Raw genomic sequence first — 55,723 nt, 5'->3', positions numbered from 1 at the left:
GCAGCCTCACCTGCAGCGTCGCCTCTGCCTGCGCAAGCTGGGTGCGGTCGTTGATGCCCTGGACTTCCGCTTCATCGGCAACGACGACATGGGCCTTGAGGCCACGCGCCCGCGCCACCGCCACCGCGTCGGTCAGGTAGAACTCCCGCTGGGCATTGTCCTGGCCGATCGCGTCGAGCAGCGCGAGCGCCTCGCCGCCGTCAAGGGCCATCAGGCCCGCGTTGCACAGGCCGACGCGCCGCTCCTCGTCGTTCGCGTCCTTGTGTTCGCGGATGGCGAGGAGGTCTTCGCCTTCGATGATAAGACGCCCGTAGCCGTTGGGATCGGCGGCCTCGAAGCCGAGCACGGCGACGGCGGCGCCGCGGGCAAGCTCCGCCCGCAGGCGGCCGAAGGTCTCTGCGGTCACGAGGGGCGTGTCGGCGAAGGCCACGAGGACGTCGTCATAGCCCTGCGCGATCTCGTCGCGCGCTGCGAGCACGGCATGGGCCGTGCCCAGGCGCTGTGCCTGGACATGGATCGTCGCATCGGCCCGCACGCGGCGCGCCTCGGCGGCGACGTCGTCGCGGTCCGGGCCAACGACCACGGACACCGCGTCCGCCCCGGCCGCCGAGACGGCGTGGAGCACGTGGGCAAGGAGGCTGCGCCCGGCGAGCGCATGGAGAACCTTGGGCGTGCGCGATTTCATGCGCGTACCCTCTCCTGCGGCCAGTACGATGACGAGGCAGCGACGTGCCGCCGCCGGATCCGATGCCTTCACCATGCCATCTCCCGGATCTCATCCGCTGCGTGGAAGCGGACAGCTTCCCAATTTCGGCCTCTTTACGACCGCAAATCGTTGCCAGTGTCAAAGGTGTCTGCGCTCGGCGTGGAAGCTGTTCGCGATTCAACGAAATTTCGCCGCTGCCGTCGAAAGCATGATAGAAGCCGCCGGTGCTCACACCAGTATCCCGAACGCACCAATAGGTCGAGTTGTCTGCCAAAGTGCCGAACGAATCGTCTATGTCCTCCGGCTCCATCGCGTCCTCCCGCCATCCTGATCGCCGGGAGGCATTGCGCCTCGGCCTTGGTCTCGCCGGCGGGGCCGCGCTCGGCCTGCCGGCGAAGCCTGTTCTCGCGCAGGAAAAGCCCTTTCCGCAGGTGGCCATAGAGGCGGTCCTGGCGGAGGGGCAGCCGTTCAATCCCGCCCGCGTGGCGGAGGTGGCAAGCGCCATTGCGCGCAAGGCCTACGTCGCCCCACCGACGACCCTTCCTGACACCCTGGCCAACCTGTCCTTCGAGGACTATTCGGCCATCCGCCTGCGGGAGACGGCGCGCGTGTGGGCCGGCGAAGGGCGCAGCTTCTCGATCGAGCCGCTGCATCGCGGCTTCATCTACACGAATGCGGTGACCATCTATGTCGTCGAGGACGGCACCATCCGCCGCGTGGCCTATGATCCGAGCCGCTTCGTGTTCGGCGCCGCCCAGCAGCTGCCGGCCGATGTCGGCAGTCTCGATTTTTCTGGCTTCAAGGTGTTCTTCGGCTCCGGGCGCGAGCCCAAGCGCGAGGTCGCCGTCTTCCAGGGCGCGACCTTCTTCCGCGCCATCGCCTCCGGCCAGAACTACGGCATTACCGCGCGCACACTCGCATTGCAGCCGGCGGACTCGCGCGGCGAGGAATTTCCGCTGTTTCGCGCCTTCTGGATCGAGCGACCCGCGCCCGGGTCCGACAGCCTCGCGGTGCATGCGCTCCTCGATGCGCCGAGTGCGGCCGGCGCAGTGCGCTTCACGCTGCGCCCCGGCGACATGACGATCACCGACGTCGAAGTGGCGCTCTTCCCCCGCACGAACCTCGACCACGTCGGCATCGGCGCCATGAACGCGACCTATGTCTTCGGGCCGAACGACGGCGCGGCTGACGACGTGCGCGTGGCCGCCTACGAGGTCAAGGGCCTGCAGATCCTGAACGGCCAAGGCGAATGGATATGGCGCCCGCTGTCCAACCCCGAGACGCTGCAGATCTCCGCCTTCATTGACGAGAACCCGCGCGGCTTCGGCCTGTTGCAGCGCGATCGCGACTTCTCGGCCTTCCAGGACGACCTGCGTCGCTTCGAGCTGAGGCCGAGCCTGTGGCTCGAACCCTTCGGGGAATGGGGCAAGGGGAGCGTGCAGCTCATCGAGGTGCCGACGGATTCGGACCGCAACGACAACGTCATCGCCTACTGGCGCCCGGCCGAGCCCTACAAGGCCGGCGAGGAAGCGAGCATCTCCTATCGGCTCTTCTGGTGCTGGACGCCGCCGGAGCGCCCGCCGCTCGCCACCGTCGCCAATACCCGCGCAGGCCGTGGCGGTTCCGGCAACAGGCGGCGCTTCGCCATCGACTTCGTCGGCGAGCGCCTCGCCGACCCTGCCGCCATTGTCGAGATCAAGCCGTCTCTTTCGGCTACGCCCGGCCAGATTCTCGATCTCAGATTGTGGTCTTATCCGGAAAGGCGCACACTGCGCGTGACTTTCGAGCTTGATCCAGGAAACGAGACGGCTTCCGAGCTGCGCCTGCTGCTGGAAGCGGCTGGCAAAGCCGCGAGCGAGACGTGGCTATATCGTTGGACGCCATGACGGACCACGCTGATCCGCGCCCGATGACGACGATCCTTCCCGATGCGATGCCGCCCGAGGCGCCGCTCGCCATGCCGACCCAATCGCTGCGGCGCTTCGAGCCGAGCAAGGAGCGGCGCCGGCCAATCCGGCGCTTTGCCGTTCCCTGGCTCGCCCGGCTCGCCGTCTTCGGCGGCGGTGCCGCCCTCACCGCCTATGGCGTGTGGGAGATGGTTCAGGTCGTGTCTGTCAGCCGCACCACTGTGCTGCAGTGGGTGCTGGTCGCACTCTTCTCCGTCAATTTCTCGTGGATCGCGCTGGCCTTCAGTTCCGCCGTCGTCGGTTTCATCGCCCTGCTGTGGAGCCGGCGTCCCTCGCAGGCACCGACGACGCTCACGCGGCGCACCGCCGTCGTGATGCCGATCTACAACGAATCGACCGCTCGGGTCTTCGCCGCTGTCGCGGCCATCCGCGAGTCGATCGAGGAAACCGGGCTTGGTTCCCATTTCGACTATTTTCTGCTCTCCGACACCACCGATCCCGATGTCTGGATCGCGGAGGAACGGGCCTTCCTCGCCCTGCGCCAGCGTCTCGGGCCCGATGCACGCCTCTATTATCGCCACCGGCCGAAGAATACGCACCGCAAGGCGGGCAATATCGCCGATTTCGTGACGCGCTGGGGTGGCAGCTACGATCACATGCTGGTGCTCGACGCCGACAGCCTGATGACCGGCGACTGCATCGTGCGCCTTGCCGCGGCGATGGAAGCCGATCCGGATGCCGGCATCATCCAGAGCCTGCCACTTGTCATCAACCGCAATACGCTGTTTGCGCGCCTGCAGCAGTTCGCGGCGCGCATCTACGGTCCGGTCATCGCCAAGGGCCTCGCGGTCTGGATGGGGCGCGACGGCAACTACTGGGGCCACAACGCAATCATCCGCACCGCCGCCTTCGCGGCCCATTGCGGCTTGCCGGACCTGCCGGGCAAGCCGCCGTTCGGTGGCCACATTCTCAGCCATGACTTCGTCGAAGCGGCGCTCATCCGCCGCGCCGGCTGGTCCGTCTACATGCTGCCGGAGCTGGAGGGCAGCTACGAGGAGAGCCCACCCTCGCTCATCGATGTGGCCGCGCGCGACCGCCGCTGGTGCCAGGGCAATCTTCAGCACATGCGCGTCATCGGCGCGCGGGGACTGAAGCTCGCCAGCCGGCAGCATTTCGCGACCGGCATCATGTCCTATCTCGCCTCGCCCTTCTGGCTCATGCAACTCGTGGTCGGCCTCGTCCTCGTGCTGCAGACCCGCTACGTGAAGCCCGAATATTTCACCAGCGAGTTTGCCCTGTCGCCGATCTGGCCACGTTTCGACGCGGAGCGGGCGCTCGCGCTCTTCGCGCTGACCATGGGCGTGCTGCTGGCACCGAAGGTTTTCGGCCTCACCCTCGCCCTGCTCAGGGGCTCCATCCGGCGCCCGAGTGGTGGTGGCCTGCGGCTCGTTCTTTCCGCCCTGATCGAGATCTTGCTGTCGGCCATGCTGGCGCCGATGATGATGCTTATCCAGTCCGGGGCGGTGTTCCAGATCCTCGCGGGGCGCGACACCGGCTGGCAGCCGCAGCGGCGGGACGACGGGTCGGTCCCCTTCCGCGACATCGTGCGCCGCCATCGCATGCATGTGCTCCTCGGCATCGTCACGGGCGTCTCGGCCTTCCTCATCTCGACCTCGCTGTTCGCCTGGATGTCGCCGACCATCCTCGGTCTCGTGCTCGCCATCCTTCTTTCCTGGCTCAGCGGCACGCTGGCGGCGGGGCTCGCCCTCAAACGCTGGGGCCTCCTGCTGACACCGGAGGAAGCGGTGCCGCCGCCGATCGCGCTGCGCGCCGCCGAAGTCACCAGGGAACTCGCCGCGAACGGTTTCGACGAGGCCGATGGTCTGCGCGCCATTCATGCCGACCCGGCCTTGCGGGCGGCGCACGAGGCGATGCTGCCGCCCGCGGAACCACGCCGGCGCGGTGCGATCGATGCGGAGCGCGCTCTGGCACAGGCCAAGCTTGTCGACGCCCGGTCCATCGACGATGCTGTAGCCTGGCTGCGGCCGAAGGAACGTATGGTGCTGTTGCACGACCGCGCGTTGGTGGCTCTGCTCGCCGGATTGCCGGGCGAGGCGCCGGCCGATCGTCAGGCCTACGACGAGGCGGCGGAATAACGGACACCCAACCGATGAGCGAAGGTGGGCGCAGTGGCGAGATCACGGCGGGGCTTCTGCTCAAGGCCTACGCCTGCGGCCTATTCCCGATGGCCGAGAGCGCCGACGAGCCGGGCCTGTTCTGGGTCGAGCCGCGCGAGCGCGGCATCCTGCCGCTCGACGATTTCCATCTGCCGCGCCGCCTTGCCCGAAGCGTCGCTGCGGACCGGTACGAGATCCGCATCGACGGAGATTTCGAAGCCGTCATCGCGGGCTGCGCCTCGGCGGCGCCGGGCCGCGAGCGCACCTGGATCAACCGCCGCATCAGGTCGCTCTACGGCGAGCTCTTCGATCTCGGCCATTGTCACACCGTGGAGGTGTGGGACGACGGGAATCTGGTTGGCGGACTCTACGGCGTGGCGCTTGGCGGCGCGTTCTTCGGCGAGAGCATGTTCCACCGCACGCGCGACGCCTCGAAGATCGCCCTCGTCCATCTGGTCGCGCGCCTGCGCAGCGGCGGCTTCACGCTGCTCGACACACAATTCGTCACCGAACATCTGCGCCAGTTCGGCGCGACCGAGGTGCCGAAGAAGAAGTACTTGCAGATGTTGCAGAAGAGCATAACCACGGCAGCCGACTGGGACAGGCTTCCGCTCAACGCCCATCAGTTCGGCCGCTGCATCGTCTCAGCAATCCGATAGCCGCTTTTCAGCGGCGGCCGCGTCCACGGGGGGCGGCAGTCGCAGCCCCGGTATGGGGTCGAGCGGCAGGACCACATGCGCGGTTCAGCCGCCGCGCGCCGGCGCCGGGGCATCGGCCGCGGGCTGGGCGGGCGGATCGGGAATGATCTCGGTGCCGCCGGTGCAGCCCGTCAGCCAGACATCGTAGACCGGATGCTCGATGCCGTGCAGGCCGGGCGAGGCCGCGAACACCCAGCCGGTGAAAATGCGACGGTATTCGTTGTTTACCGTCACCTCGTCCACCTCAATGAAAGCGGTCGTGTTGGGTGTCTCGGTGTCGGGGCGCGTGTAGCAGACGCGCGGTGTCAGCTGCAGGGCGCCGAACTGCACCGTTTCCTCGACGGCGACCTCGAACGAGACGATGCGCCCCGTGATCTTGTCGAGGCCGGAGAAGACAGCCGTCGGGTTGCTGATCTTGTCTGCGCTGGCGTGCGGGACGGCCAGCGTACTCAGCACCAGGGCGGACAGGAGGGGCACAGCCAAGCGCATCAACCAAGCCTCGTTCGCGGAAGACCGGCGTGCCCGCCGGCGCCACTGCCTCTCGGCACCGTGTCCCGGTTAACATGGCGGAGATGGTGGAAAAAGGGCGTGCGCACAGAAAATGACGGCAGCCGCGATGTTTGGTCCGAAGCATGGCCGCGACCTGGCAGACGGTTTCGCGCTCCTGATCGCTGACGGCGCCCCGCTGCGCCGCCCCGTGCTCTGGCGTCGCCAGAAAAGCTTCCGGAAAAACGAAACAGGGCCGCGATGGCGGCCCTGGATGAGAGAATCGAGCTTGTGGATGCGCCGCCGCTTCAGCTGCCCGGCGACCACGCCTGATAGTCGCCCGTGGCCGGCGGCCGGCGGCCGCTCGCGAGTGTCGAGCCGGCGGGACGGTAAGCCTTCGGGGTGCCGGTGAAGTTCGGCTTGTGCGGTTTCTGCCAGTCGCGCGGCTTGTAGTCTTCCTGCGTCGGCGGCACGTCCACCGTATGGTGCAACCACCCATTCCAGCCGGGCGGGGTCATTGAGGCTTCTGCTTCGCCGTTGTAGATGACCCAGCGCCGCTCGATGCCGAGCGCCGGATCCTTCCTGCCGCCGCGGGTCCGGTAATACTTGTTCCCGAACTCGTCCTCGCCGACGAATTCGCCATTGCGCCAGGTATGGAACCGCGTGCCAAGCGTCTGGCCGCTCCACCAGGTGAAGAACTGAAGCAGGAAGGTCTTCAAGGCTGACCCCGGTCTCGTTGCATGGGCTGCGATCGCGGGCTGCGCCGCCGCGAAATCGCGCGGAATATGACCGTCTCGCCGCGCAATGTCCAGCTACGCCTTGCCGCAGGAGACGGCGGAGAATCGCCGCCGTTGGTGCCGGCCGTCCGTCAAGAGGGCATTGCTCCGGCCAGCTTCGCAGTCATTCACACCGGCCGGCGCGAGGCGGCGCCATTCCCCCTCACCCCACAACCGCGATTCGTTCGTTGGCCGGCATTGTTTTCAGCACCACTGAGGCTCCCGCCATGCCGCAACTTCCGGTCGGGAAGCTGCGTCGATAAACGCCCTTGAGATGCATGTCGCCCGCCCCCGCCATGCGCTGATCGCCGCCCGGCGCGTGGCTGCGGCACCCGCGCCTCGTTCAAGCATCACTTCAACGCGGGGTAAATCCTGCCACAGTTTTCGATACTTACGCAGAACGCACCACATCGTCCCCGTTGTTCACATCCTCGTCACAAGATATAGGGGGCGCGATGGCCTGTTCGCACTAATTCTTGACGAATAAGGCTTTCTGGCACTAGCTTAGGCGTTACGTCGCGGCGGCGTCGCACCGGCCGAAACCCGGCCGGAACAAATACCGCTCATGGGGTGGTGAAGGCAGCCGGGCGGCGCGCACGGGTCGTCCCTGGAGCGGTCTTTTCCCTCGCGGGACATGCGGTCGCCGGCGGCGGTTCACGATCGAGGCGGGTCGAACCTGCCCGAGGTTTAGAGGCAACAACAGAGCTGCGGGTGGGAGCCGTCGGTTGGCGGCTTCGAGGGCGGATTTCGCCCGGCTCATGGGGATGACGACAATGCGGATCGAGCGGCGATACACGAAGGCGGGCCATTCTCCTTATTCCACCATCGAGTTCCGGCTCGCGACCAGTGAGATCCGCAATCCCGACGGCTCGGTCGTCTTTCGCCTCGAGGGCATCAGCGTGCCCGCGTCCTGGAGTCAGGTGGCGACGGACGTGCTGGCGCAGAAATATTTCCGCAAGGCCGGCGTGCCCGCGCGCCTGAAGAAGCTCGAGGAGAACGACGTTCCCTCCTTCCTCTGGCGGTCCGTGCCAGACGATGAGGCCCTCGCCGCCCTGCCCGAGAACGAGCGCTACGGCTCGGAGACCTCGTCCACTCAGGTGTTCGACCGGCTTGCCGGCTGCTGGACCTACTGGGGCTGGAAGGGCGGCTATTTCTCGAGCGAAGAGGACGCCTCCGCCTTCCTCGACGAGTTGCGCTACATGCTCGCCAACCAGATGGTCGCGCCCAACTCGCCGCAGTGGTTCAACACCGGCCTGCACTGGGCCTATGGCATCGACGGCCCGGGCCAGGGCCACTACTATGTCGACCACACCACGGGCCGCCTGGTGAAGTCGAAGTCGGCCTACGAGCACCCGCAGCCGCACGCCTGCTTCATCCAGTCCGTCGCCGACGACCTCGTCAACGAGGGCGGCATAATGGACCTGTGGGTTCGCGAGGCGCGCCTGTTCAAATACGGCTCCGGCACCGGCTCCAACTTCTCGGCCCTGCGCGGCGAGGGCGAGAAGCTCTCGGGTGGCGGCAAGTCCTCCGGCCTCATGTCCTTCCTCAAGATCGGCGACCGGGCGGCCGGCGCCATCAAGTCGGGCGGCACCACGCGCCGCGCCGCCAAGATGGTGGTGGTCGACGTCGACCATCCCGACATCGAGGCCTATATCGACTGGAAGGTGAAGGAGGAGCAGAAGGTCGCGAGCCTCGTCACCGGCTCCAAGATCGTCAAGAAGCATATGAAAGCCGTGATGAAGGCCTGCGTGAACTGCGAGGCCGAGGGTGACGCATGCTTCGATCCGGAGAAGAACCCGGCGCTCAAGCGCGAGATCAAGCTCGCCCGCCGCGCCATGGTGCCCGACAACTACATCAAGCGCGTCATCCAGTTCGCCCGCCAGGGCTATTCGGACATCGCCTTCGACACCTACGATACCGACTGGGATTCGGAGGCCTATGCGACTGTCGCCGGCCAGAACTCCAACAATTCTGTCCGCGTCGACGACGCATTTCTCACTGCCGTCGAGGCCGACGGCGACTGGCAGCTTAAAGCGCGCCTCACCGGACGCGTCACGAAGACGCTGAAGGCCCGGGATCTCTGGGAGAAGATCGGCTATGCCGCCTGGGCCTCGGCCGATCCGGGCATCCAGTTCCACACCACCATCAACGACTGGCACACATGTCCGGCTTCGGGACCGATCCGCGCCTCGAACCCCTGCTCGGAATACATGTTCCTCGACGACACGGCCTGCAACCTCGCCTCGGCGAACCTCTTGCAGTTCTACGACCGTGCCTCGCGCCGCTTCGACATCGGCTCCTACGAGCACGCCTGCCGGCTGTGGACCGTCGTGCTCGAGATCTCGGTACTGATGGCGCAGTTCCCGTCGAAGGAGATCGCGGAGCTGTCCTACGAGTTCCGCACGCTCGGCCTCGGCTATGCCAATATCGGCGGGCTCCTGATGACCATGGGCCTGTCCTATGACTCCGACGAGGGCCGCGCCCTCGGCGGCGCCCTGACAGCCATCATGACGGGCGTCTCCTACGCCACCTCGGCCGAGATGGCGGGCGAGCTCGGGCCCTTTCCGGGCTACAAGAAGAACGCCCAGCACATGCTGCGCGTCATCCGCAACCATCGCCGCGCGGCGTACGGCAAGAGCGAGGGCTACGAGAAGCTGGCGACGCCGCCGGTGCCGCTCGACCACGCCTCATGTGGGAGGCTCGCCCAGGGCGAGGAATTCGTGACCCGCGCCAAGCACGCCTGGGACAAGGCGCTCGAGCTTGGCGAGCAGCACGGCTACCGCAACGCGCAGGCGACCGTGATCGCTCCGACCGGCACCATCGGCCTCGTCATGGATTGCGACACCACCGGCATCGAGCCCGACTTCGCTCTCGTGAAGTTCAAAAAGCTCGCAGGCGGCGGCTATTTCAAGATCATCAACCGCGCCGTTCCCGACGCGCTGCGCGTTCTCGGCTATTCCGAGGCCGAGATCGCCGAGATCGAGGCCTATGCGGTCGGCCACGGCTCCATTGCCCAGGCGCCCGCCATAAATCACGGCTCCCTGCGTGCCAAGGGCTTCACGGAAGAGAAGATCGCTGCCGTCGAGGCGGGCATGAAGTCGGCCTTCGACATCAAGTTCGTCTTCAACAAGTGGACGCTCGGCGAGGACTTCCTGCGCGACACACTCAAGGTGCCGGCCGAGAAGCTGAGCGATCCGGCTTTCGAGCTTCTGCCGTTCCTCGGCTTCTCCAGGGCCGAGATCGAGGCCGCCAACATCCACGTCTGCGGGGCGATGACGCTCGAAGGCGCGCCGCACCTGAAGGCGGAGCACTATCCGGTCTTCGACTGCGCCAATCCGTGCGGGCGCATCGGCAAGCGCTACCTCTCGGTAGAGAGCCACATCCGCATGATGGCGGCGGCGCAGCCGTTCATCTCGGGCGCCATCTCCAAGACCATCAACATGCCCAACGATGCCACGGTCGAGGACTGCAAGAGCGCCTATCTCCTCTCCTGGCGCCTGGCGCTGAAGGCCAACGCCCTCTACCGCGACGGCTCCAAGCTGTCACAGCCCCTCAATGCTGCCCTCATCGCCGACGAGGACGAGGACGAGGACGATGCGGTCGAGACGCTCGTCGCCCAGGCTCCGGTGGCGCGAGCGGCTCAGGTGGCCGAAAGGATCGTCGAGAAGGTGATCGAGCGCGTCGAGCGCGTGCGCGAGCGCGAGAAGATGCCCGACCGGCGCACCGGCTATACCCAGAAGGCCATCGTCGGCGGCCACAAGGTCTATCTGCACACCGGCGAATATGCCGACGGTCGCCTCGGAGAGATCTTCATCGACATGCACAAGGAGGGCGCCGCCTTCCGGGCGATGATGAACAACTTCGCCATCGCCGTGTCGCTCGGCCTGCAGTACGGCGTGCCGCTCGAGGAATATGTCGAGGCGTTCACCTTCACGCGCTTCGAGCCGGCCGGCTTCGTGCAGGGCAACCAGTCGATCAAGAATGCGACGTCGATCCTCGACTATGTCTTCCGCGAGCTCGCCATTTCCTATCTCGGCCGCCACGACCTCGCCCACATCGATCCGGGCGAGATCGGCCACGACGTGCTCGGCGGCGGCGTCGCCCAGGGCAAGGCCCCTGCCCCGCAGGCAACGGCGCCGCAGGTGGTCTCGCGCGGCTTCGTGCGCGGCCGGGCGACGAACTTCCTGTCGATCGCCGGTGGCGGCGACAGTCGCCCCGCTCCCACTGCCGGCCGTGGCTCCACGGTTGTCGCTCTCGCCTCCGGCGCGACAGCCCTGAAGGGCGAACCCGCCTTCGAGGAGGACGAGGAAACCGTGGGCGAGGCGCAGATGGCCGAGCTCGGCTTCGCCGCCCCCTCCCAGCCTGCGACGGGCACCGGGCGCTCCCTCGCTGACCGTCGCGCCGAAGCTCGCATGAAGGGCTACGAGGGCGAAGCCTGCCCCGAATGCGGTAACTTCACGCTCGTCCGCAACGGCACTTGCATGAAATGCGACACGTGCGGCGGCACGACGGGTTGCTCGTGAGCGGTGGGTGGTTGGTGGAACCCTCGGGGTTCCGTTTTCGGACCCAAAGTTCCGGATCTGTCGGGGGGCGCGATGAGCGCCCCCCACGCTGTAAATTTGTCATTCAGATTGCCGCATTGACGCAACAGTCCGCCGCGGTCACATGCGTCGGGGCTGCAACTGTCGGCAGTGGAACCGACCTGAGACCCTATTTTCCTCCGGCTTGAGAGAGCGTTCTGGTTTTCATTCATCCATAGTGGAGAAACGGCCGTCGCCGCATGGCCCATATGACGATGGGCGGCTGGTTGGGCGGCAGCGACGCGGGCGACGGCGACGAGGATGACCGTTAACCCAGAATTGCGGCCGGGCCGGTAAAGGCGCTCTTGACCTTCCCATGGTGGGAAGGCGCAGAGATGGCGCATGGTCCCTGAAACGGAGAGCGAGTCCATGTGCGGGTGCAATGCCCATCAGTCGCAGACAAACGTCGTTCCGCAGCCCGGCCGTGAGGTCCTGAGCCTGCGGGTGGAGGATATGACGTGCGGCCACTGTGCCGCTGCCATCAGCAAGGCGATCGAGACGGGCCTGCCGGGGACGCAGGTTGCGGTAGATCCGGCCTCCAAGCTCGTTTCCGTGCGAGGCGGAACAGACATCGCGGCGATCAAGGCGCTCGTGATCAAGGCGGGCTACACCCCGTCCACGGTCTGAGGCAGTCCTTGCCCGGTCGCGAGCCTCGCACGTCTCCGCCGCCTCAATCCTGATATGCTGTGGCGACCGCGTCACCGCCGCCAGAATTCCGGTCGGACGAAGTGTCCAGCCTTGCCATGACCAAAGATCGCACTTATCGTTCATCCGATGCTGCAAGCATTTCGCAGATTGGTGATCCTCATCGCCGCCCTCGCCTTCTCGGCGACGAGCGTCGGCTGGGGCTATGCCAATACGCCCGGACAAATGCCTGCAGCAGGAGGCGCTGTGGCGGAGACGCCGCGGCATGCGCACGTTCATCACGGCCATGGCCAGGATGCCGACAGCGATCACGGCCCGGCCGCCGGCCAGGCCTGCCCCGCCACGAACGATGGCTCGTGCAAACCCGAGAGGCACCAGGGCGCTGGCATGAACTGCTGCGCCCTCGCCTGCCATGTCGCCATACCGCCGGCCGTTTGCACGCCGTCTCCGCACAGGATTGTCGGCGCCATCGAGCCGGCCTTCTTTCGCGTCGGCATCAAGGAAGCCCTCGCGGCACGCCTCGAGCGGCCGCCGCGATCGGGCAGCGCGCAAGCGTCGGCCTGATTCCGGCACCGGACCACAAGCGGTCCACCACATTCCCCGGATCCTGGCCGACCTCTTTCGCCGGTAGCCGTGTCACGTGCTGTCGTTGAGCGAGTGGTTCGTGGCGCGCCCGCGCCACCCGCGCCCTCGTCGGCCTGTCCGAGGTCCAATCATGAAAGCCTTTTTTGCGACGGCTTGCGCCGTCCTCCTGTCCGCATGTTCCGGCCCCCCTCCCATCACGGCGGGTGCCGATCCGGCCGATCCCGGCGCGCGGGTGCCGCCCCTGCGCTACGTGCCGGTGACGGCCGGCACGGCCGATTACCAGCCCGTCGCACCCCGGGCGTGGTCCAGGAGCAACGAGAGCGTCGCTCCCCGCGGGAGGAGCGAATGACGTCAGTAGCCCAACCCGATCCTGCCGTGCCGATGAAGCGCCTCGCCGCGGCCGGCGCGCTCGCCTTCGCCCTCGGCGGCTGCGCCGCCTTCACGCCAGACGGCGGCATGGGGCCTGTCGCGGCGCGGGTCTCCGCCGACCTCGGCAAGGACACGATCAAGATTGCCTCCGCAGCCGATGCCGCAGCGGCGCAGCAACGCGTCAAGGCACTGCTCGCCCGGCCGCTGACGGCAGATGGCGCCGTGCAGGTCGCGCTTCTCAACAACCGTGGCCTGCAGGCGGCGTACAATACTCTCGGCATCTCGGAAGCGGCCTTCGTTCAGGCGAGCCTGCCGCCGAACCCCGTCATCGGCATCGAGCGCCTGTCGACGGGCGGCGAACTCGAGATCGAACGGCGCCTCGTCGCCAATATCCTCGCGCTTCTCACGCTGCCGGCGCGCAGCGACATCGCGAAGACCCAGTTCGAGGCAGCCCGGCAGCGGGCCATCGAGGCGACCTTCCGCATGGCGGCAGAGACGCGGCGGGCCTATTATCGCACTGTCGCGGCGCGGCAGACGGTCGCTTTCCTCGACGAGGCCCGCACCTCGGCCGACGCCGCCGCCGACCTCACCCGCAAGCTCGGCGAGACGGGCGCCGCCAACAAGCTCGACCAGGCCCGGGCCGGCGCCTTCTACGCGGAGATATCAAACCAGCTGGCCGAGGCGCGCCTCGCGGCGGCGACCCAGCGCGAAGCTCTGACGCGCCAACTCGGCCTCTGGGGCGCGGACATCAACTACAGGCTGCCGGGGCAACTGCCGCCCCTGCCGCGGCTGAGGACGGCGAGACAGGTCGAGGAGGAGGCGGTGCGCCGGCGCGTCGACCTCATCGCGGCCCGCCTCGAGCTCGAGGCCATGGCGAAGGGCCTCGGGCTGAGCGAGGCGACGCGCTTCGTTTCCATGCTCGATGGCAGCCTGCGGCGGAACTACGAGCGCGTCACCGAGGACGGGCACAAGGAGAAGGCCTACCCGAAGGGCTTCGAGCTCGAGATCGAGATCCCCATCTTCGACCTCGGCGAGGTGAAGGTGCGGCAGGCGCGCGAGACCTACATGCAGGCGGTCAACCGCCTGCTGGAGAAGGCCGTCAACGTGCGGTCCGAGGCGCGCGAGGCCTATCTCGCCTATCGCGGCCGCCACGACATCGCCCGCCAGTATCAGAGCCGCATCCTGCCCCTGCGCAAGACGGTCAGCGAGGAGGCGCTGCTGCAATACAACGGCATGCTCATCGACGTCTTCGAGCTCTTGACGACCGTGCGCGAGAGCATCGCCAGCAACGTCGCGGCGATCGGCGCCAGGCGCGACTTCTTCCTCGCATCGGTCGATTTCGACACCGCCATCATTGGCGGCGGCGCCTCCGGCGGAGCCGGAGAAGGCCCCGTCGCGCTTGCGGCCGCCGAGGCCGGCGAACACTGAGAAAGGCAAAGCTCATGACGGTTTCCCGTCGATCGTTCCTCGGTGCCTCGGCCGCGCTCGTCAGCGCCGGTGCCGTCTCCGGCCGCGCCGCGGCCGCCTCCATCCCCGAGGCTCCCACCATGAAGGAGGCGGTGACGCAGCCGCCGCTCGTGCCGACGACCGGCCCGGACTACCAGCCGGTCGTCACGCTCAACGGCTGGACGCTGCCCTGGCGCATGAACGGCGAGTGGAAGGAGTTCCATCTCGTCGCCGAGCCCGTCGTGCGCGAGCTCGCGCCGGGCATGGTGGCGCATCTGTGGGGGTACAACGGCCAGTCGCCCGGGCCGACTATCGAGGCGGTGGAAGGCGACAAGGTGCGCATCTTCGTCACCAACAGGCTGCCCGAGCACACCACGATCCACTGGCACGGACAGATCCTGCCCAACGGCATGGACGGCGTCGGCGGGCTGACGCAGCCGCACATCAAGCCGGGCAAGACCTTCGTTTACGAGTTCGTGCTGACGAAGAGCGGCACCTTCATGTACCACCCGCATGCCGACGAGATGGTGCAGATGGCCATGGGCATGATGGGCTTCTTCGTCGTCCACCCGCGGGATCCCGCCTTCCGCCGCGTTGACCGCGACTTCGTCTTCCTCATGTCCGCCTACGACATCGAGCCGGGCGCCTATGTGCCGAAGGTGGCGGAGATGACCGACTTCAATCTCTGGACCTGGAACAGCCGCGTCTTCCCCGGCATCGACCACATCGTGGCGGCCAAGGGCGACAAGGTGCGCATCCGCTTCGGCAATCTCACCATGACCAACCACCCGATCCACATGCACGGCTACGACTTCAAGGTCTCGTGCACGGACGGCGGCTGGGTGCCGGAGGAAGCCGCCTGGCCGGAGGTGACCATCGACTGCGCGGTGGGCCAGATGCGCGCCTTCGATTTCGTCGCCGACAAGGAGGGCGACTGGGCCATCCACTGCCACAAGTCGCACCACACCATGAATGCCATGGGCCACGACCTCAGGACCTTCATCGGCGTCGACAAGAGGGAGGTGGCGAAGAAGATCAGGAAGCTCGTGCCCGACTACATGCCCATGGGCACGGCCGGCATGGCGGACATGGGCGAGATGGAGATGCCGCTGCCCGACAACACGCTGCCGATGATGACGGGCTTCGCCCAGTTCGGCGCCGTCGAGATGGGCGGCATGTTCTCGGTGGTGAAGGTGCGCGAGGGGCTGGCGCGCGATGACTACAAGGACCCGGGCTGGTTCGAGCACCCGCCCGGCACCGTCGCCTACGAATGGACGGGCGCGCCGCCCGGTGCCGAGCGCGCCACACCCGCACCGACAGAAGGCGCTGCCGAATTCCGGGCCGTGAAGCCCGGCGGCGCATCCTCCCACGGCAACCACTGACCCCGATCATCGACCCCGGAGCAGACATGAAGATCCAGACGATCCTTGCCGCCCTTGCGGCCCTTTGCATACCGGCCGCGGCGCTCGCCGACGCCGGCCATTCCCATGGCGACGAGCGCGCCTACGGCCAGCCGGGCGATCCGAAGAAGCCCGCCCGTATCGTGCAGGTGACAATGCGCGAAGCTGACGGCCGCATGGAGTTCGTGCCCCGCACCATCGAGGTGCGCAAGGGCGAGCAGGTGAAGTTCGTGCTGCGCAACAACGGCGCGATCGACCACGAGATCGTCGTCGCGACGCTCGCGGAAAACCTCAAGCATGCCGAGGAGATGCGCAAGAACCCTGACATGGAGCACGAGGATCCCAATGCCCGGCGTCTCGCCCCCAGGAAGACCGGCGAGATGGTGTGGAAGTTCACCAAGGCGGGCGAATTCGACTTCTCCTGCCTCATTCCCGGCCACCGCGAAGCCGGCATGACCGGCAAGATCATCGTCAAGTGACGAGAACCGAAGGAAGGATGACAAGGATGCGCAAATTCGCGATCGCCATAATCCCGTTTCTGTCCCTGTCCCTCGCCCCTGTCCTCGCGCTGGCGCAGGCCGCCCCTGTCGACGGTCAGGTGACGAAGATCGACCCGGCGCAGAACAAGGTCACCCTCAAGCACGGCCCGATCAAGAACCTCGACATGGATGCCATGACCATGGTCTTCGTGGTGGCCGACCCCGCCATGCTCAAGACCGTCAAGGTCGGCGACAAGGTCCGGTTCGAGGCCGACCGCATCAATGGCCGCATCACCGTCACGAAGATCGAACAGGCGAAGTGACCGCGCCATCAGGGGCGCTACCGGCGCGCCCCTTTCCGCGGCGAAGACGTCGTCGAGCGGATGCCGGGCGAGTGGTGTCTTTCGAGTGATCCCGAGTCGCGGGCGGCGCGACGCCTTGCGCAGTTTCAATCCGGCCGGCGAACGCTGATGGTCGCGCGTTCCCGACCGAGGCGGGGCTGGCATGGCCGCAATCGAATCCGGAGCCCCTCGTTAGTGCTCAGGCCATAGGCCATGGGTGCATCTTAAGGAGCAAACGGCACACAGATGCGCAGGAAATGTTTGAATTGGTCATACCAATCATTACGTTGTAAAGTAGAGTTATTTTCGAACGAAAGCGACAGCATATATTTGTATTGCCTTCCATGTAACCTTCGGAAATCCTGCGCTGCCACACCGCACAGGAGGCTGCCATGCCCGTGGGAACCGATGATGATGACAGGCTTTACGGAACCAGGTTTGCCGATGTTCTTGAAGGTCTTGGAGGCAATGACGATCTCGTCGGCTATGCCGGCGACGACAGCCTTTTCGGCGGGGATGGCAACGACCGCCTGTGGGGCGGTCCCGGCGTCGACCTGCTTGACGGCGGCGCCGGCCGCGACACGGCGGTCTATCTCTCTTCGCTCGCCGGCGTCACGGTCGACCTGCGCCTCTCCGGACCGCAGGAGAGCGCCGGCGACGCCGCAGGCGACGTTCTCGTCGGCATCGAGAACGTCGCCGGCTCGCGCTTCGACGACGTCCTGATCGGCGATTCCGGGAACAACACGCTGCGCGGCGGCGCGGGAGCGGACATCATCGATGGCGGCGATGGCATGCGCGACAGGGCGAGCTACGCCTTCTCGCCCGAGGCCGTCGACGTCAACCTCGACCGCCCGGGACCGCAGATCGGCGGCGATGCCCAAGGCGACATGCTTTACAATATCGAGGACCTGACGGGCTCCAGCCATGACGACCGGCTGACCGGCGACAACCGGGACAACGTCATCAATGGCGGCGCCGGAGCCGACATGATCGACGGGCGCGGCGGTTCCGACACGGTGGAATACACCGGCTCGCCCAAGGGCGTGAACGTCGACCTGACGCGCAGCGGCCCGCAGATCGGCGGCTATGCCCAGGGCGACGTGCTGATCTCCATCGAGAACGTCTACGGCACCGAGCACGACGACTACATTGCCGGCAATTCCGGCGCCAACCGCCTGTCCGGTGGAGCCGGAAACGACGTCATCATCGGCGGGACCGGCTGGGGCTACGATCACATCAATGCCGGCACCGGCGACGACCTCGTGGTGCTGAACGGTGTAGGCCGCGCCGACGGCGGCGAGGGCATCGACCACCTCGTCCTCGACTTCCGCGCCGCGCAGACCCAACTCGCGCCGGGCCCAGGTGGCAATTGGGAGTTCGTCGGCTTCAGCGCCACCCATAATGCCGATACGGGCGAGATCTACCTGTCGAGTCTCGGCGTCGGCAAGTCGGGAGCTGCGGTCGGTTTCGAGCAGCTGACCATCGAAGGCTCGACCGGCCGCGATTCCTTCATCGGCACCCCGGGCGCCGACGTGATCCGCGGCCATGAGGGCAACGACTTCATCAGCGGCGGCGGCGGCGCCGACTTCCTCGATGGCGGCACGGGCTTCGACCGGCTCATGATCGACGAACGCGATGCGACCGACGACCTCCTCGTCGACGTTGCCTCCGGCATCATCCCCGGCGGAGCGACGGCGATCGGTTTCGAGCACCTCGTCGTCATGACCGGATCCGGCAACGATACCGTCTACGGGCTCGACGGCGACAGCGGCCTCGGCAACCTGGCCGGCGTCACGCTGACGGGCGACTATTTCCTCCTCGGCGACGGCGATGACGTCGCCTATGGCGGCGCCGGGGGCGATCGCCTCGACGGCGAAGCGGGCAATGACCGGCTGTATGGTGAAGCCGGCAACGACCATTTTTACGGCGGCGACGGCGACGACCAGCTGTGGGGCGGCACCGGGGCGGACGTGTTCAACTACGTCGGCAACGAGACCGGCTACGACCGCATCGAGGATTTCGAGGACGGCAGCGACCAGATCCGCTTTCTCGGCGGCCCTCTCACGAATGTCGACGAGGTCCTCGCCGCCTCGCGCGAGGTCGACGGCGGCGTGGCGATCGAATTCGGCGATGGCGGCATCTTCATCGCCGGCATCGAGCTGTCCGACCTCGATGCCGGAGATTTCCTGTTCGGCTATTGATTCTGGGCAGGTCCGCCGGCCGGGGCACCGCGTCCTCGCGCCGGCGGAACCGGCACCTTCGTCGGCAGGGGCCGGCTGACGAGGTTCATCAGGATCTGCTCGGCCCGCCGGCCGATGGTGACCTCGCCGATCTCCGGCGTCTCGAACACCCGCTCCTCCGCCACGAGCGCGACCAGCTGGCGTGCGTTGTCGACCGTCACTTCGATGCGCCTGTAGGCCGCCACGCTCAGCGCCTGGGCCGCAATCACCTGGGCTATGAGGTCCTTGATGACGATCTTCTGTCGCATGTCGCCCTTGAAGGCCCCGTCCAGCATATTGATCGTCAGCAGCATTGCCACGCCTCCCGCTTGCCCGCTGGCCCTAGGAGGCCGTTTTGCCGGCGGCAGAACAAGTCAAATGCGCGCCATTTTCTTCACCGAGCGGAACCGGAGCGCCGCCGCCTGAAGGAGCCGACATGGTCGGCGCATGCCGGCCCCTGTCACGCTAGGAGGCCAAAACGTCCTCGATGCGGAACGGCAGGTTGCGCACGGATGCCGTCGCGTGGAAGATGGCATTGGCGATGGCCGGGGCCATGCCGACGAGGGCGATCTCCGCGAGCCCCTTGACCCCGGGCGGATTGACGTGCGGGTCGACCTCGTCGACGAAATGCGCTTCCAGGTGCGGGATGTCGAGGTTCACCGGCATCAGGTAGTCGGCCATGTACCCAGGATCCCTTCTGGGCGCGAGGGTCTATTGGCTGCTCGTCGGCGGTGGCGTTATCGGGGTCCTCGCCCGCGCTGCGGGCTGGTGGAGCTTGCCGAGGTGCGCCGTGCACGTCGGATGCATCGTCTGGGCGCGCGGCCCCGGCCATCTCGCCGTCCTCGTCCCGACAGGCGTGAACGTCTATATTCGCGCGGGTTGCCTCGCGATGGCCGTCGGCGTCACCGGCTCGCACGGCGCTGTCCCAGTAAGTTTCCCGGGAAGCTCCCCAGGGACATCCGGCCGAATAGGCGCCGAGCCTCGCCGCGATCAACGCTCGGCAACGGGTGACAGGAGTCCGCCATGGCCAATGTCAGCCTGTTGTCGACCGCCACCGCCGTCCCGCCCTACACCCTCTCCCAGGAGGAGATCGCGCGCGCCGCCTGCGAGGTCTTCGCCCCGCAGATGCCCGACTTTGCGCCGCTCGCCGCAGTCTTCCACACGGCGGGCATCACCAAGCGCCACGTCACGCGGCCCCTCCAGTGGTTCCTCGAACCGCGCGGCTGGGCCGAGCGTAATGCGGCCTATCTCGACATGGCCTGCGACCTTTTCGTGGAAGCCGCGGCGACCGCGCTCGCGAGGGCCGGAATCACGCCACAGGATGTCGGTACCGTGGTCACCGTCTCCTCGACGGGCATCGCCACGCCCACGCTCGAGGCCCGTGTCGCCGGGCGGCTCGGGCTGCGGCCGGATGTCGAGCGCGTGCCGCTCTTCGGCCTCGGCTGCGCCGGCGGCACCTCGGGCCTGTCGGTGGCGGCACGCCTTGCCGGCTCCCGCCCCGGCGAGATCGTGCTCATGGTGACCGTCGAGCTCTGCAGCCTCGCCTTCCGGCTCGACAAGCTGACGAAGGAGAACATCGTCGCCACCGCCCTCTTCGGCGACGGGGCGGCTGCCTGCGTCCTCGCCGCAGACCGCGGCGGCCTGGCCGTCATCGAGGCCTCGGGCCAGCACACCTGGCCGGACACGCTCGACATCATGGGCTGGAAGGTCGAGACGGAGGGCTTCGGGGTCATCTTCGACCGCTCGATCCCGCCCTTCGCCGAGGAGAATGCCGCCGCCGCCCTCGGTGCCGTCCTGGCGCGCGGCGGTCTGGCGCCTACCGACATCGACCGATTCATCTGCCATCCGGGCGGCGCCAAGGTTGTCACGGCGCTGGAAGCCTCCCTCGGGCTCGCGCCCGGCAGCCTCGATGCGGAGCGTGATGTCCTCGCCGATTATGGCAACATGTCCGCCCCCACCGTCTTCTTCGTGCTGGAGCGCATCCTCGCCCGTGGCCTGCCGTCGCGCGCCGCCCTCACCTCCATGGGACCGGGCTTTTCGGCAAGCTGCGTCGCGCTGCGCGCCGCATGACGCCGGCGATCATCATCCTCGCCCTCGTCACCGCGCAGCGGCTCGCAGAGCTGTGGCTCGCCCGGCGCAACACGCGCCGCCTCCTCGCCCGCGGCGGCCGGGAGCACGCGGCCGGCCATTATCCGCTCATCGTGCTGCTGCATGCCGCCTGGCTCGCGGGGCTCTGGTTCCTCGCCCGCGACGCCCCGGTCGCACTGCCCTTGCTTGCCCTCTTCCTTGTCCTGCAGGGGCTGCGCCTCTGGATCATCGCGACGCTCGGGGAGCGATGGACGACGCGCATCATCGTCCTGCCCCCCGGGAAGCCGCTCGTCCGCTCCGGGCCCTTCCGCTTCATGGCGCATCCGAACTACGCGGTGGTCGCGGCCGAGATTGCCGTACTTCCGCTCGTCTTTGGCCTCGGCTGGTATGCGCTCGTTTTCTCGCTGCTCAACGCCGCCGTTCTCGCCATCCGCATCCGGGCCGAGAACGCCGCCCTGCGCTCGGTCGCCTGACGGCGGCTGCCTCAGCCGACCCGCGGCAGGCTGATGACCGCCCTGAGACCGCGCTGGCGGTTGGTGAGCACGACGTCACCGCCATGATGGCGGGCGATGGCGCGGGCGATCGACAGGCCGAGGCCGACCCCGCCCGTCTCGCGGTTGCGCGAGCGCTCCATGCGGAAGAAGGGGGCGAAGACGCGCTCGACATCCTCGCGCGGGATGCCCGGCCCGTCGTCCTCGATGACGATATCGATGTTCTCGGCCGAGCGGTCGAGGTGGACACGCGCGCGCTCGCCGTAGCGGACGGCATTCTCGACGAGGTTGCGGATGGCGCGGCGGAGGGCGTCGGGCCGGCAGCGATAGCGGATCCGCGCGCCGTCGACGAAGGTGACGTCCTGGCCAAGCTCGGCGAGGTCGTCGCACAGGCTTTCCACCAGCGCCGAGAGATCGACCGTGCGCGTCGCCTCGACGGTCGCCTCCTCGCGGGCGAAGGCGAGCGTCGCCTCCGTCATGGTCTGCATCTCGCCGATCGTGTTCAGCATCTTCTCCTGCACCTCGGTGTCGGAGACGAATTCGGCGCGCAGCCTGAGCGACGTGAGAGGCGTGCGCAGGTCGTGGCCGATGGCCGCGAGCATGCGCGTGCGATCCTCGACGAAGCGCTGCAGGCGCTCCTGCATGCGGTTGAAGGCAACCGCCGTCTGGCGGATGTCGTCCGGCCCGGATTCCGGCAGCGGCGGCACGGATTCCCCGCGCCCGAGGGCCTCCGCCGCAACGGCGAGCCGGCGCATCGGCCGGGCGATGCCGCGCGCGACGAACATCGCGATGATCGACAGCACGCCGGCGGTGATGGCGAGCGAGACCATCGATTGCGAGGTCCAGATCGAGCCCGGCATGGCCTTGGCGTAGGCCGCGTTGAGCCAGGTGCCGGTATCGAGCCCCACGGCAAGCCCCATGCCATTGCCGTCGTCGAAATAGAGAAACTTCGCCGGCCGCGACAGTGGCCACGCATGGGCCGGCAGGTTGACCCAGGGGCCCGGCGCGTCTGCGGCGATGGCGGCGATGTTGCCCGCCCTCGCCTCCTCGACGCCTTGCGGCGCCGGCAGCGCCTTCGGGCGGCGCATCAGTGTCGGCAAGGGCGTGGCGAGCCGCACCTGCGCGTCGCGCTGCCAAGCGAGCGTGTCCGCCGGCTCGTCGCCCGAGATCCAGAAGCGCGTATAGGCCGTGGCGCTGGCGCTCAGGATATCGTCCTTGAGCGAAGCGGGCGTTGCCTCGAGCACGCGGGCGAGCGAGGCGGCACGGCTCAGGAACTCGCTCTTGGCCGCGGCCTTCAGCGCCTGGCTGCGCTCGTCCCAGGAGATCAGGAAGCCGATCCCCTGCGACAAGGCGAGCGCCAGCAGCATCAGGACGATGATCTGGGCAGCGAGGCTGCGCGCCCACAAGCGGCTCATGCCTCCTCCACTTCGGCAGCGAAACTGTAGCCGCCCCCCCAATGGGTCTTGATCAGCATAGGGTTCTTCGGATCGGCCTCGATCTTCTTGCGCAGGCGGCTGACCTGGTTGTCGATGCTGCGGTCGAAGCTCTCCGCGGCGCGTCCCACGGTGAGGTCGAGCAGCTGGTCACGGCTCAAGACCATGCCGACATGATCGAGAAAAGCCTTGAGCAGGCGGAACTCGGCCGTGCTCAGGGCGACCGCGACGCCATCCTCGCCCACGATCTCTCGCCGGCCGACGTTGAGGACCCACCGGTCGAAACGGAGCGTGCGCGCCTGCAACCGGTCGCGCCGCTGCGGCGGCAGGCTGTTGACGCGCCGCAGCACCGCCTTGATGCGGGCGAGCAGCTCGCGCGGGTTGAACGGCTTCGTCAGATAGTCGTCGGCGCCGATCTCGAGGCCGATGATGCGGTCCGTCTCCTCTGCCATGGCCGTGAGGAGGATGATCGGCAGGTCGGTGGTGCTGCGTAGATGCCGGCAGACGCTGAGCCCGTCCTCGCCCGGCATCATGATGTCGAGCACGACAAGATCCGGCGCGCCGCGTTCGAGCAGCCGGCGCAGCGCAGTCGCGTTCTCGGCCACGCTGATGCGATAGCCGTGCTGGGCGAGGTACTTGCCGACGAGATCACGGATGTCGCGATGGTCGTCGACGACGGCGATGTGCGGTGTCGGTTCCATGGAGCGCTCCACGCCCCCTAGATACGTTAGCCGGCTGCTGCCGCGCTCGAAAAAAGTGTAACAGAATGTACCCGCAGGCGCCCGGCAGCGGATCCGGGCCAGGCGCCGGCAGCAATCAGCCGGCACTCCGCTGTGCGTGCCGGGCAGCTCCTGCGACCCGTGGCCAGCGATACATTTCGCGACAAAAGGGGCGGGCCCGCGGCAAAGTTCTGCGACAAGCCCTGCCCATCCTGCGGCCATCGATCGGCGGCCGCCATCCAGTCTTTCCCTCGCGGCCGCGTCTCCCAAGCCCGGTATCCGGGCGCACCTGCATGAATCGCGAGAGGAAACGGATGATCGCGCGAAGGATCGCCATCGCCACCCTTACTCCCTTTTTCCTCGTGCCGCTTCCCGCCGCGGCGCAACAGGCCGCCCCCGACGGCGAGCGGCTGTTCCGCACGCGCTGCGCCTCCTGCCACAGCACCGACCCCGGGCAGAACCGCATCGGCCCGCACCTCGCCGGCGTCCTCGGCCGCGATGCGGGCAGCATCGACGGCGCCCGCTATTCGCAGGCGCTCAAGGCGGCGGACATCGTCTGGGACGAGGCCACGCTCGACAGCTATCTCGCGGACCCGCGCGGGCGCGTGCCCGGCACCACGATGACGGTCGCCCTGCGCAACGACAGCGAGCGCGCCGCCGTCATCGCCTATCTGCGCGACCTGCCGGCGGCGAAGTGAACCCGCGAACGCGGCCGCTGAATGTAACGGAATGTGTCGAGGAGCCCATTCCGTGACAGGCCGCGACAAAAGCCGTCGGCAGAGACAACGTTCTGCGACAGCTGCGCCCTAGGCTTCTCTCGTCAACCCTGGAGGAACCCATGATGAAGCACATCGCAGCGGCTGTGGCCGCCCTCGGGCTCGCCGCCTTCGCCACCGGAGCCCTTGCCCAGGGGCAGGGCTGCGCCTGGCAGGCGTCCGCCGGCGTGGACAAGGAGGCGCCGGCCCAGTCCGCCGCGGCCTCCACGGCCGACAAGAAGAGCTGATCGCGGCTCGGCCGGCACGCGCTTGTCGCCCACCGGCGCGTGCCGGCGCCCTCCGCCCTTTCGCCCGAAGGAGTTCCTCCATGGCCCGCCTGACCATCAACGGCACTCAGCGTGACATCGACGTCGAGCCCGATACGCCCCTGCTCTGGGTGTTGAGGGAACAGGCCGGGCTGACCGGCACCAAATACGGCTGCGGCGTTGCCCAGTGCGGCGCCTGCACGGTCCATATCGACGGCGTCGCCACCCGCTCCTGCGTCATGCCGGTGAGCGCGATCGAGCCCGAGCAGCAGATCGTCACCATCGAGGGCCTGTCTCCCGACGGCTCGCACCCCGTGCAGAAGGCCTGGCTCGCCCTCGACGTGCCGCAGTGCGGCTACTGCCAGGCGGGCATGATCATGGCCGCCGCCTCGCTCATCGCCCAGAACCCGAGCCCGACCGACGCCGACATCGACGCCGAGATCACCAACATCTGCCGCTGTGGCACCTACAACCGCGTGCGGGCCGCCATCAAGGGCGCGGCCGACGGCAGCGCCACGAGCAACGGCTGAGGAGGCGAACCATGACGATCGTTCAGAGCGTATCGCGCCGCAATTTCCTCGTCGGCTCTGCGGCCGCCCTCGGGGGCCTTTCCCTCGGCTTCCACCTGCCCCTACCCGGCAAAGCGCTCGCCGCCGACGCCGCGCCCGAGATCAACGCCTGGGTGGTAGTGAAGCCGGACGAGACCGTGGTGATCCGCATCGCCCGCTCAGAGATGGGCCAGGGCACCCTCACCGGCCTCGCCCAGCTCGTCGCCGAGGAGCTCGATTGCGACTGGGCGCGGGTGACCACCGAATATCCGACGCCCGGCGAGAACCTCGCCCGCAGCCGCGTCTGGGGCAACTTCTCGACCGGCGGCAGCCGGGGCATCCGGGAATCGCACGACTACGTGCGCCAGGGCGGCGCCGCCGCCCGGCAGATGCTGATCGCCGCCGCAGCCGCCGACTGGGGCGTGCCGGCCGGCGAATGCACGACCGACAAGGGCACCATCACCCATGCCGCGAGCGGCCGCTCGACCACCTACGGCAAGGTGGCGGACGCGGCCGGCCGCATGACGCCTCCCGCCGAGGTGACGCTGAAGGACCCGAAGGACTGGACCATCGCCGGCCAGCCGCTGCCGCGGCTCGACACGGCCGACAAGCTGACCGGCAAGCAGATCTACGGCACCGATCTCCAGCTCGACGGCATGCTGAACGCCGCCATCAAGGCCTGCCCGGTCTTCGGTGGCAAAGTCCAGAGCTTCGACGCGGCGGCCGTCGCCGACATGCCCGGCGTGCGCAAGGTGGTGCAGGTTGGCGAGACCGCGCTCGCTGTCGTCGCCGACACCTGGTGGCGCGCCAAGACGGCGCTCGACGCCCTGCCGATCGTCTGGGACGAGGGCCCGAACACGGGCGTCACCAGCGCCACCATCGCCGCCATGCTAGAAGAGGGGCTCGATGCGGACGAGGCCTTTATCGGCCACCAGCGCGGCAATGCGCGCGAGGCGCTTGCCGGCGCGGCGCGAATGGTCTCGGCCGTCTATGGCTTCCCCTACCAGAACCACGCGACCATGGAGCCGATGAACGCCACGGCCCTCTACACCCCCGAGAAATGCGAGGTGTGGGTGCCGACGCAGAACGGCGAGGCGAGCCTCGCGGCCGCCGCCGAGGCCTCCGGCCTGCCGGTCAACCAGTGCGAGGTCTACAAGATCCACCTCGGCGGCGGCTTCGGCCGGCGCGGCATGCAGGACTACGTCACGCAGGTCGTCCACATCGCCAAGGAGTTCCCCGGCACGCCGGTGAAGCTCATCTGGTCGCGCGAGGAGGACATGCTGCAGGGGCGCTACCACCCCGTCACGCAGGGTAGGCTCACCGGCACGCTCGATGCCGATGGCAATCTGACAGCGCTGCACATGCGCATCTCGGGCCAATCGATCCTGGCGGCCGTCATGCCCCAGCGCATGCAGGACGGTATGGATCCGCTCATCTTCCAGGGGCTCACGGTCGACAGCCCGGAAGGGAATCTCGGCTACACCATCCCGAACCTGCTCATCGACCACGCCATGCGCAACCCGCCGGTGCCACCCGGCTTCTGGCGGGGCGTCAACCTGAACCAGAACGCCATCTACCTCGAATGCTTCCTCGACGAACTCGCCCATGCGGCGGGGCAGGACCCCCTCGCCTTCCGCCGCAAGCTGATGGCGAACCATCCGAAGCATCTCGCCGTGCTCAATGCGGTGGCCGAGCGCATCGGCTGGGATGAGCCGGCGCCCGAGGGTCGCCACCGCGGCCTTGCCCAGATCATGGGCTTCGGCAGCTATGTGGCGGCGGCGGCGGAGGTCTCGGTCACGGACGGCCGGCTCAGGATCCATCGCATCGTCGCGGCGACCGATCCCGGCCACGCCGTCAATCCGGCCCAGATCGAACGGCAGGTCGAAGGCTCCTTCGTCTACGGCCTCTCGGCCTGCCTCTATGGCGAATGTACCGTGAACGGCGGACGCATCGAGCAGGAGAACTTCGACACCTACGAGGTGATGCGCATGGCAGACATGCCGGCGGTGGAGACCATCGTCATGCCCTCCGGCGGTTTCTGGGGCGGCGTCGGCGAGCCGACCATCGCGGTCGCCGCGCCGGCCGTGCTCAACGCCATCTTCGCGGCCACAGGCAAGCGCATCCGCCAGTTGCCGCTGAAGAACCACTCGCTCGTGTGAGCGGTGGCGTCCGTGGCCACCACGCGCCATCGCCGCCTGATGCGTGGAGGGCTTGCCCTCCTCGCCGCCCTCTGGGCCGCAAGCCCCCACGCGGCCCAGAGGGCGCCGCTGCCGGCACCGGCCGGCGCCACCGCCTGTTCGGGCTGCCACGCGCCCGCGGGCAACGGCCCGGTCCCGGGCCTTGCCGGCCGGCCCGCCGCCGAGATCGCGGACGCCATGGCGGCCTTCCGCAACGGCGAGCGGCCGGCCACCGTCATGGATCGCATTGCGAAGGGCTTTTCGGATGAGGAAGCGCGCGCCATCGCCGAGTGGATCGCGGCCGGGCCTTAGCACGCTCAGCCGCAGGACCGTTGTGGCCGGGCTCGCCACCGGCGCTGCCGCGCTCGCGGCCCCGCGCGTTCTCGCCCAGGCCCCGCCCCATGTGGCCGTCGTCGGCGGCGGCTTCGCGGGGGCGAGCGCGGCCCGTGCGCTGAAACGGCAGGGCGCGGATATCCGCGTCACGCTCGTCGAACCCAAGGCCCGCTACACCGCCTGTCCATTCAGCAATGCCGTTCTCGCCGGCCTGCGCGATCTAGATGCCCAGTATTTCGGCTATGACGGACTGCAGCGCGACGGCATCGACGTCGTTGCCGCGAGCGCAACCGCGATCGATGCCGAAGCCCGCCGGCTGCGGCTCGACGACGGTTCCGACCTCGCTTTCGACCGCCTCATCCTCGCGCCCGGCATCGACCTGATGCTCGATGCGATTCCCGGCTATGGCGCCTTGGGCGCGGAGGTGATGCCGCATGCCTGGCAGGCCGGCGAGCAGACGGCGCTGCTGCGCCGGCAGCTCGAAGCCATGGACGACGGCGGCCTCGTCGTCATCGCGGCGCCGGCCAATCCGTTCCGCTGTCCGCCCGGCCCCTACGAGCGGGCGAGCCTCGTCGCCCATTACCTCAAGGCGCACAAGCCGCGCTCCAAGCTCCTCATCCTCGACGCCAAGGACACTTTCTCGAAGCAGCGCCTCTTCGAGGAGGCCTGGGAGCAGCTCTATCCGGGCCTGATCGAATGGGTCTCGCTGTCCTTCGGCGGTCGGGTGACGGAGGTCGACGCCGCAACGAAGACGCTGACGACCGAGTTCGGCAGCCACCAGGCGGCCGTCGCCAACGTCATCCCGCCCCAGCGCGCCGGCGCCATCGCCGCGGCCGCCGGCGTCGCCGACCGCACCGGCTGGTGCCCGATCGATCCCGTCACCTTCGAATCCCGGCTCCGGCCCGGCATCCACGTCATCGGCGATGCGGCCATCGCCGGCGCCATGCCGAAATCCGCCTTCTCGGCCAATGCCCAGGCCAAGGCCTGCGCCGCTGCCGTTGCCACCTTGCTTGCGGGCGGGCAGCCGGCTGCACCGAAGCTCATCAACACCTGCTACAGCCTCGCCGCGCCCGACTACGGCATCTCCATCGCCGGCGTCTACGAGCCGCGCGAGGGCCTTCTCGCCGAAGTCGCGGGCGCCGGCGGCGTGAGCCCGCTCGATGCCTCCGCCGATGTCCGCGCCAGCGAGGCGGCCTATGCGGAAGCCTGGTTCGACACCATCACGGGCGAAGTCTTCGGATGAGGTGGTGGAACGGCCTCTGCGTGCTTGCAATGCTCGCCCCGGCTGCGGCGGCCGAGCCGCTGCGGCCTTACGTGGTGGAGGGTGACGCCATCGCCCGCTCCCTCACCGGCCGCCCCGGCGATGCGGACAACGGCCGGCGCCTCGTCATGGACCGGCACAGGAGCCTGTGCGTGCTCTGCCATGCGGCGCCCCTGCCCGATCCGCACCTGCAGGGAACCCTGGCGCCGACGCTCGCCGGCGCCGGCAGCCGCCTGAGCGAAGGGCAGATCCGCCTGCGCGTCGTCGACATGAAACGTCTCCTCCCCGACAGCATCATGCCGGCCTATTATCGCACCGACGGGCTCGCGCGGGTCGCCGCCTCATTCCGCGACCGGCCGATCCTGACGGCCGAGGAGATCGAGGACGTCGTCGCCTTCCTCGTCACGCTGAAGGAGTGAGCCATGCGGGACAAAGCGACCACCAGCGGTCTCCGCCGGCGCGATCTCGTCGCCGGCGGTGCCGTGCTGGCCCTGACGCTCGTCGCGCCGCGCGCTGCCCGCGCCCGCCCATCGCTGGAGGAGGCCATCCGCACCTTCACCGGCGGCGCCGACGTGAAGACCGGCCGGGTGCAGCTCGCGGTGCCGCCACTCGTCGAGAACGGCAATGCTGTCGGCCTCTCGGTCAAGGTCGAGAGCCCGATGAGCGAGACCGACCACGTGCGGCGCATCGCCCTGTTCAACGAGAAGAACCCGCAGGCAGACGTCGCGGTGTTCCACATCGGCCCACGGACGGGGCGAGCCGAAGTCGCCACGCGCATCCGCCTCGCCACCTCCCAGACCGTGGCGGCCATCGCCGAGATGAGCGACGGCAGCTTCTGGTCGCATCGGGCCGACGTGATCGTGACGCTGGCCGCCTGCGTCGAGGACCTCCTATGACCCACGCCCTCATCAATGCGCCGAAGACGGCGCGCCGCGGCGAGATCGTCGAGATCCGCGCCATGCTCGCCCATCCGATGGAGACCGGCTTCCGCACGGGCACCATGGGCAAGGCGATCCCGCGCGATATCATCAACCGCTTCGTCTGCACCTGGAACGGCGAGGAGATCTTCTCCGCCGACCTCTTCCCCGCGATCGCGGCCAATCCCTATCTCGCCTTCACCGCGGTTGCGACCGAGAGCGGCACCATCGCCTTCGCCTGGACCGGCGATGACGGCGAGACGCGCACGGCCGAGACGGAGATCACGGTGACATGACGGGGCGCGCGCCGCGTCTCCTCGTCGGCCTCCTTGCCGCCTGCCTTGCCGGCTCCTCGGCGCCCGCCGGCGACATGGTCGACAAGCGCTCGGGCGCCGACTTCATGAGCCCCGAGAACCGCGCCATGCAGGCGGACGACATGAGCAATCCCGGCATGTTCGCCGTCCTCGACGGGGAGCAGCTGTGGAACCGCCCGGAAGGCGCGAACGGGCGCAGCTGCGCCGGCTGCCACGGCGAGGCGGCGACGAGCATGCGCGGCGTCGCCGCCCGCTACCCTGCGTTCGACGAAAGAAGCGAACGCCCCATCGACCTTGCCGGCCGCATCGGCGAATGCCGCCGGACGCGGCAGGAGGCATCGCCCCTGCTGCACGAGAGCCCGGAACTCGTCGCGCTGACGGCCTATGTCGCCCACCAGTCGCGCGGCATGCCGATCAGCCCGCCGCAGGACGAGCGGCTGGCCCCGTTCCGCGACAACGGCCGCCGGCTCTACGAACGGCGCATCGGCCAGCTCGACCTCTCCTGCGCCTCCTGCCACGACGCACGGTGGGGCGAGCGTCTCGGCGGCAGCATCATGCCCCAGGGCCACCCGACGGCCTATCCGCTCTATCGGCTGGAGTGGCAGGCCGTCGGCTCCCTGCAGCGGCGCCTGCGCAACTGCATGATCGGCGTGCGCGCGGAAGCCTTCGCCTTCGGAGCGCCGGAGCTCGTCGAGCTCGAACTCTACCTCATGGAGCGCGCGGCGGGCCTGCCCCTGGAGACGCCGGGCGTGCGCCCCTGAGAAAATGTTTGTCGAGATGTCGCAAGCCCGGGAGCCGGCACGTCCTGTGACAAAATCGGCCCCTGACGGGCAAAGTTCTGCGACGGCAGGCGCCGACAATGCGGCCGCTTCATCACCGAGGAGCCGTCATGAGCAGCCGCCTGCCCTTTCACGACGACGAGGCGTTCGCGAGCTGGTCCGAGATCAGCGACCATCTCGCCGCCAATCCCGTCGACACCGTGCTCAACACGCTCGTTCTCCTCAGCGTCGCCGTCCTCTTCGTCGTTGGTCTCTTCGCGGGCCCCAAGAGCGACTGGAGCCCGGCCCACGCGGAGCCGGCGAGCTTCTTCGGCCCCGCCAAGACCGACGAGAGCTGGCGGCCGGCGCCGAACAAGCAGGAACTCCTGTCATGGTCGTGCGAGGGCCGGTCCCCGCTCACGATCTGAGGAGACTGCGCCCGCCGGCCCCGTCAGCAGGTGACGAGGTCCGTGTGCCCGAAGCCCCTGGAATAGTCGAGCACCGAGATGACTGTCGGCGTCAGCCGGAAGATGCGCACGTCGTCGGGCGTCGGCATGGGAAACGGCAATGGCCCCTGCTCGGGATATTTCAGCGGCAGGAGGCCGAGAACCTTCTCGGCTTCGGCCCGATCCGTCACGGGATGGGCATGGGCCGCCATGGAGAGACCCGAGATCGCCATCAGGTCCGACGTGTCGTGGTCGATCGTCAGCGACACGCGGTCGTCGGCGGCGAGGTTCGCCGCCTTCTGGCTGTCGGGTCCGCAGAGGAAATAGAGCGTGAGGCCGTCGTTCACATAGCCGACCGTCGTCGCCTGGGGCCAGCCGTCCGGCCTGAGCGTGGCGACCGTCATGATGCGATGCTCGTCGAGCAAGGCCAGTATCGTCTTCCTGATCGCTTCGTCCATCGATCGCCTCCCGCGCTGAAGAGCACCGGCGAGAACGAGCGTAACGGCCGCGCCGCCTTCCGCCTTGACCGGCATCAACCGGAATGCGCGGCTCGCGGCATCAGCTGATCACCCGCGCCACGCGGGCACTCGGCATAGGGATCGTGGGCGTAGCTGTGCGGCATGAAGGCGATGCCCTCCTCTTCAAGCATCTTCGTCGCGGGCGTCGCCTTCGCTATTCTGGTCTCCTGTAGCCGTCGGGGCGCCATTCGGCCCGTCCTTCTCGCGGCCGGTGGCGAGCCTTGCCCGAACCAGGCTGGCCGCCGCCGCGCCGGCTGCCTCCATATAGCCGGGATCGCGGTGGAGCAGCACGACGGAGAAGGCCCCGTCGATGAGCAGGATGACCTGCCGCGCGAGCTGCCGGGCATCCGGTCCCTCGATGCCGGCCTCCACGAACACGCCGCACAGCCAGTCCTCCACCCGCTTCTTGTGCGCCCGGCCGGCGACGATGGCCGGGTGGCCCGGCATGTTGATGAGCTCCACCGACGTGCGCAGGAAGCCGCAGCCCTTCCACTTCGGGTGGCGCGCCGAGCGGGCGAGGTTCTGGAAGATCGCCTCCACTCGGTCGGCTACATCGCCCTTGGCCTCGTCGAACCATTGCCTGAACACGACGAGATTGGGCTGGTCGCGGGTCTCCAGATAGGCCGCGATCAGGTCGTCCTTGCTGCGGAAGTGATAGTAGAGCGTGCGCTTGGTGACGCCGGCCTTCGCTGCGACGGCATCGACGCTGACGGCGCGGATCCCTTCGCCGTGGAAGAGCTTCACCGCCGCCTTGATGATGCGCTCGCGCGTCGTCACCGACCTTTCGCCCATAGCCCAATGTATACCGGCCAGTGAATATACACAACGCGCCCCGCCCCCTATCCTCCCGGCATGAACGAGCGAGCCCATTTTCCTTCTGTCGAGGACGGCGAGGCCTGCGAGATCGTCTGCACGGACGGCGTGCGGCTCGGCGCGCGCCTCTGGCCGGCGCGCGCGGACAGCGCCGGAAGCGTCATCATCAATCCGGCCACGGGTGTCCTCGCGCGCTATTACCACCGCTATGCCCGCTTCCTCGCCGGGCAGGGCTTCGAGGTGCTGACCTACGACTACCGCGGCATCGGCGCATCGCGGCCCCAGAAGCTGAAGGGCTGCGGCTACCGCTGGCGCGACTGGGGCGAGCGCGATATGGATGCCGCCATCCGCCTGATGCACGCCCGCCGGCGGACAGGACCGCTGATGGTGGTCGGCCACAGCATCGGCGGCTTCGTGCCCGGCCTTGCGCGCAGCGCCCCGCTCATCGACCGGATGCTGACCGTCGGCGCCCAATATGCCTGGTGCGGCGATTATGCGCCGGAGCGGCGCCTCGCCCTGTTCCTCAAATGGCATATCGCCATGCCGGCCCTGACGGCCGCCTGCGGCTATTTCCCCGGCCGCCGCCTCGGCTGGCTGGAGGACCTGCCGGCCGGCGTTGCCACCGAGTGGAGCTTCCGCCGCCCGCGTTTCGAGCTGAGCCATCCGCGGTCCGAGCGGCCCGACGTCCTCGCCCGCATGGCGGCGGTGACGGCGCCGATCCTCGCCGTCACCATGGCGGACGACGAATTCGGCACCGTGCCGGCGATTCGCCGCGCGCTCGGCTATTATGCCGGCGCCGCACGAACCGCCGTGCGTCTCGCCCCCGCCGATTACGGCCGCGAGGCCATCGGCCATTTCGGCCTGTTCCACGACAGCCACGCCTCGGGCTTGTGGCTCGACACGCTCCTGTGGCTGCGCGAAGGCCGCAATCCCTGGCCCGGACGTGTCATTGCGGTCTGAACCGGCGCTGCGTCAGACGCCTTCCCAGGCCCCGCTTTTCGCCGACCGGTAGAGCGCATCGAGGATGCGCATGTTGGTGACGGCATCCTCGATGCCGGCCGCGAGCGGCGCGACGCCCCGCACGGCCCGGGAGAAGGCTTCGCCCTGCAGTGTGTACTGGTCGCACGGCGCGATCGCCACGAAACGCGCCGCTGCATCGTCATGCGCAGCGCCGCTGTCGACGAGGATGCGCGTGCCCTCCCCCTGCGGTGCATTGAAAGGAATGCGGATCTCGATGCGCCCCTTAGTGCCGAGCACCTCGACGCGCTGGAAGGGCACGAGCTGGGTCGAGACCGAGAAGACGAGCTGGCGTCCGCCGCCGAAATCGGCGAGGCCGCTCGACAGACGGTCGGTGCAGAAGGTCGGGTCGCGCTCGAGAAGGCTGACGACGCGCTGCGGCTCCGCCTCGAACAGGAAGCGCCCGCTGACAACGGCATAGCAACCGATGTCGTAGAGCGCGCCGCCGCCGATCTCCGGCATGTTGCGGATATTGGCCGGGTCGGCATTGAAATAGGAAAAGAGCACGTTGACGAGGCGTAGCTCGCCGATCTCGCCGGCGCGGACCATGTCGTGCACGGCGAGCCACTGCGGGTGATGGCGGATCATGAAGGCCTCGGCGACGAGGACCTTGTCCGCCACCGCCTCGAGCTGCCGTGCCTGTGCGGCGTCGAGCGCGATGGGCTTCTCGCACAGCACATGCTTGCCCGCCGCCGCCGCGGCGAGCGTCAGCGGCACGTGCAGATGGTTGGGCAGCGGGTTGTAGACGGCCTCGATCTCCGGATCGGCCAGAAGCTCCTCGTAGGAGCCGTAGGCTCGCTCGATGCCGAGCGCCGAGGCCATGGCGCGGGCCGCCTCGAGATCGCGCGAAGCGACCGCGACCACCTTGCATGACGGGCTCTTCATCATGGCGGGCACGACCTTCTCCCGGCCGATCCTGGCCGTGCTCAGGATGCCCCAGCGAACAGGCTCCACAGACCCATCTCCCTTACTGGCCACCCGCGCGTCAGGCTGCGCTCGCCGTCTCCGGCAGCCCCTTCCACAGCGCGCCGGCGGCATCTTCCTCGAGGACCGGCGGACGGTCCAGCGCCGTGGCGATGGCGATCGCCTGCCCGGTCGCGGCGGATTCGAGGATGCGGTGCATCACCTCGAGCACGTGCAGTGCGAGCCGTCCCGTCGAGCGGTGGGGTGTGCCGGCGAGCGCGGCGCTGGCGAGATCGGCAAGGCCGAGTGCCCGATAGTTGGCGCGGTCAGGCATCTCCGGCGGCCAGTTGGGCGCACGCCAGTTGGGTGCCCCGAGCGCCAGGGCGCCGGCATCGTGGCTCCGCCACTCACCGCCACGCTCGGTGGTCTCGACCACGCCCCCGAAGAAGTTCGGGTCCGGCACGCGCATGGAGCCTTCGGTGCCGTAGAGCTCGATGGCGGGATGGCCGTGCTTCCACACATCCCAGCTCATGGTGAAGGTCACCTGGGCGCCGGAGACGAATTCGATCAGCGCCATCACGCTCGTCGGCGTCTCGACGGTGATGCGCTCGCCCTTGCGCGGCGATTCAGCCGTCACGACCCGCTCGGGAAAGCCGATGCTCGCCATGGCGAAGACCCGGGCCACAGGCCCCACGAGATTGATGAGCGCGGACAGGTAATAGGGCGCCATGTCGAGGATCGGCCCGCCGCCCGGCTTGAAGAAGAACTCCGGATCCGGATGCCAGTGCTCCATGCCGTGCGACATCAGGAAGGCGGTGCCGGACAGGATCCGTCCCACCGCGCCTTCATCCACCAGCTTGCGGGCGAGCCGCCCGCCCGCGCCGAGAAAAGTGTCCGGCGCGCAGCCGAGTAAAAGCCCGCGGGCCTCGGCTTCGTCGACGAGCTTGCGCCCCTGCTCGAAATCGACCGCGAGCGGTTTCTCCGAGAAGACGTGCTTGCCGGCCTGGAGCGCCGCGAGCGAGACGCCGAAATGCGCGGCGGGAACGGTGAGGTTGACGACGAGGTCGATATCCTCGCTGGCGAGGAGTTGGTCCACGCTCATCGCCTCGATGCCGGCAGAGGCGGCCTTCGCCTGCGCCACCTCCGGCCGCATGTCGGCGCAGGCGCGCAGGGTGAGGCCGCGATAGGCGAGGATGTTCTTCAGATAGATGCCGGAGATGACGCCGCAGCCGACGATGCCGACGTTGAGACTGGCCATGGCGATCACCCTTCGATGCCGTTGAGGAAGGCGAGGCTCGCCCGGGCCGTGCGGGCGGGATCGGCCGGCTTGTCGTGCTCCACCACCATCCATCTTGCGCCCGCCGCCCGGCAGACGCGCCACAGGTCGCGCCAGTCGAGAACGCCTGCGCCGACATCGGCCCAGCCGTCCTGATCCTCGTTCTGTCCGGCCGGCGCGATATCCTTGACATGGGCGGCGGTGATCCGGTTGCGGTAGCGCTCGATCCAGGGCTTCGGGTCGACATGGCCGCGCACCAGCCAGGCGACGTCCACCTCCCACGTCAGCGGGCTCGCGCCGGCGCCCTCGAAGAGAAGTTCGAGGGCCGTCGTCGGCCCCGCCTTCGGCTGCAGCTCCCAATGGTGGTTGTGATAACCGAGGCGGATGCCCTCCTTCGCGAAGCGCTCGGCCATCTGCCCGAGCTCGCGGCCTACGGCACGCCAGCCGTCGGCTGCCATGTCCCGGTCTTCCGGCGGCACCGCCGGCATGTAGAGATCGGTGATGCCGAGGGTGCGGCAGGCCTCGACGACGGCCTCCGGCCGCTCGCGCAGGGCCGCGAGGCTGACATGGCTCGACGAGGCGGCGAGCCCACGCGCGTCGAGCTTGGCCTTGACGCGCGCGGCGTCGTCGAGCTGGGAGCCGACGGTCTCCACCCGGCGGTAGCCGGCCTCGGCCGCCACATCGAGGATACGGTCGAGGTCTTCGAGCGAGCGCAGGGTGTAGAGCTGGATCGACAGGCAATCGGTGACGGACATGAGAGCCTCATGCGTGGCGGAAAGGCCGGCGCGGAACGCCCTTGCCGGCCGAGGGAGGGTTCACAGGCGCTCGCCGGTATCGGCGGCGAAGAGGGAAACCTGTTCGGGATCGAGGCCCAGGCCGACGCGCTCGCCGCGCGTGATCCGGCTCGTCCCGGTCGTGCGCACCTGCAGGGTATGGGTGCCATCGGAGCACCACAGCACCGTGTCGGCGCCCATCGGCTCGACAATGTCGACGCCGAAGCCCTGCCAGAGGCCCGCCTCGGCGAGCGCCAGATGCTCCGGCCGCACGCCGAGCACGACCTCCTCGCCGACGGGCGGCGCGCCGTTGAAGGCATAGCCGGCGAGCGGCAGGCGCAAGGTGTCGGCGACGAAGGACAGCCCGCCGCCCTCGGCCTCGAGCCGGCCGTTGAGGAAATTCATCTGCGGCGCGCCAATGAAGCCGGCGACGAAGAGATTGGCCGGCCGGCCGTAGATCTCGGCGGGCGAGCCGATCTGCTGCACCTTCTGGTCGCGCATGACGACGATGCGGTCAGCGAGCGTCATCGCCTCGATCTGGTCATGGGTGACGTAGATCATCGTCGCCTTGCCGAGGCGTGCGTGCAGACGCTTGATCTCGACGCGCAACTCGTTGCGCAGCATGGCGTCGAGGTTCGACAGGGGCTCGTCGAAGAGGAAGACGGCGGCATCGCGCACGAGCGCCCGGCCGATGGCGACGCGCTGGCGTTGACCGCCCGAAAGCTGGTCCGGCCGCCGGTCGAGCAGGTGGCCGATTTGCAGGAGTTCCGCCGCCTGCGCCACCCGGCGCCCGATCTCCGCCTTCGGCGTCTTCGCCATTCGGAGGCCGAAGGACATATTCTCGCGCACGCTCATGCGCGGGTAGAGCGCGTAGGACTGGAAGACCATGGCGATGCCGCGGTCCTTCGGCTCCTCCCAGGTCACATTGCGGCCGCCGATGAAGATCTGGCCGTCGGCGACGTCGATGAGACCGGCGACGGCATTGAGCAGCGTGGACTTGCCGCAGCCGGAGGGGCCAAGGAGGACGACGAACTCGCCCTCCTCGATGTCGAGCGAAAGCCCGTCGAAGACGCGCACCGCCTCGAAGGCGACGGAGACGTCACGGATGGAGACAGCCGACATGGATCATCCTTTCACTGCGCCGGCGGCGATGCCGCGGACGAACCAGCGCCCGGAGACGAAGTAGACGACGAGAGGCACCAGCGCCGCGAGCATGGTGGCGGCCATGTCGACGTTGTAGGCGCGCTCGCCCTGGGTGGAGTGGACGATGTTGTTGAGCTGCACCGTCATCGGCAGGTTCTCGCGGCCGGCGAAGGTGAGCCCGAAGATGAAGTCGTTCCAGATGCCGGTGACCTGCAGGATGGTGGCGACGACGAGCATCGGCACCGACATCGGCAGCATGACGCGGAGAAAAATGGTCCAGAAACCGCCGCCGTCGATGCGCGCCGCCTTGAACAGTTCGATCGGGATGCCCGCGTAGTAGTTGCGGAAGAGCAGCGTCATCGTCGGCAGGCCGAAGATGACATGCACCAGCACGATGCAGGTGAGCGAATTGTAGATGCCCATCTGCGAGAAGATGCGCACCAGCGGATAGAGAAACACCTGATAGGGGATGAAGGCGCCGACGAGCAGCACGCCGAAGAGGACGTTGGCCCCTTTCACCCGCCAGAACGACAGGGCGTAGCCGTTCACCGCGCCAAGCGCGATGGACAGGATGACCGACGGCACGAGGATGCGCACCGAGTTCCAGAAACCGACGCTGATGCCGTTGCAGTCGAGCCCCGTGCAAGCGGACGACCAGGCCTTGCCCCACGCTTCGAGCGTCGGCGCCATGGGCAGCGCGAGGATGTTGCCGAGCCGGATCTCCTCCATCGGCTTCAAGGAGGTGATGAGCATGATCCACAGCGGCAGGAGGAAGAAGACCGCCGCCGTGAGGAGGAAGGCATAGAGGCCGATGCGGCCGGGCGTGAGGCGGCGCGGCCGCGGGCCGCTGGGCAGCGACGCGCTCATCAGCGCCTTCCCTTGCTGCGGACGTAGCGGGCGTAGATCCACGGCGCGATGATGATGACGACGGTCACCAGCATCAGCGTCGCGGCGGCGGTGCCGAGCGCGATGTTGTTGCGCTCGAAGAGGTGGTCCATGACGAACTTGGCCGGCACTTCGGTGGCGATGCCGGGCCCGCCCCCGGTCATGGCGACGACGAGGTCGTAGAGCTTCACCACGCTGATGGCGAGGAGCACTGTGGCGGTCACTACCATCGGCCGCAGCAGGGGCAGGACGATGGAGAGGTAGTAGCGCCAGGGCGGCACGCCATCGACGCGCGCGGCCTTCCACAGGTCCCGTCGACGCCGCGCAGGCCGGCGAGGAGGATCGCCATGGTGAGCCCCGCCCCGTGCCAGATGCCGGCGATGACGAGGGTGTAGATCGCCATCTCCTGGTTGACGAGCCAGTCGAAGGTGAAATCGGAGAAGCCCATGTCGCGGACGAGCTTCTCGAGCCCGAGGCCCGGGTTGAGGAACCACTGCCAAGCCACGCCCGTCACCACGAAGGACATTGAATAGGGAAAGAGGAAGACGGTGCGGAAAGCACCCTCGCCCTTCACCCGTTGGTCGATGAAGACCGCGAGCAGAAAGCCGAGCACGAGGCAGCCGGCGATGAACAGGACCCCGAAGATGACGGTGTTCTGCGCCGAGACGACGAAACGGTCGTTGAGGATCAGCCTCTCGTATTGCGCAAGGCCCACGAAGTCGAACTTCGGCAGCAGCGTCGAGCTCGTGAAGGACAGCCGCACGGTCCACAGCATGCAGCCGACATAGACGACGAGCACGATGAGCGCCGTCGGCACGAGGGCGAGCGCGGCGGGAAGGCCTCGTCCGATGCGCGGGCGTGCCGCTGGCGCCGCAGCGCCGGTGGCAGCGGCACGGACGGTGACGGTGGCCATGGGACCTCCTCCCGGTTCCGCCCGCCTCCCGCAGGAGCGCGCGGCGGCTTGCGTTGGCAGAGGTTGGAACAGGCGCGAGGCCGATCCGGGCAATGGCCGGACCGGCGCCGCCGGTCAGCTCGCGCTGCGCATCGCCGTGACGACCTTCTCGACGAAGGCGTCCGCCGACATGGAGGACGTGTTCCAGTACTGGGTGATGGCGTCCTGCATGGCGCCGGTGAAGTTCGGCGTGCTGATGATCTCCGTCGCTTCGACCTGGTTGGCGGGATCCTTGAGCACGGCGTGGGACTTCTGGGCGCAGGCGTCCATGCTCGACACGTCGACATCGAGACGCACGGGGATGGAGCCCTTCTTCTTGTTGAAGGCGAGCTGGGTCTCAGGGTCGAGCAGTACCGCCGCCAGTTTCTGTTGGGCCGCCTGGGCACCGGCGTCCTTGGTCACCGGGAAGACGAAGACGTCGCCACCGATGACGAGTTTGCCCTCGCCGACGATGGTGCAGCCATATTCCTTGCCGGCCGTCTGGCCGGCGGCGATGAACTCGCCCTTCGCCCAGTCGCCGTTGAAGTGCATGGCCGCCTTGCCGGTGATGACGAGTGAGGCGGCATCGTTCCAGTTGCGCCCCGGGCTGCCGGGATCGACGAGGCCGCGCATCTTGCCGTAGAGCTCGGCCACTTCCTTGAACTTGTCGCTCTTGGCGGCCTCGACGTCGCGGGCACCGTAGATCTTGCGGAAGAGGTCCGCACCGCCATGGCCGACGAGGAGCGCGCTGAACAGGTTGCGCTCCCAAGTGGGCTGGCCGCCGAGCGCAATGGGAATGACGCCCTTGGCCTTCAGCTTCTCGCCCGTCTCGATGAGTTCGGGAAAGGTCTTCGGCGGTTCGAGCCCGGCGTCCGCGAAGATCTTGGTGTTGTAGAACATCCAGTTCTGGCCGTGGATGTTGACGGGCACGGCGTAGAACTTGCCGTCGCGGACGGTCGCCTCGATGATCGGCTTCGGCATCAGCTCGCGCCATTTGCCGGCCTGGGCGATTGCCTCGACGTCGACCAGGAGGCCGTTCTCGATGAGTTCGTCGAACTGCTTGCCAGTGTTGAACTGCGCCATGGTCGGCGGATTGCCGCCCACCATGCGGTTGACCGTTGCCGCGCGGGCGTTGACGCCGCCGGCGATGGCGTTGTCCACCCAAGTGCCGCCGGCCTTCGTATAGGCGTCGGCGAAGACCTTGACCGCGGCGGATTCACCGGCCGAAGTCCACCAGTGCATCACCTCCGCCTTCTCCTGTGCGAGGACGGGCGTGCTGCAGAGCAGAGTGAAAGCAAACGTGCACGCTGAAAGGCGTGAGAACGAACCCATGGCTTCCTCCCAGAAGCGTTGCGATCGATGTTTGTAATCGATTACATTTTTTCAGCAGGTTGGGACGGAAGCCGGCTGGTGTCAAGCGTGAATCGATGCTCCGGGTCGGCTCGCTCGGCCCTGTCCTCGGTCCCGGCGACGCTCATCGGGGCTCGTGGCGAAAACCGCCGGCTCGCACAGGCGTTTGTTGGCCCGGATGAAACCCGTGCGCGGGTTGGGCGGCTGGTGTCCAGGGCGGCCATGCCGGCGGCAGATGCTGGTGCAAGGTGCAACGAGCGCTATAGTTCTCCGCGGCGGGGGCGCCGGCAGGTTTGCTCCCGATCACGGCCTCTGCGTTCGAAAGGCTCGGAATGATCGTCTCACTGCCGGGCATCAGCACAAGGCGCGGTCGCCTGCGATCGCTCCTCCTGCTCCTTTGCGCGCTGTCTGCCATGGACAGCGCCAGCCGCCCGGCCGTTGCGCAAAACGTGATCCACGTCTGCCATGGCTATGGCTGCTGGTTCAGGGCCAGCCTTGTCCTCGATGCCGCCGATACCCGGCGCTTCGCTGCCATCCTCGCGAGGGGACGTCGATCCCCGGCCGCCGAGCGCGCCGCGATTTCGGACGCCGTGCGCCATTTCGAGCGCCGCGCCTTCGACGTGATCGGCATCCGCGATGAGCCGCGCTCGCGCTTCGGCGCCTCGGGCGAGCCGGGTCAGATGGACTGCATCGACGAATCGACCAACACGCGCGCCCTCCTCCTCTATCTCGCGGAGCACGATCTCCTGCGCCATCACACGGTCCGATCCGTTGCCTCGCGCGGCTTCCTCATCGACGGCCGGTATTTTCATTCCACCGCCGTCATCCGCGATACGGGCGGCACCGACTGGGCGGTCGATTCCTGGTACGCCCCGATGGGGGGAGCGCCCGACATCCTGCCGCTCAGCGAGTGGAGGGTGCAGGGTCTTTCCAGCCAGGACGCACGGCGGCGAACCGGTTGACCTGCAGGCGCAACCTATCGCAGGAACGCTCCCGGGGATTCCACACGACCCCGACGGTGTCGAGAATGCGTCGGAACGATCGGCTATCGAGAGATTCGGCACCCCGTGAGACCGAAACCGCCCGGTGCCGGTGCAGAACGACGGCGCGAAGGACAGCGGCATGCAACCCGTGATCGACAGCGAAAGGCTCACCGGCATTATAGACTTCATCCAGGCGGCCGAGCGGCTGAAGGACACGCTGCGCAGCGGCAGGACGTCGAACGGCCGTGCCGAAAGCACCGCCGAGCACAGCTGGCGCCTGTGCCTGCTGGTGATCATGTTCGAGAAGGAACTGGCCGGCTGCGATCTGCATCGCCTGCTCAAGCTGTGCATCGTGCACGATCTCGGCGAGGCGATCGCGGGCGACATCCCGGCGATCGCCCAGCGCGCCGACGACGGCAGGGCCAGCCGGGAGCGAGCGGACCTGATGCAGCTCTGCGCGCCCCTGCCCGCGGACCTTAATCGCGACATCCTCGCCCTGTGGGATGAATACAATGCTGCCGCGACGCCGGAAGCCATACTGGCCAAGGGCTTCGACAAGCTGGAAACGATGCTCCAGCACAACGTCGGCCGCAATCCGCCCGGCTTCGACTACGCCTTCAATCTGGACTATGGCGTGCAGCATACCGCCCGCCACCCGCTTCTGGCGGAGATACGCGCTCTGGTGGATGCGGCGACCCGAGCGCGCATGCGCGTGTCCGGCGACATCGCACGCTGATCGAGCTGACGGGCGACATGCAAGAGGGAGTGCCGATGACCGAAGGATGGCCGGAATCAGCCGAGGCGTGGGTCGCCAGCCTTGGCGAGCGTGGCGACTTCGGCCGGGTATTCGTGCTCGACGGGCCCATGCTGGAGCGTGTTCGCGGGCGAGGCTTCGCACGCGCGCTTGATGTCGGCTGCGGCGAAGGCCGCTTCTGCCGCATGCTGGCGGAGCTTGGCATCCGCGCGGTTGGCATCGACCCGACGCGGGCGCTCCTCGAGGAGGCGCGGCGCCGTGACCCGGGCGGGGATTACAGGTCGGGGCGGGCGGAGCAACTCGCGTTTCCAGACGCCGCTTTCGACCTCGTGGTGAGCTATCTGACACTGATCGACATCCCGGACGCCGCGGCCGCCATCGCTGAAATGACGCGGGTGCTTCGGCCCGGAGGGACGCTGCTGATCGCCAATCTCAACAGCTTCAGCACGGCCGGCCTGCCGGACAGCTGGCAACCTGATGCGAGCGGACAACTCCGCTATGCGATCGACAATTATCTGGAAGAGCGCGCCATCTGGGTCAGCTGGCGCGGCATCCGCATCCGCAACTGGCATCGCCCCCTCAGCACCTATATGGGCCTGTTGATTGAGAACGGGTTGACCCTGAAACATTTCGCTGAACCGGCACCACACGGCGGCCCGACGGAGACGGCCGATCGCTACAGGCGGGTGCCCTATTTCCATATCATGGAATGGGAAAAGCCGACGGCCTGACGGAGGCGACTCGTTTCGCCATCACCGCGCGAACCGGCAACGGTGGCAAGTCCAATGCGTGCTGGTGAGGCGGGCCCGACGATCGAATTGCAGGCGCCGCAGCTGTTGGCCGTGAACAAGGCCGCCAGCGCTCCTCCTCGGCGCTCGCCGTTACCCGCGCGTGCGAAGCGAGCTGTGGCGCCCCCGAAAGCGCCTTAACGCCCCGCATTCCCACGGTCGCAGGACGCCTTTCCACGCTCGCTCAAACGCCGGCTCCCATGTGGAGCCCCGATTGAAGGGGGACCACTCCTCGGGAGCAGGACCTCATGCAGATGCAGCAATCCGTGCCCGGCATCACCAGCGGCAGCGCCGCCCCGGTGCCGCTGCGCGCACTCCTCGCCGCGGCCGGTGCAACGACAGCCATGGCCTTCGGCTTCGGTGCCCTCGCGCTGCCGTCGGTCTTCATCCGGCCGCTCGAGGCCGAGTTCGGCTGGTCGCGGGCGGACCTCAGCCTCGCCTATACGCTGTCCACGGTCGGCATGGCGCTGGGCGGGCTCTTCTGGGGGCGCCTGTCCGACCGGCTCGACGCCCGCATTCTCCTCGCCTTCGGCTCGGCCGCGATGGTCGCCGCGCTCGGCGCCTTCGCCTTCGCTCAGTCGCTCTGGCATCTCTATGCCGCGAGCCTCGTGCTCGGCGGGCTCGGCTTCGCCTGCCTCTATGCACCGGTGCTGTCGGTCACTGCCCTTTGGTTCGAGCGTCGCCGCGGCCTCGCCATGGGCATCGTCACCGCGGGCGGCGCGCTCGGCCAGGGCGTGATGCCCTACACGGCCAACCTGCTCATCGACAGCGTCGGCTGGCGGCCGGCCTATGCGATCCTCGCCGCAGCGACCCTGGTGGCGCTTGGCCTCCTCATGCCGTCCGTCCGCCGCCCGCCGGTCGCCATGGCTCCGCCGGCACCGGCTGCCGGAACGGGATCAAGCGGCGATGGCCGCCCCTCGCCCGTCCTGCTGCTTGCGGCCGCGGCCTTCCTGTGCTGCGCGTGCATGGGCTTTCCGCTCGTGCACCTCGCCAGCTTCGTCACCGCGGTCTGCGGCTCGTCCGATCTCGGATCGACGAGCCTGCTCGTGGCGATGCTGTTCGGCACCGTCGGGCGCGTCGCCTTCGGCCTCCTCGCCGATCGGATCGGCAACCTGCCCGCCTATGCGACGGCCTCGTTCATGCAGACGGCATGCGTCGCGATCTATCCCCTCCTCGACAACCAGATCAGCCTTCTCGCGCTCTCGGCGGTGTTCGGCTTCGGCTTCGCCGGCAACATGACCTGCCTCATCCTGTGCGTGCGCGAATTGGTACCGGCTGGACGCTTCGGCCAGGCCCTCGGCACGGTGATGATGGTGGCCTGGGCCGGCATGGGGGTCGGCGGCTATCTCGGCGGACTCGTCTACGACGGCTTCGCCAGCTACACGCTCGCCTTCCTCATCGCCTTCGCGGCCGGCGTCGCCAATCTCGCCACCATCGCCATGCTGGCCGCCGGCACGACGACGCGCGGCAAGGCCACCCCGAGCGGCCTCGCGCCGGCCCCGTGGACGAGCCGTTGAGCCCCCTTCGACATCGACACTCCAGACAAGGATGATGGCAATGACATCAGTGCCTTACGAGAGCATCCTCGACACGATCGGCAACACGCCCGTCGTTCGCCTCACCCGCATTCACGAGGGCGGCGGTGCGCTCTTCGCCAAGCTCGAGGCGTTCAATCCGGGCGGCTCGGTCAAGGACCGGCTGGCCTCGGCGGTCATCGCCGAGGCCGAGCGGACCGGCGCGCTGCAGCCGGGCCAGACAGTGGTGGAAGCGACAAGCGGCAACACGGGCATCGGCCTCGCCATGGTCTGTGCCCGCAAGGGCTACCCGCTCGTCATCGTGATGCCGGAGAACGCGAGCCTCGAGCGGCGCAAGCTGATGCGCTTCTTCGGCGCGCGGGTGGTGCTGACGCCAGCCGTCGAGCGCGGCAGCGGCATGCTCGCCAAGGCGATCGAGCTGGCCGAGACGCACGGCTGGTTCCTGTGCCGGCAGTTCGAGACGCCGGTCAATGCCGCCATCCATGCCCGCACGACGGCGCGCGAGATCCTCGAGGCTTTCCGCGACCGTCCGCTCGACTACTGGGTCACGGGCACGGGGACCGGCGGCACGCTCGCGGGCGTGGCGAGCGTGCTCAAGCGCGAGCGGCCGCAGACGCGCATCGTCGTCTGCGAGCCGGACAATTCCACGCTCCTGTCGAGCGGCATCACGCAGACCTTCGACGAGCGCGGCATGCCGACCCGGGCGCACACGCGCTTTCGTCCCCATCCGATGCAGGGCTGGAGCCCGGATTTCATCCCGCAAATCGTCGGCAAGGCGATGGCAGAGGGCCTCGTCGACGAGATCGTGCCCGTCTCCGGCGGCAGTGCCCTCGCAGCCGCCCGCCGGCTCGCCACGGACGAAGGCATCCTTGCCGGCATCTCAGGCGGGGCGACGCTCGCCGGCGCCATCGAGGTGGCGCGCCGGGCCGGGCCGGGCCGGAACGTCCTGTGCATGCTGCCCGACACGGGCGAGCGCTATCTGAGCACCATCCTGTTCGACCACATCGCGGAGGACATGTCGCCGGAGGAGGAGGAGATCTCCCATTCGACGCCCGGCTACCGCTTCGACCGGTCACCGTCCTTCGCGGCCTCTCCGGCGACTCCCGGCGAGGTCAGCATCGACCCGGCGGCCCATGCCTTCGTCGACGAGGCCATCGGCGATCCTGACCATCCGGTCGTGATGTTCGCCCTCACGTGGTGCGAGTTCTGCTGGAGCATCCGCAAGCTGTTCGACCGCGCCGGCATCGCCTACCGGTCCATCGACATCGATGCGCCCGAACGGCAGAGAAACGCCATGGACGGGGAGATCCGCAAGGCGCTCCGGGCGCGCATCGGCTCGCCGACCATCCCGCAGGTCTTCGTCGGCGGCCGGCACGTGGGCGGCTGCACGGATACGCTCGCCGCCTGGAAGGACGGCTCGCTCAGCGCGCGCCTTGCAGCGGCGGGCATCGGCCACGATCCCGGTGCCTGTCCCGATCCCGACAGCCTCCTGCCGCTATGGGCGCGCGCAAAGGCCTGAGGCGGCGCCCGGGGGCTTGGCGTCCCCTCCGGCGAACCAGGAAAAGGGGAGCGGCCTTCGCCGCTCCCCTTTTTCACGCTTTGCGCGCCGCGACCTGGATTCCAACGTTTCCGCCTCCCGAGGCCGGCGTGACGTCGCATTTTCCACCCTTGTTCACACGGCGCGTCACACGGCGATGGCCGAGACATGACGATGGCCGCGGCGAGACCCGGCCGCCAGTTCCTCCCCACCCCGGAGCGCGACATGCACACCACGACGCACATCACCGCCATGACGATGGACAAGCCGGCCCGGAAGGAGCCGCCGCCGCCGCGCAACGGCGTCGACACGCCGACGCTGTTCGCCACCATCAATGCCGTGGCCGGGCAGGCGGAACTGGCGCGGTTCCGCTTCCGCGCCCGCAGCCGCTGGGTATCGGGCACGCACAGCGTCAGCACGATGAAGGACTTCTTCGGCGCCGGCGCCGAGCAGTCCCACGCCACCGCCCACGAGGCCCATGGCGACCATCCGGCCGTCCTGTGCGGGGCGGACCAGGGCCCGACACCGGTCGAGTACCTCCTGAGCGCGCTTGCCGCCTGCCTCACCTCGGGCATCGCCAATATCGCAGCCGCCCGCGGCGTCACGCTGCACAAGGTGGAAGCGACCGTCGAGGGCGACATCGACCTGCGCGGCATCCTCGGCCTATCGAAGGAGGTTCGCAACGGCTACGAGGGCATCCGCGCGCAGCTCACCGTCGCCGGTGACGCGCCGAAGGAAAAGCTCGAGGAGATCGTGGCGCAGGCGCGTGCCCGCTCGGCCGTGTTCGACGTGCTGACCAACGGCGTGCCGGTCACCGTCGGCATCAGCGCCTGACGCATTCGCGACAAGCACCCTCCCCCCTCGCCGGCGCTATTGCCATGGGGCCGGCGATTTTCCGCGGGGCCCTCCTCTCATGCGTTACACCGATATCGTCATCATCGGCGCCGGTCAGGCCGGCCTCGCCATGAGCCACTGCCTGAGTGCGCGCGGCATCGACCATGTCGTTCTCGAACGGGGACGTGTCGGCGAACGCTGGCGCAGCGAGCGCTGGGATTCGCTCAGACTCCTGACGCCGAACTGGATGACACGGCTTCCCGGCGGCGGCTACGACGGGCCGGATCCCGACGGCTTCATGACCATGCCGGAGACCGTCCGGTTTCTGGAGAATTATGCGCAGCGCATCGCCGCGCCGGTCGAAAGCGGCGTCGATGTCAGATCCGCACGGCGCGTGAGCGCCGGATATCGCATCGTCACGGATGCGGGGGAATGGGCCGCGCGCGGCCTGGTGATCGCCACCGGCCACTGCGACCTGCCACGCGTTCCCGCCATGGCATCGCGCCTTGCGCGGCATATGGCGCAGGTCGTGCCGCGCGACTATCGCCGAGCCGACCAGCTTCCCGAAGGTGGCGTCCTCGTGCTCGGCGCCTCGGCGAGCGGCATCCAGCTCGCCGAGGAGATCCACGCCTCGGGGCGGCCCGTCACGCTCTCCGTCGGCCATCACACGCGGCTGCCGCGCCGCTACCGCGGGCACGACATCCTGTGGTGGCTCGATCGGCTCGGCAGCCTGCGCAAGGCGAAGGCGGAGATGCACCCTCACGCCACCCTGCGCGAAGAGCCGTCGCTGCAGCTCGTCGGCAGCCCCGATCATCGCTCGATCGATCTCGCGATCCTGCAGCGCAGGGGCGTACAACTCGTGGGACGGGCAACCGGGGCCCGCGGCCGGCGGATGCGCTTTGCCGGCGACCTGTCGCAAACCACGGCCGCAGCGGACCTGCGCCTCATCCGCATCCTGAACAGCATCGACGAAATGGTCGAGAACGGAACCTTCCGCCGGGCGACAGCGCACGAGCCGGCCGAGCCGATCCTGCTTCACGATGGCGGTGCCGAGATCGACCTCGACCGGGCAGGCATCAGGACCGTCGTCTGGGCGACGGGCTACCGGCGCAGCTATCCGTGGCTGCACATGCCGGTTCTCGATGCCCGCGGCGAGATCGTCCACGACGGCGGCATCTGCCCGCTCGCCGGGCTTTACGTGCTCGGCCTCCACTTCATGCGCCGGCGCAACTCGAGCTTCATCGACGGCGTAGGGGCGGATGCCGAGGCGCTTGCCGCGCACATCGCATGCCATCTCGGCGTGCGCCGCCGCACTGCGGCATGAGGAGAAGAAATCCAACAGTCATACCGCAGAAACCGACGTTCTCTTCAACGGTCACGCTCACGTTCAACCCGGATAAGTGTCGCATCGGCGCCCTTCAGCGCCCCGAAGAATGGAGACGACCATGAGTGTCCTCGACCATGTCACGCCGTTTCACGCCAGCCGGCATGCTCGCTTTCCGTCTCTTCGCATCGTGGCGGGAGCCTTTGCCGACATGCGCCGCTTCTTGCACCTGCAGCAGGCCCGGCGGGACCTCCACGAGCTGCCCGACTACCTGCTCCTGGACGTCGGCATCGACCGCTCGCAGATCGACGACGTGACGGCCTTCAGCGAACACGGCCTCTCCGGCCGCGACCGGTACTGAGGAACGGCCTCCGTGAAGATGGCATCGCACCCCGGCCACCTTGCCGGCCACGTCGTCGCCCTGCACTGCTCCGGCGGCGGAGGCCGGCAGTGGCGCAGGCTCGCAGAGCGCCTCGCCCCCGACCATCGCCTCATCGCGCCCGATCTCATCGGCTCCGACGGAGGCGGCGCGTGGGAAGGCCAGGCAATCTTCTCCCTGGCGGACGAGGCGGCGAGCATCATCGCCCTTATCGACCGCCTCGAGGGGCCGGTGCATCTCGTCGGCCATTCCTATGGCGGGGGCCTGGCGCTCCACATCGCCGCCCGGCGGCCCGAGCGGCTGGCGAGCCTCAGCCTACGAGCCGTCCGCATTTCATCTCTTGAGGACGATGGGCCCACCCGGCCGAGCGGCGCTTCGGGAGATCCAGGCGATCGCAGGCGCCATCCACACGGGCCTCTCCGAAGGCTCCTACCGGGCGGCGGCGGAGCGCTTCGTCGACTACTGGAACGGCGCCGGCGCCTTCAGCACCATGCGCCCGGACCTGCAGGCGAAGCTTGTCGGCTACCTGCCGAAGGCGAGCCTCGACTTTCGCGCCCTCATCCACGAGTCGACGGCGATGAGCCGGTATCTTGGCTTCCCCTTCCCGGTCCTCCTCCTGCGCGGCGAACATGCGCCGGCACCCACGCGGCTCATCGCCGAGGAACTCGCCTCGCGCCTTGCGGCCACGGCCCTGGAGGTGGTGGCTGGCGCCGGGCACATGGGTCCCGTAACCCACGAGACGCTGGTCGCGGAGCGCATCGCCCGTCATGTCGCGCTGGCTGGCGCAGCCGCTACCCGGTCGCAAGCCGCGTGATGCGGCGCGACCTCGCCCGGTCCCCGAGCGACGCTACGTCGTTATTGCCGTCGCGGCGTGATCCTCGGCGGCTCTTTCCACCGTCCTCTGCCCCGAAGCGCCGGTGACGCGCTCGCGCAGGCCCATCTCGCCATAGAGCGCGTCGGCCTCCGCGAGGGTGGCGGCGGCGAGAGCGGGATCGATCCTGCGCTGGGCGTGTCCGAGGGTTCGCAGCGAGCGGGCAAGTTCAGGCCGCAGTTCGCGCCGCCGTGCAAGGGCGCAGGCCTCTTCCAGCCAGGTCACAGCGGACCGCGCCGGCTTCAGCGCGGCGAAGCCGCGCAGCACGAGGATCTCGCTCCACGGGTCGTCGCGCTGGCGGGCGAGTTCACGCGCATGGGCGAGATTGGCCGCGGCCTCCGGCTCGCCCAGGCGTGCGCGCAGGCCGGCCAGCACGGCCCGGGCGTGACATTCGAACTGCGGCAGGTCTATCCGCTCGGCCTCGGTGATGGCCTTCTCGAGCGTGACATAGGCTGTCTCCATCTCGCCCAGCATGAATTCCGCGTGGCCGAGAATGGCGAGCAGCCATCCCTGCACGAGCAGCCGCCCGCTGCTGCTTGCCTCCGACACAGTCTGCCGCAGACGCTTCACGACCTGCGCATCGGGACCGCGCAGGACCTCGACGACCCCGGTGAAATAGACTTCCGCGCAGCTGTCGACGGGCCGCGCCACCTCGCTGACCACTTGACGCAGCTCGGCGAGCGTCAGGTCGGCCGCATCGAACAGGCCGAGGCGGGCCTGCGCCTGGGCACGATGGCCGAGATACCAGACTGATCGCGCGCCGATCTGCCCGAAGCGCTCCAGGCGCCAGAGCCTGGTGAAGCGTTCCTCGTGCGGGGCAAGGCGCTCCAGCACCTGCCGCGCCCTGCTGCGCAGGATGAGGGCCTGCGCGGCGGCGAGATCGGATTCGCTGATGCAGCGCTCGACGCCGTTGGCCGTGGCCGCGCGATTCAGCGTCTCCGCAGGCTCCAGCGCCTCCTCGAAGCGGCCGTGCGAGCTGTTGAGATAGCTCAGATGGAGGAGAACGTCGGAGATGCGCTGCGGATCCCCTAGCTCCATCGCGAGCTCGCGCGCCTCCAGGAGCGGGCCGAGAGCCTTGTGATAGTCGCCGAGTGCGCCATAGGCCGGGCGCATGCGCACGCGCAGGTCGATCGCCTGGGCGAGCGTCTCCGGCGTCCGCGGCAGGGCCGCGATGGCCTTGCGTGCCTTCTCGAGGAACCGCGCCGCCGCCGCATAGGCCGAACGCTCCTCGGCCCGGCCCGCGGCGATGAGCAGGTAGTGCGCGGCCGGCTCCCACTGCTCGGCGCGAAACGCATGTTCGGAGAGCTGCTCGATGTGGTGGGTCAGCGAGCCGGCATAGAGCCGTTCCATCGCCGCAAAGACGCTTCGGTGCAGTTGCCTGCGGTCCTCCAGCAGCAGCGAGTCGTAGGCGACGTTGAGGGTCAGGGCGTGCTTGAAGGTGTATTCGACATGCGGGAAGCTCTGCACCTCGAAGAGGAATTCGAGCTCTTGCAGGCGGGTGAGCGCCGCATCGAGATAGGCCCCGGCCATGAGGTGCTGCAGCAGCGGGCGCGGCACGTTGCGGCCGATGACGGCGGCAACCTGCAGCACCTGGCGCTCCGTATCGCCGAGCTGCTGGATGCGGGCGGCGATAACCGACTGCACCGATGAGGGGACGACCACGTCGGTGACGGGGCTTCTCGCCTCGAAATGGCCGGGCTGGCCAATGAGGGCGCCGCTCGCGGCCAGCGCCCGCACCATCTCCTCGAGGAACAGCGGCGTGCCATCGGCCCGCTCGGTCAGGAGCGCGCGCAGGTCCCCGAGGCTCGGGTCGGAGCCGAGCAGCGCCGTCAGGAACGCGTCCATCTCCTCGCGCACGAAACGCTCCAGCCTGATCTGCTGGAACGAGCCCCTGCGTGCCCAGCCGTGCCGGTAGTGCGGCCGATAGGTGGCGATGAGCATGATGCGGTTGGCGCCGATCGCATCGACGAGGCGGTTCACGATGGCCTCGCTCTCCGCATCGATCCAGTGCAGATCCTCCACCAGCAGGGCGAGCGGCGCCTGCCGGCTCACGGCGATGAGGAAGGCGCTCATCGCCGCGCAGACGCGGGCCGTCCGCTCGCGCGCATCGAGCCGGTGCCAGGCCTCGTCCTCGACCGGCATGTCGGCGAGGAAGGACAACGGCGCGCCGTGACCCGGGTCGAGCGCAAGCTCCGCCTGCCGGCGCAGGAGGCGATCGCGCGCCTCCTCCAGCGTGTCCTCGCCGCGGATGCCGCAGGCGGACAGCAGCAGCTTCTTGGCGACGCCGAGCGAGACGCTGGCATCGAATTCATGGCCGCCGCTTTCGAGAACGGCAAAGCCGGCGACCTCGTCGAGGGCGAGGAACTCGTGCGCGAGGCGCGACTTGCCGAGGCCGGGATCGGCAACGATGCCGACGACCTGCCCATGGCCCTCGCGCACGCGCCGCCAGGCCGTGATGAGGCTCTTGAGCTCGGCCTCGCGCGCGACGAGGCCGGTCAGCCCGCGATTGGCCCTCAGATGCCAGCGGGACAGGGCGTGGTTCTCGCTGACGAGCTCGTAGGCCCGCTCGTCCCGCCCGAGTTGCGGATGTTCGGCATGGCGCATCCGCTGCATCTGGAGATAGCCACCGGCTGCCGTCCGCGCCCGGGCCGTCGCGGCGATGGTCGCTCGCCGCAGCGCGCGCATCAGGCGGTTCGCGGACCGCGTGGCGACGCCGTTCACCTCGACCCGGATGCCGTCCGGTCCGGGCGTCTGGCGCACGATGACCTCGCCCGTGTCGATCCCGGCCCTCAGCCGCGCACCGCCCTGCGGCAGCTCCTCGACCGCGAGCCGCGCCGCAAGCGCCGCCCGGCAGGCGAGGAAGGCGTGGTCCTCCGTCGCCCGTGCCAGGCCGAAGGTCGCGCTGACCATGCCGTCGAGATTGGCCGTGACGACGCCGCCGTGCTCCTCGATCACCGCCACCAGGCGGTCGTAGATCGGCTGCAGCTCGCACTCCGCGGTCTCGGGATCGACGGTCTCGACGGCATCGAGCGGGCTGACGACCTCGGCAGCCAGCACCGTGACGTACTGGCGGGACCGGTCGATACCGAGACGCGCCGGCGGCTGGGAAAGCTTCTGCGTTTCTTCCGGATCGGCAAGGAAGCGGCGCGTCTCCTCGAGGAAAGTGGCGAAGGCCGGCTCGTGCGCCAGGAGCACGTGGTTGGCGCTGTCGAGCGCGAGGAAGCGCGCACCCGGCATGCTGGCGGCGAGCGCCTTGCCGTGCTCGAAGGGGATCACCGCGTCGCGGGTGGCATGCATGACGAGCGTCGGCACGCGGATCCGCGGCAGGAGATCCGTCACGTCGATCTCGCCGCCTTCCTCGAAGATCCGGTGCGCCACCTCGGGCGAGACGGTGTCCCGCTGCAGATCGTTGTACCAATCCTTCTGCTCGGGCGTCGCCTCGGGGATGAACATGGAGGTGAACATCTGGCGGAAGACCGGGTCGTCCTGTCCCCAGCCCTCGCGCATCAGGGCACTCATCGCCTCGCGGCGCGCCACCTCGCGCGGGTCCCCGCGCCTGCGCCAGCCCCGGCTGAAGCCGCCGTAGAGCACCATGCCGGCCACGCGCTCGGGATGGCGCGCGGCATAGGCGATCGACGTGGCGCACCCGTGTGAGATGCCGAGCAGGAAGACTCGGCGCAGACCCGCGGCGTCGATGATGCTCTCAAGGTCGGCGATCATCGCCTCGAAGGTGAGATCGGCCGGGTCACGGTCCGACAGGCCGTTGCCGCGCTGGTCGTAGCGCACCAGACGGAAATCGGCTGATAGCCCTTCCATCCAGTGCTTCCACACCGGGCTGTCCCAGTCCCGCTCCAGATGCGACATCCAGTGGGCGGCACGGACAAGGGGCGGCCCCTGGCCGCTCAACGCATAGGCCAACCGCACGCCGTCGGGCGTCGCGCAGCGACGGATTTCCTGGGCCAGCGGCGTGGCTGCGGCCGGGCCCTGCGGCTCCGCCTCCCTCTCCTCGCGGGCCTCGACAGGCGCAGCCTCGCCCTCCCCGGCCTGCCGCGGCTGGACCATCGCGATCCGGCGGGCAGCCTCTCCGAGCCGGCGGATGTCCGTGCGCACCGTCTCGTCGTCGGGCTCGAGGGCCTGCAATATGCGGGCGTGGACGAGCGCGCGCTCCGGCTCGTCCGCCAGACGGTCGATCAGGATGCGCAGGAGACGCAGGCGCGTGACGTCGAGCTCGTCGCCGACGGCGATGCGCCAGGCCTCGAACTCCGGGCAGCGCGGCAGCGAGAGATCGTCGAGGAAGCGGCCGCGGAAGGCGCCGGCGAGCGCCTCCAGGCTTTCGGTGCCGAGCGCCTCGATATCGCGGATGCCGAGGCCGCGCAGCGGCGCCGCATCGAGGACCAGACCGTCCTTGTTGAGATAGACCGTGTTGCGGTCGGCCTCCAGAACGCCGCCCTCGCCGTTCTCGACGATCTGGCGGATCTTCGACAGGCTCCAGCGCAGCGCGCCGCGCGGGTCGTCCGGGATTTCCCAGAACATCTCGCACAGCCGCTCGCGCCGCTGCGGCCTGTCGGTCATGGCGAGATAGGCCAGCAGCGCCCGCGTCTTGCGCGACGGCGGCAGGGACACGGCCTCGCCGGCGCGAAGGACCGTCAGGTCTCCAAGAACGCGGATATCGAGCGACACGGCATGCTGCCTCTACTCGTTTCAAAATGTACCAATTGCGGCGGAGGGCTGAAAGTTATCATTCGGCCAGCGCTGCCGGGATGTGCCGCAGCGCACCCGACGAAACCCGCACCCCGTGCGCCGGAGTGGGAACGCTCGCCGGCTCGGCGGCTCGCCAACACAGTCGAGGAAGGATGGCGCCAAGATATTGACGCTGCCGCTCGCGATCGGCACGCTATCTAGTAGTCATGGTCTCTCGAATCGTCCTGAAACGAGAGCTAAGAGGGAATCCGGTGCGCCGAGCGGCAAGGCCGGAGCTGCCCCCGCAACTGTGAGCGGCGAGCCAATCGTCCATCGCGTGTCACTGGAGCCCGCGGGCTCCGGGAAGGCCGGACGAAGGCGACGACCCGCGAGCCAGGAGACCTGCCGTGACTGGAACGAAACGTCCTCGGGCGGGGTGTCCCGGTGGGTCGCTTGGGTCGTCGGGACCACGGCGTGAGCCGTCGACGCCATCCTCGCATCCGCCCGGCCTTTGCGCCCGATAATAGGGTTTGAAGCCGGTGTCTTTGTCCGTGGAAACCGAACGCCATCAACCAGATCAGGTCCGAGAACCCGCATCTGTGGACCGGCGCCTTCCAGGACGAGTTCAGGACGATGCTGAAGCAAGCGGCCGAGAGCGAGGCAGCCTGCGGGACGGGACACCATACCGCGCGGCTTCCTCGGGTTGAACGCGCCGCCGTGCGACCAGCACATGCACTTCATCGCCAACCGCTGCTACGCAGCCACCTGTGTATGGCGCGAATGCCGTGCAAACGATCTTGCGCCGGTACCCGGCGTGACATAGTGAATGTTATAACATTTCATTTTGCTGCGACGCGCCCTGCTCTCAGCCATCTGCGCCGCTCCCGCACGGGATGGACGGCAAAACCAGATGGCCTGTTTCCCAAAAAGGACCATGACCTTGCCAACCAGCTTCCTCCGTCCCTTCCTCGGGGCCTGCGGTGCAGCCGCCCTCCTGGCGCTTGCTCCACCTGCCGTCGCCGGGCAGACACAATATCCGCTGACGGTGAAGAACTGCGGCCGTGACATCATCTTTACGCAGGCGCCGACGCGCACGGTTTCCGTCGGCC

51 protein-coding genes, 3 pseudogenes and 1 riboswitch (2 of these 55 cut by a window edge) are annotated in these 55,723 nt (G+C 68.4%); of the genes and pseudogenes, 37 read left to right on the top strand and 17 right to left on the bottom strand.

Translation table 11 applies throughout. From position 1 onward, the window contains the following. A protein-coding gene (glmU, locus tag BOQ54_RS09855; protein WP_055458230.1) for a bifunctional UDP-N-acetylglucosamine diphosphorylase/glucosamine-1-phosphate N-acetyltransferase GlmU crosses the window boundary here: on the bottom strand, positions 1–760 show its 5' portion. 620 nt of this gene lie to the left of the window's left edge; 760 of the gene's 1,380 nt are visible here — the first part of the coding sequence; its start codon is at positions 758–760; the stop codon falls past the left edge of the window. A 239-nt stretch (positions 761–999) separates the two neighbouring features. On the opposite strand from glmU, the gene BOQ54_RS09850 reads away from it, so the two are divergent. From BOQ54_RS09850 to aat, 3 genes are read left to right on the top strand one after another with little or no spacing between them, the layout of a single operon-like run. After that, positions 1,000–2,592, top strand: a complete 1,593-nt coding sequence (locus BOQ54_RS09850; RefSeq protein ID WP_063186432.1) for a glucan biosynthesis protein — start codon at positions 1,000–1,002, stop codon at positions 2,590–2,592. A 23-nt stretch (positions 2,593–2,615) separates the two neighbouring features. After that, positions 2,616–4,769: a glucans biosynthesis glucosyltransferase MdoH gene (gene mdoH / locus BOQ54_RS09845; RefSeq protein WP_145979753.1), complete on the top strand. Its 2,154-nt coding sequence runs from the start codon at positions 2,616–2,618 to the stop codon at positions 4,767–4,769. Positions 4,770–4,783: 14 nt separating this feature from the next. Continuing rightward, the gene (gene aat, locus BOQ54_RS09840; protein ID WP_071923807.1) at positions 4,784–5,449 is read left to right on the top strand and encodes a leucyl/phenylalanyl-tRNA--protein transferase; all 666 of its coding nucleotides are present in this window, start codon (positions 4,784–4,786) and stop codon (positions 5,447–5,449) included. 96 nt (positions 5,450–5,545) lie between these two features. On the opposite strand, the pseudogene BOQ54_RS09835 reads toward aat, so the two are convergent. Beyond that, positions 5,546–5,977: pseudogene (locus tag BOQ54_RS09835) on the bottom strand (DUF2155 domain-containing protein); the annotation flags it as partial. A gap of 305 nt (positions 5,978–6,282) precedes the next feature. Beyond that, positions 6,283–6,693 carry an NADH:ubiquinone oxidoreductase subunit NDUFA12 gene (locus BOQ54_RS09830; protein WP_055458234.1) on the bottom strand — a complete coding sequence of 137 codons (411 nt, stop codon included), beginning with the start codon at positions 6,691–6,693 and terminating at the stop codon, positions 6,283–6,285. A gap of 830 nt (positions 6,694–7,523) precedes the next feature. Here BOQ54_RS09830 and BOQ54_RS09825 point away from each other — a divergent pair. The 9 genes from BOQ54_RS09825 to BOQ54_RS09785 all read left to right on the top strand — a co-directional run bounded on the left by BOQ54_RS09825 (position 7,524) and on the right by BOQ54_RS09785 (position 18,796). Next, positions 7,524–11,273 carry a vitamin B12-dependent ribonucleotide reductase gene (locus BOQ54_RS09825; RefSeq protein WP_071923806.1) on the top strand — a complete coding sequence of 1,250 codons (3,750 nt, stop codon included), beginning with the start codon at positions 7,524–7,526 and terminating at the stop codon, positions 11,271–11,273. A gap of 399 nt (positions 11,274–11,672) precedes the next feature. After that, the gene (locus BOQ54_RS09820; RefSeq protein ID WP_245280472.1) at positions 11,673–11,957 is read left to right on the top strand and encodes a heavy-metal-associated domain-containing protein; all 285 of its coding nucleotides are present in this window, start codon (positions 11,673–11,675) and stop codon (positions 11,955–11,957) included. A 168-nt stretch (positions 11,958–12,125) separates the two neighbouring features. After that, a complete protein-coding gene (locus tag BOQ54_RS09815; RefSeq protein WP_071923805.1) occupies positions 12,126–12,539 on the top strand; it encodes a hypothetical protein in 414 nt (137 codons plus the stop codon). Between the two features lie 151 nt (positions 12,540–12,690). Next, positions 12,691–12,909 carry a hypothetical protein gene (locus BOQ54_RS09810; RefSeq protein ID WP_072249431.1) on the top strand — a complete coding sequence of 73 codons (219 nt, stop codon included), beginning with the start codon at positions 12,691–12,693 and terminating at the stop codon, positions 12,907–12,909. Further along, complete coding sequence (locus tag BOQ54_RS09805) at positions 12,906–14,357, top strand: TolC family protein (RefSeq protein WP_055458237.1); 1,452 nt, start codon at positions 12,906–12,908, stop codon at positions 14,355–14,357. Before BOQ54_RS09810 ends, BOQ54_RS09805 begins: the two co-directional genes overlap by 4 nt. A 14-nt stretch (positions 14,358–14,371) precedes the next feature. Next, a complete protein-coding gene (locus BOQ54_RS09800; protein WP_063186422.1) occupies positions 14,372–15,757 on the top strand; it encodes a multicopper oxidase family protein in 1,386 nt (461 codons plus the stop codon). 26 nt (positions 15,758–15,783) lie between these two features. Next, complete coding sequence (locus BOQ54_RS09795) at positions 15,784–16,254, top strand: cupredoxin domain-containing protein (protein WP_071923804.1); 471 nt, start codon at positions 15,784–15,786, stop codon at positions 16,252–16,254. A gap of 26 nt (positions 16,255–16,280) precedes the next feature. After that, positions 16,281–16,577: a copper-binding protein gene (locus BOQ54_RS09790; RefSeq protein ID WP_055458240.1), complete on the top strand. Its 297-nt coding sequence runs from the start codon at positions 16,281–16,283 to the stop codon at positions 16,575–16,577. A 410-nt stretch (positions 16,578–16,987) separates the two neighbouring features. Beyond that, on the top strand, positions 16,988–18,796 hold the full coding sequence (locus tag BOQ54_RS09785) for a calcium-binding protein (RefSeq protein WP_071923803.1): 1,809 nt from the start codon (positions 16,988–16,990) through the stop codon (positions 18,794–18,796). Here the strand turns inward: BOQ54_RS09785 and BOQ54_RS09780 are convergent. Together BOQ54_RS09780 and BOQ54_RS09775 are read right to left on the bottom strand one after the other, a co-directional pair. Continuing rightward, entirely contained in the window at positions 18,790–19,128 is a 339-nt protein-coding gene (locus BOQ54_RS09780; protein WP_019404327.1) for a hypothetical protein, read from the bottom strand. The genes BOQ54_RS09785 and BOQ54_RS09780 overlap by 7 nt on opposite strands. Positions 19,129–19,279: 151 nt before the next feature. Beyond that, entirely contained in the window at positions 19,280–19,495 is a 216-nt protein-coding gene (locus BOQ54_RS09775; RefSeq protein ID WP_063186416.1) for a xanthine dehydrogenase family protein molybdopterin-binding subunit, read from the bottom strand. A 342-nt stretch (positions 19,496–19,837) separates the two neighbouring features. Between BOQ54_RS09775 and BOQ54_RS09770 the strand changes: the two genes are divergently transcribed. Both BOQ54_RS09770 and BOQ54_RS09765 read left to right on the top strand, forming a co-directional pair. Further along, positions 19,838–20,884, top strand: coding sequence for a type III polyketide synthase (locus BOQ54_RS09770; RefSeq protein ID WP_071923802.1), 1,047 nt, complete (start codon positions 19,838–19,840; stop codon positions 20,882–20,884). Continuing rightward, positions 20,881–21,375, top strand: a complete 495-nt coding sequence (locus tag BOQ54_RS09765; RefSeq protein WP_063186413.1) for an isoprenylcysteine carboxyl methyltransferase family protein — start codon at positions 20,881–20,883, stop codon at positions 21,373–21,375. Before BOQ54_RS09770 ends, BOQ54_RS09765 begins: the two co-directional genes overlap by 4 nt. Before the next feature lie 11 nt (positions 21,376–21,386). Here the strand turns inward: BOQ54_RS09765 and BOQ54_RS09760 are convergent, their stop codons facing one another. Together BOQ54_RS09760 and BOQ54_RS09755 are read right to left on the bottom strand one after the other, a co-directional pair. Then, a complete protein-coding gene (locus BOQ54_RS09760) occupies positions 21,387–22,808 on the bottom strand; it encodes an ATP-binding protein (protein ID WP_055458246.1) in 1,422 nt (473 codons plus the stop codon). Beyond that, on the bottom strand, positions 22,805–23,527 hold the full coding sequence (locus BOQ54_RS09755; protein ID WP_055458247.1) for a response regulator: 723 nt from the start codon (positions 23,525–23,527) through the stop codon (positions 22,805–22,807). The genes BOQ54_RS09760 and BOQ54_RS09755 overlap by 4 nt, the downstream gene beginning before the upstream one ends. 332 nt (positions 23,528–23,859) lie before the next feature. Between BOQ54_RS09755 and BOQ54_RS09750 the strand changes: the two genes are divergently transcribed. From BOQ54_RS09750 to BOQ54_RS09705, 11 genes are all read left to right on the top strand, one after another. Next, positions 23,860–24,243 carry a c-type cytochrome gene (locus BOQ54_RS09750; RefSeq protein ID WP_055458248.1) on the top strand — a complete coding sequence of 128 codons (384 nt, stop codon included), beginning with the start codon at positions 23,860–23,862 and terminating at the stop codon, positions 24,241–24,243. Positions 24,244–24,383: 140 nt separating this feature from the next. Further along, positions 24,384–24,548: a hypothetical protein gene (locus BOQ54_RS20045; RefSeq protein ID WP_019404345.1), complete on the top strand. Its 165-nt coding sequence runs from the start codon at positions 24,384–24,386 to the stop codon at positions 24,546–24,548. A gap of 80 nt (positions 24,549–24,628) precedes the next feature. Further along, positions 24,629–25,096: a (2Fe-2S)-binding protein gene (locus BOQ54_RS09745; RefSeq protein WP_071923801.1), complete on the top strand. Its 468-nt coding sequence runs from the start codon at positions 24,629–24,631 to the stop codon at positions 25,094–25,096. A gap of 11 nt (positions 25,097–25,107) precedes the next feature. Beyond that, positions 25,108–27,273, top strand: coding sequence for a xanthine dehydrogenase family protein molybdopterin-binding subunit (locus tag BOQ54_RS09740; protein ID WP_071923800.1), 2,166 nt, complete (start codon positions 25,108–25,110; stop codon positions 27,271–27,273). A gap of 39 nt (positions 27,274–27,312) precedes the next feature. Then, positions 27,313–27,603 (top strand): c-type cytochrome, encoded by a 291-nt coding sequence (locus BOQ54_RS09735; RefSeq protein ID WP_055458491.1) that lies wholly within the window; start codon positions 27,313–27,315, stop codon positions 27,601–27,603. A 22-nt stretch (positions 27,604–27,625) separates the two neighbouring features. Beyond that, positions 27,626–28,867, top strand: a complete 1,242-nt coding sequence (locus BOQ54_RS09730; RefSeq protein WP_071923799.1) for an NAD(P)/FAD-dependent oxidoreductase — start codon at positions 27,626–27,628, stop codon at positions 28,865–28,867. Beyond that, entirely contained in the window at positions 28,864–29,304 is a 441-nt protein-coding gene (gene soxX, locus BOQ54_RS09725; RefSeq protein WP_245316185.1) for a sulfur oxidation c-type cytochrome SoxX, read from the top strand. Before BOQ54_RS09730 ends, soxX begins: the two co-directional genes overlap by 4 nt. 3 nt (positions 29,305–29,307) lie before the next feature. After that, on the top strand, positions 29,308–29,781 hold the full coding sequence (locus BOQ54_RS09720; RefSeq protein ID WP_071923797.1) for a SoxY-related AACIE arm protein: 474 nt from the start codon (positions 29,308–29,310) through the stop codon (positions 29,779–29,781). After that, positions 29,778–30,098, top strand: a complete 321-nt coding sequence (soxZ, locus tag BOQ54_RS09715; RefSeq protein WP_071923796.1) for a thiosulfate oxidation carrier complex protein SoxZ — start codon at positions 29,778–29,780, stop codon at positions 30,096–30,098. The genes BOQ54_RS09720 and soxZ overlap by 4 nt, the downstream gene beginning before the upstream one ends. Further along, positions 30,095–30,877, top strand: coding sequence for a sulfur oxidation c-type cytochrome SoxA (gene soxA, locus BOQ54_RS09710; RefSeq protein ID WP_071923795.1), 783 nt, complete (start codon positions 30,095–30,097; stop codon positions 30,875–30,877). Before soxZ ends, soxA begins: the two co-directional genes overlap by 4 nt. Positions 30,878–31,005: 128 nt before the next feature. Next, a complete protein-coding gene (locus BOQ54_RS09705) occupies positions 31,006–31,302 on the top strand; it encodes a hypothetical protein (RefSeq protein ID WP_055458256.1) in 297 nt (98 codons plus the stop codon). Positions 31,303–31,325: 23 nt separating this feature from the next. Here the strand turns inward: BOQ54_RS09705 and BOQ54_RS09700 are convergent, their stop codons facing one another. Next, positions 31,326–31,778: a pyridoxamine 5'-phosphate oxidase family protein gene (locus tag BOQ54_RS09700; protein WP_019404355.1), complete on the bottom strand. Its 453-nt coding sequence runs from the start codon at positions 31,776–31,778 to the stop codon at positions 31,326–31,328. A 183-nt stretch (positions 31,779–31,961) separates the two neighbouring features. Beyond that, positions 31,962–32,630, bottom strand: coding sequence for a TetR/AcrR family transcriptional regulator (locus BOQ54_RS09695; protein WP_071923794.1), 669 nt, complete (start codon positions 32,628–32,630; stop codon positions 31,962–31,964). A 60-nt stretch (positions 32,631–32,690) separates the two neighbouring features. Here BOQ54_RS09695 and BOQ54_RS09690 point away from each other — a divergent pair, with 60 nt between their 5' ends. Continuing rightward, positions 32,691–33,611: an alpha/beta hydrolase family protein gene (locus tag BOQ54_RS09690; RefSeq protein ID WP_063186397.1), complete on the top strand. Its 921-nt coding sequence runs from the start codon at positions 32,691–32,693 to the stop codon at positions 33,609–33,611. A gap of 12 nt (positions 33,612–33,623) precedes the next feature. Here the strand turns inward: BOQ54_RS09690 and BOQ54_RS09685 are convergent, their stop codons facing one another. From BOQ54_RS09685 to BOQ54_RS09655, 7 genes and pseudogenes are all read right to left on the bottom strand, one after another. After that, positions 33,624–34,622: a Gfo/Idh/MocA family protein gene (locus tag BOQ54_RS09685; RefSeq protein ID WP_071923793.1), complete on the bottom strand. Its 999-nt coding sequence runs from the start codon at positions 34,620–34,622 to the stop codon at positions 33,624–33,626. A 31-nt stretch (positions 34,623–34,653) separates the two neighbouring features. Further along, entirely contained in the window at positions 34,654–35,829 is a 1,176-nt protein-coding gene (locus tag BOQ54_RS09680) for a Gfo/Idh/MocA family protein (protein WP_063186525.1), read from the bottom strand. Positions 35,830–35,834: 5 nt separating this feature from the next. Continuing rightward, positions 35,835–36,602 (bottom strand): sugar phosphate isomerase/epimerase family protein, encoded by a 768-nt coding sequence (locus BOQ54_RS09675; RefSeq protein ID WP_071923792.1) that lies wholly within the window; start codon positions 36,600–36,602, stop codon positions 35,835–35,837. Positions 36,603–36,662: 60 nt separating this feature from the next. Continuing rightward, positions 36,663–37,742, bottom strand: coding sequence for an ABC transporter ATP-binding protein (locus BOQ54_RS09670; RefSeq protein ID WP_063186391.1), 1,080 nt, complete (start codon positions 37,740–37,742; stop codon positions 36,663–36,665). A gap of 3 nt (positions 37,743–37,745) precedes the next feature. Further along, the gene (locus BOQ54_RS09665) at positions 37,746–38,630 is read right to left on the bottom strand and encodes a carbohydrate ABC transporter permease (RefSeq protein ID WP_063186389.1); all 885 of its coding nucleotides are present in this window, start codon (positions 38,628–38,630) and stop codon (positions 37,746–37,748) included. Further along, a pseudogene (locus BOQ54_RS09660) lies at positions 38,630–39,561 on the bottom strand (carbohydrate ABC transporter permease). Before BOQ54_RS09660 ends, BOQ54_RS09665 begins: the two are co-directional and overlap by 1 nt. Before the next feature lie 114 nt (positions 39,562–39,675). Further along, a complete protein-coding gene (locus tag BOQ54_RS09655) occupies positions 39,676–40,911 on the bottom strand; it encodes an ABC transporter substrate-binding protein (RefSeq protein ID WP_063186387.1) in 1,236 nt (411 codons plus the stop codon). Between the two features lie 431 nt (positions 40,912–41,342). Between BOQ54_RS09655 and BOQ54_RS09650 the strand changes: the two genes are divergently transcribed. From BOQ54_RS09650 to BOQ54_RS20445, 9 genes are all read left to right on the top strand, one after another. Continuing rightward, positions 41,343–41,891, top strand: a complete 549-nt coding sequence (locus BOQ54_RS09650; RefSeq protein WP_245280474.1) for a hypothetical protein — start codon at positions 41,343–41,345, stop codon at positions 41,889–41,891. Between the two features lie 160 nt (positions 41,892–42,051). After that, complete coding sequence (locus tag BOQ54_RS09645) at positions 42,052–42,648, top strand: HD domain-containing protein (protein ID WP_055458492.1); 597 nt, start codon at positions 42,052–42,054, stop codon at positions 42,646–42,648. Positions 42,649–42,683: 35 nt separating this feature from the next. Continuing rightward, positions 42,684–43,397: a class I SAM-dependent methyltransferase gene (locus BOQ54_RS09640; protein WP_096335328.1), complete on the top strand. Its 714-nt coding sequence runs from the start codon at positions 42,684–42,686 to the stop codon at positions 43,395–43,397. Positions 43,398–43,702: 305 nt separating this feature from the next. After that, positions 43,703–44,971 (top strand): MFS transporter, encoded by a 1,269-nt coding sequence (locus BOQ54_RS09635; RefSeq protein WP_071923791.1) that lies wholly within the window; start codon positions 43,703–43,705, stop codon positions 44,969–44,971. Between the two features lie 40 nt (positions 44,972–45,011). Then, positions 45,012–46,508, top strand: a complete 1,497-nt coding sequence (gene cysK / locus BOQ54_RS09630) for a cysteine synthase A (RefSeq protein WP_055458269.1) — start codon at positions 45,012–45,014, stop codon at positions 46,506–46,508. A 243-nt stretch (positions 46,509–46,751) separates the two neighbouring features. Then, on the top strand, positions 46,752–47,360 hold the full coding sequence (locus BOQ54_RS09625) for an OsmC family protein (RefSeq protein WP_071924460.1): 609 nt from the start codon (positions 46,752–46,754) through the stop codon (positions 47,358–47,360). A 79-nt stretch (positions 47,361–47,439) separates the two neighbouring features. Further along, entirely contained in the window at positions 47,440–48,684 is a 1,245-nt protein-coding gene (locus tag BOQ54_RS09620; protein ID WP_071923790.1) for an NAD(P)-binding domain-containing protein, read from the top strand. A 121-nt stretch (positions 48,685–48,805) separates the two neighbouring features. After that, complete coding sequence (locus tag BOQ54_RS09615) at positions 48,806–49,045, top strand: DUF1127 domain-containing protein (RefSeq protein ID WP_186437972.1); 240 nt, start codon at positions 48,806–48,808, stop codon at positions 49,043–49,045. An 18-nt stretch (positions 49,046–49,063) separates the two neighbouring features. After that, positions 49,064–49,984, top strand: a complete 921-nt coding sequence (locus BOQ54_RS20445) for an alpha/beta fold hydrolase (RefSeq protein ID WP_432431528.1) — start codon at positions 49,064–49,066, stop codon at positions 49,982–49,984. On the opposite strand, the gene BOQ54_RS19745 is transcribed toward BOQ54_RS20445, so the two are convergent. After that, complete coding sequence (locus BOQ54_RS19745) at positions 49,911–54,614, bottom strand: alpha/beta fold hydrolase (RefSeq protein ID WP_071923788.1); 4,704 nt, start codon at positions 54,612–54,614, stop codon at positions 49,911–49,913. The genes BOQ54_RS20445 and BOQ54_RS19745 overlap by 74 nt on opposite strands. Positions 54,615–54,825: 211 nt before the next feature. Continuing rightward, positions 54,826–55,038, top strand: a riboswitch (cobalamin riboswitch). A gap of 137 nt (positions 55,039–55,175) precedes the next feature. Here BOQ54_RS19745 and BOQ54_RS20240 point away from each other — a divergent pair. Together BOQ54_RS20240 and BOQ54_RS09600 are read left to right on the top strand one after the other, a co-directional pair. After that, positions 55,176–55,422: pseudogene (locus tag BOQ54_RS20240) on the top strand (ribonucleotide-diphosphate reductase subunit beta); the annotation flags it as partial. Between the two features lie 126 nt (positions 55,423–55,548). Further along, on the top strand, positions 55,549–55,723 hold the beginning of the coding sequence (locus BOQ54_RS09600; RefSeq protein WP_063186370.1) for an ABC transporter substrate-binding protein. 860 nt of this gene lie beyond the right edge of the window; 175 of the gene's 1,035 nt are visible here — the first part of the coding sequence; it begins with the start codon at positions 55,549–55,551; its stop codon lies off the right edge, out of view.

The organism is Chelatococcus daeguensis (assembly GCF_001887265.1).
Taxonomy (GTDB): Bacteria; Pseudomonadota; Alphaproteobacteria; order Rhizobiales; family Beijerinckiaceae; genus Chelatococcus_A; species Chelatococcus_A sambhunathii.
The sequence above is the reverse complement of the archived record's forward strand: the minus strand, read 5'-3'. Positions and strand labels throughout refer to the sequence as shown.

Excerpts from the sequence above, each read along its gene's own strand:
- BOQ54_RS09850 (WP_063186432.1), top strand. The coding sequence starts at position 1,000 with ATGTCCTCCGGCTCCATCGCGTCCTCCCGCCATCCTGATCGCCGGGAG.
- mdoH (WP_145979753.1), top strand. The coding sequence starts at position 2,616 with ATGACGACGATCCTTCCCGATGCGATGCCGCCCGAGGCGCCGCTCGCC.
- aat (WP_071923807.1), top strand. The coding sequence starts at position 4,784 with ATGAGCGAAGGTGGGCGCAGTGGCGAGATCACGGCGGGGCTTCTGCTC.
- BOQ54_RS09825 (WP_071923806.1), top strand. The coding sequence starts at position 7,524 with ATGCGGATCGAGCGGCGATACACGAAGGCGGGCCATTCTCCTTATTCC.
- BOQ54_RS09820 (WP_245280472.1), top strand. The coding sequence starts at position 11,673 with ATGGTCCCTGAAACGGAGAGCGAGTCCATGTGCGGGTGCAATGCCCAT.
- BOQ54_RS09810 (WP_072249431.1), top strand. The coding sequence starts at position 12,691 with ATGAAAGCCTTTTTTGCGACGGCTTGCGCCGTCCTCCTGTCCGCATGT.
- BOQ54_RS09805 (WP_055458237.1), top strand. The coding sequence starts at position 12,906 with ATGACGTCAGTAGCCCAACCCGATCCTGCCGTGCCGATGAAGCGCCTC.
- BOQ54_RS09800 (WP_063186422.1), top strand. The coding sequence starts at position 14,372 with ATGACGGTTTCCCGTCGATCGTTCCTCGGTGCCTCGGCCGCGCTCGTC.
- BOQ54_RS09795 (WP_071923804.1), top strand. The coding sequence starts at position 15,784 with ATGAAGATCCAGACGATCCTTGCCGCCCTTGCGGCCCTTTGCATACCG.
- BOQ54_RS09790 (WP_055458240.1), top strand. The coding sequence starts at position 16,281 with ATGCGCAAATTCGCGATCGCCATAATCCCGTTTCTGTCCCTGTCCCTC.
- BOQ54_RS09785 (WP_071923803.1), top strand. The coding sequence starts at position 16,988 with ATGCCCGTGGGAACCGATGATGATGACAGGCTTTACGGAACCAGGTTT.
- BOQ54_RS09780 (WP_019404327.1), bottom strand. The coding sequence starts at position 19,128 with ATGCTGCTGACGATCAATATGCTGGACGGGGCCTTCAAGGGCGACATG.
- BOQ54_RS09775 (WP_063186416.1), bottom strand. The coding sequence starts at position 19,495 with ATGGCCGACTACCTGATGCCGGTGAACCTCGACATCCCGCACCTGGAA.
- BOQ54_RS09770 (WP_071923802.1), top strand. The coding sequence starts at position 19,838 with ATGGCCAATGTCAGCCTGTTGTCGACCGCCACCGCCGTCCCGCCCTAC.
- BOQ54_RS09765 (WP_063186413.1), top strand. The coding sequence starts at position 20,881 with ATGACGCCGGCGATCATCATCCTCGCCCTCGTCACCGCGCAGCGGCTC.
- BOQ54_RS09760 (WP_055458246.1), bottom strand. The coding sequence starts at position 22,808 with ATGAGCCGCTTGTGGGCGCGCAGCCTCGCTGCCCAGATCATCGTCCTG.
- BOQ54_RS09755 (WP_055458247.1), bottom strand. The coding sequence starts at position 23,527 with ATGGAACCGACACCGCACATCGCCGTCGTCGACGACCATCGCGACATC.
- BOQ54_RS09750 (WP_055458248.1), top strand. The coding sequence starts at position 23,860 with ATGATCGCGCGAAGGATCGCCATCGCCACCCTTACTCCCTTTTTCCTC.
- BOQ54_RS20045 (WP_019404345.1), top strand. The coding sequence starts at position 24,384 with ATGATGAAGCACATCGCAGCGGCTGTGGCCGCCCTCGGGCTCGCCGCC.
- BOQ54_RS09745 (WP_071923801.1), top strand. The coding sequence starts at position 24,629 with ATGGCCCGCCTGACCATCAACGGCACTCAGCGTGACATCGACGTCGAG.
- BOQ54_RS09740 (WP_071923800.1), top strand. The coding sequence starts at position 25,108 with ATGACGATCGTTCAGAGCGTATCGCGCCGCAATTTCCTCGTCGGCTCT.
- BOQ54_RS09735 (WP_055458491.1), top strand. The coding sequence starts at position 27,313 with ATGCGTGGAGGGCTTGCCCTCCTCGCCGCCCTCTGGGCCGCAAGCCCC.
- soxX (WP_245316185.1), top strand. The coding sequence starts at position 28,864 with ATGAGGTGGTGGAACGGCCTCTGCGTGCTTGCAATGCTCGCCCCGGCT.
- BOQ54_RS09720 (WP_071923797.1), top strand. The coding sequence starts at position 29,308 with ATGCGGGACAAAGCGACCACCAGCGGTCTCCGCCGGCGCGATCTCGTC.
- soxZ (WP_071923796.1), top strand. The coding sequence starts at position 29,778 with ATGACCCACGCCCTCATCAATGCGCCGAAGACGGCGCGCCGCGGCGAG.
- soxA (WP_071923795.1), top strand. The coding sequence starts at position 30,095 with ATGACGGGGCGCGCGCCGCGTCTCCTCGTCGGCCTCCTTGCCGCCTGC.
- BOQ54_RS09705 (WP_055458256.1), top strand. The coding sequence starts at position 31,006 with ATGAGCAGCCGCCTGCCCTTTCACGACGACGAGGCGTTCGCGAGCTGG.
- BOQ54_RS09700 (WP_019404355.1), bottom strand. The coding sequence starts at position 31,778 with ATGGACGAAGCGATCAGGAAGACGATACTGGCCTTGCTCGACGAGCAT.
- BOQ54_RS09695 (WP_071923794.1), bottom strand. The coding sequence starts at position 32,630 with ATGGGCGAAAGGTCGGTGACGACGCGCGAGCGCATCATCAAGGCGGCG.
- BOQ54_RS09690 (WP_063186397.1), top strand. The coding sequence starts at position 32,691 with ATGAACGAGCGAGCCCATTTTCCTTCTGTCGAGGACGGCGAGGCCTGC.
- BOQ54_RS09680 (WP_063186525.1), bottom strand. The coding sequence starts at position 35,829 with ATGGCCAGTCTCAACGTCGGCATCGTCGGCTGCGGCGTCATCTCCGGC.
- BOQ54_RS09675 (WP_071923792.1), bottom strand. The coding sequence starts at position 36,602 with ATGTCCGTCACCGATTGCCTGTCGATCCAGCTCTACACCCTGCGCTCG.
- BOQ54_RS09670 (WP_063186391.1), bottom strand. The coding sequence starts at position 37,742 with ATGTCGGCTGTCTCCATCCGTGACGTCTCCGTCGCCTTCGAGGCGGTG.
- BOQ54_RS09665 (WP_063186389.1), bottom strand. The coding sequence starts at position 38,630 with ATGAGCGCGTCGCTGCCCAGCGGCCCGCGGCCGCGCCGCCTCACGCCC.
- BOQ54_RS09655 (WP_063186387.1), bottom strand. The coding sequence starts at position 40,911 with ATGGGTTCGTTCTCACGCCTTTCAGCGTGCACGTTTGCTTTCACTCTG.
- BOQ54_RS09650 (WP_245280474.1), top strand. The coding sequence starts at position 41,343 with ATGGACAGCGCCAGCCGCCCGGCCGTTGCGCAAAACGTGATCCACGTC.
- BOQ54_RS09645 (WP_055458492.1), top strand. The coding sequence starts at position 42,052 with ATGCAACCCGTGATCGACAGCGAAAGGCTCACCGGCATTATAGACTTC.
- BOQ54_RS09640 (WP_096335328.1), top strand. The coding sequence starts at position 42,684 with ATGACCGAAGGATGGCCGGAATCAGCCGAGGCGTGGGTCGCCAGCCTT.
- BOQ54_RS09635 (WP_071923791.1), top strand. The coding sequence starts at position 43,703 with ATGCAGATGCAGCAATCCGTGCCCGGCATCACCAGCGGCAGCGCCGCC.
- cysK (WP_055458269.1), top strand. The coding sequence starts at position 45,012 with ATGACATCAGTGCCTTACGAGAGCATCCTCGACACGATCGGCAACACG.
- BOQ54_RS09625 (WP_071924460.1), top strand. The coding sequence starts at position 46,752 with ATGCACACCACGACGCACATCACCGCCATGACGATGGACAAGCCGGCC.
- BOQ54_RS09620 (WP_071923790.1), top strand. The coding sequence starts at position 47,440 with ATGCGTTACACCGATATCGTCATCATCGGCGCCGGTCAGGCCGGCCTC.
- BOQ54_RS09615 (WP_186437972.1), top strand. The coding sequence starts at position 48,806 with ATGAGTGTCCTCGACCATGTCACGCCGTTTCACGCCAGCCGGCATGCT.
- BOQ54_RS20445 (WP_432431528.1), top strand. The coding sequence starts at position 49,064 with ATGGCATCGCACCCCGGCCACCTTGCCGGCCACGTCGTCGCCCTGCAC.